The 57671-nt window shown below is 39.5% G+C and carries 53 protein-coding genes and 3 tRNA genes (1 of these 56 running past the window's edge); 44 read left to right on the top strand and 12 right to left on the bottom strand.

Going from position 1 to position 57671, the window contains the following annotated elements; translation table 11 throughout:
• The 3 genes from HMPREF3129_RS07550 to HMPREF3129_RS07540 all read left to right on the top strand — a co-directional run.
• Positions 1 to 95, top strand: partial view of an NAD+ synthase gene (locus HMPREF3129_RS07550; protein ID WP_004248444.1) — the final stretch only. The gene continues 1522 nt to the left of window position 1, outside the view; 95 of the gene's 1617 nt are visible here — the last part of the coding sequence; its start codon lies off the left edge, out of view; the stop codon is at positions 93 to 95.
• 15 nt (positions 96 to 110) lie between these two features.
• Positions 111 to 449, top strand: a complete 339-nt coding sequence (gene glnB, locus HMPREF3129_RS07545) for a nitrogen regulatory protein P-II (protein WP_004243865.1) — start codon at positions 111 to 113, stop codon at positions 447 to 449.
• A gap of 383 nt (positions 450 to 832) precedes the next feature.
• Positions 833 to 1474, top strand: a complete 642-nt coding sequence (locus tag HMPREF3129_RS07540) for a hypothetical protein (protein WP_004243864.1) — start codon at positions 833 to 835, stop codon at positions 1472 to 1474.
• 91 nt (positions 1475 to 1565) lie between these two features.
• Here HMPREF3129_RS07540 and hmpA read toward each other — a convergent pair whose 3' ends face one another.
• Positions 1566 to 2756, bottom strand: coding sequence for an NO-inducible flavohemoprotein (gene hmpA, locus HMPREF3129_RS07535; RefSeq protein ID WP_036918713.1), 1191 nt, complete (start codon positions 2754 to 2756; stop codon positions 1566 to 1568).
• 365 nt (positions 2757 to 3121) lie between these two features.
• Here hmpA and glyA point away from each other — a divergent pair, with 365 nt between their 5' ends.
• The 4 genes from glyA (at position 3122) to HMPREF3129_RS07515 (ending at position 7766) form a co-directional block, all read left to right on the top strand.
• Entirely contained in the window at positions 3122 to 4375 is a 1254-nt protein-coding gene (gene glyA, locus HMPREF3129_RS07530) for a serine hydroxymethyltransferase (RefSeq protein WP_004243862.1), read from the top strand.
• A gap of 71 nt (positions 4376 to 4446) precedes the next feature.
• Positions 4447 to 5622 carry a 3-phenylpropionate MFS transporter gene (locus HMPREF3129_RS07525; RefSeq protein ID WP_004243859.1) on the top strand — a complete coding sequence of 392 codons (1176 nt, stop codon included), beginning with the start codon at positions 4447 to 4449 and terminating at the stop codon, positions 5620 to 5622.
• Between the two features lie 175 nt (positions 5623 to 5797).
• Positions 5798 to 7066 carry a M24 family metallopeptidase gene (locus tag HMPREF3129_RS07520; protein ID WP_004248442.1) on the top strand — a complete coding sequence of 423 codons (1269 nt, stop codon included), beginning with the start codon at positions 5798 to 5800 and terminating at the stop codon, positions 7064 to 7066.
• Between the two features lie 25 nt (positions 7067 to 7091).
• Positions 7092 to 7766, top strand: coding sequence for a CerR family C-terminal domain-containing protein (locus tag HMPREF3129_RS07515; RefSeq protein WP_004248440.1), 675 nt, complete (start codon positions 7092 to 7094; stop codon positions 7764 to 7766).
• Positions 7767 to 7858: 92 nt separating this feature from the next.
• On the opposite strand, the gene suhB is transcribed toward HMPREF3129_RS07515, so the two are convergent.
• Complete coding sequence (suhB, locus tag HMPREF3129_RS07510; protein ID WP_036918711.1) at positions 7859 to 8662, bottom strand: inositol-1-monophosphatase; 804 nt, start codon at positions 8660 to 8662, stop codon at positions 7859 to 7861.
• A 124-nt stretch (positions 8663 to 8786) separates the two neighbouring features.
• Here suhB and trmJ point away from each other — a divergent pair, with 124 nt between their 5' ends.
• The 23 genes from trmJ (at position 8787) to HMPREF3129_RS07395 (ending at position 35079) form a co-directional block, all read left to right on the top strand.
• Complete coding sequence (trmJ, locus tag HMPREF3129_RS07505) at positions 8787 to 9515, top strand: tRNA (cytosine(32)/uridine(32)-2'-O)-methyltransferase TrmJ (RefSeq protein ID WP_004243854.1); 729 nt, start codon at positions 8787 to 8789, stop codon at positions 9513 to 9515.
• Positions 9516 to 9644: 129 nt separating this feature from the next.
• On the top strand, positions 9645 to 10139 hold the full coding sequence (iscR, locus tag HMPREF3129_RS07500) for a Fe-S cluster assembly transcriptional regulator IscR (protein WP_004248437.1): 495 nt from the start codon (positions 9645 to 9647) through the stop codon (positions 10137 to 10139).
• A 67-nt stretch (positions 10140 to 10206) separates the two neighbouring features.
• Complete coding sequence (locus HMPREF3129_RS07495) at positions 10207 to 11421, top strand: IscS subfamily cysteine desulfurase (protein ID WP_004243849.1); 1215 nt, start codon at positions 10207 to 10209, stop codon at positions 11419 to 11421.
• Positions 11422 to 11445: 24 nt separating this feature from the next.
• On the top strand, positions 11446 to 11832 hold the full coding sequence (gene iscU / locus HMPREF3129_RS07490) for a Fe-S cluster assembly scaffold IscU (protein WP_004243847.1): 387 nt from the start codon (positions 11446 to 11448) through the stop codon (positions 11830 to 11832).
• 90 nt (positions 11833 to 11922) lie between these two features.
• Positions 11923 to 12246: an iron-sulfur cluster assembly protein IscA gene (gene iscA / locus HMPREF3129_RS07485; RefSeq protein ID WP_004243846.1), complete on the top strand. Its 324-nt coding sequence runs from the start codon at positions 11923 to 11925 to the stop codon at positions 12244 to 12246.
• A 48-nt stretch (positions 12247 to 12294) separates the two neighbouring features.
• A complete protein-coding gene (gene hscB / locus HMPREF3129_RS07480; RefSeq protein ID WP_004243844.1) occupies positions 12295 to 12816 on the top strand; it encodes a co-chaperone HscB in 522 nt (173 codons plus the stop codon).
• Positions 12817 to 12827: 11 nt separating this feature from the next.
• Positions 12828 to 14678 (top strand): Fe-S protein assembly chaperone HscA, encoded by a 1851-nt coding sequence (gene hscA / locus HMPREF3129_RS07475; RefSeq protein ID WP_070486912.1) that lies wholly within the window; start codon positions 12828 to 12830, stop codon positions 14676 to 14678.
• 2 nt (positions 14679 to 14680) lie between these two features.
• Positions 14681 to 15016: an ISC system 2Fe-2S type ferredoxin gene (fdx, locus tag HMPREF3129_RS07470; protein WP_004243842.1), complete on the top strand. Its 336-nt coding sequence runs from the start codon at positions 14681 to 14683 to the stop codon at positions 15014 to 15016.
• Between the two features lie 15 nt (positions 15017 to 15031).
• The gene (gene iscX / locus HMPREF3129_RS07465) at positions 15032 to 15226 is read left to right on the top strand and encodes a Fe-S cluster assembly protein IscX (RefSeq protein WP_004243841.1); all 195 of its coding nucleotides are present in this window, start codon (positions 15032 to 15034) and stop codon (positions 15224 to 15226) included.
• 280 nt (positions 15227 to 15506) lie between these two features.
• The gene (gene pepB, locus HMPREF3129_RS07460; RefSeq protein WP_004243837.1) at positions 15507 to 16802 is read left to right on the top strand and encodes an aminopeptidase PepB; all 1296 of its coding nucleotides are present in this window, start codon (positions 15507 to 15509) and stop codon (positions 16800 to 16802) included.
• A gap of 27 nt (positions 16803 to 16829) precedes the next feature.
• A complete protein-coding gene (locus tag HMPREF3129_RS07455; RefSeq protein ID WP_004248435.1) occupies positions 16830 to 17255 on the top strand; it encodes an enhanced serine sensitivity protein SseB C-terminal domain-containing protein in 426 nt (141 codons plus the stop codon).
• A 261-nt stretch (positions 17256 to 17516) separates the two neighbouring features.
• Entirely contained in the window at positions 17517 to 22607 is a 5091-nt protein-coding gene (locus tag HMPREF3129_RS07450) for an alpha-2-macroglobulin family protein (RefSeq protein ID WP_070486910.1), read from the top strand.
• Positions 22608 to 22655: 48 nt separating this feature from the next.
• Positions 22656 to 24977 carry a peptidoglycan glycosyltransferase PbpC gene (pbpC, locus tag HMPREF3129_RS07445; protein WP_004250636.1) on the top strand — a complete coding sequence of 774 codons (2322 nt, stop codon included), beginning with the start codon at positions 22656 to 22658 and terminating at the stop codon, positions 24975 to 24977.
• Between the two features lie 235 nt (positions 24978 to 25212).
• A complete protein-coding gene (gene ndk / locus HMPREF3129_RS07440) occupies positions 25213 to 25638 on the top strand; it encodes a nucleoside-diphosphate kinase (RefSeq protein ID WP_004243827.1) in 426 nt (141 codons plus the stop codon).
• A gap of 141 nt (positions 25639 to 25779) precedes the next feature.
• Complete coding sequence (locus HMPREF3129_RS07435) at positions 25780 to 26961, top strand: dual-specificity RNA methyltransferase RlmN (RefSeq protein ID WP_004243825.1); 1182 nt, start codon at positions 25780 to 25782, stop codon at positions 26959 to 26961.
• An 85-nt stretch (positions 26962 to 27046) separates the two neighbouring features.
• Positions 27047 to 27481 carry a hypothetical protein gene (locus HMPREF3129_RS07430; protein WP_004243824.1) on the top strand — a complete coding sequence of 145 codons (435 nt, stop codon included), beginning with the start codon at positions 27047 to 27049 and terminating at the stop codon, positions 27479 to 27481.
• A 72-nt stretch (positions 27482 to 27553) separates the two neighbouring features.
• Positions 27554 to 28516 (top strand): cytoskeleton protein RodZ, encoded by a 963-nt coding sequence (rodZ, locus tag HMPREF3129_RS07425; protein WP_004243822.1) that lies wholly within the window; start codon positions 27554 to 27556, stop codon positions 28514 to 28516.
• 47 nt (positions 28517 to 28563) lie between these two features.
• On the top strand, positions 28564 to 29685 hold the full coding sequence (gene ispG / locus HMPREF3129_RS07420; protein WP_004243820.1) for a flavodoxin-dependent (E)-4-hydroxy-3-methylbut-2-enyl-diphosphate synthase: 1122 nt from the start codon (positions 28564 to 28566) through the stop codon (positions 29683 to 29685).
• 122 nt (positions 29686 to 29807) lie between these two features.
• Positions 29808 to 31091: a histidine--tRNA ligase gene (gene hisS, locus HMPREF3129_RS07415; RefSeq protein WP_004243819.1), complete on the top strand. Its 1284-nt coding sequence runs from the start codon at positions 29808 to 29810 to the stop codon at positions 31089 to 31091.
• Positions 31092 to 31101: 10 nt separating this feature from the next.
• Positions 31102 to 31722 carry a YfgM family protein gene (locus HMPREF3129_RS07410; protein WP_004243818.1) on the top strand — a complete coding sequence of 207 codons (621 nt, stop codon included), beginning with the start codon at positions 31102 to 31104 and terminating at the stop codon, positions 31720 to 31722.
• Positions 31723 to 31736: 14 nt separating this feature from the next.
• On the top strand, positions 31737 to 32909 hold the full coding sequence (bamB, locus tag HMPREF3129_RS07405; RefSeq protein ID WP_036918709.1) for an outer membrane protein assembly factor BamB: 1173 nt from the start codon (positions 31737 to 31739) through the stop codon (positions 32907 to 32909).
• Between the two features lie 119 nt (positions 32910 to 33028).
• Positions 33029 to 34519: a ribosome biogenesis GTPase Der gene (gene der, locus HMPREF3129_RS07400; RefSeq protein WP_004248431.1), complete on the top strand. Its 1491-nt coding sequence runs from the start codon at positions 33029 to 33031 to the stop codon at positions 34517 to 34519.
• Positions 34520 to 34710: 191 nt separating this feature from the next.
• Positions 34711 to 35079 (top strand): hypothetical protein, encoded by a 369-nt coding sequence (locus tag HMPREF3129_RS07395; protein WP_223302934.1) that lies wholly within the window; start codon positions 34711 to 34713, stop codon positions 35077 to 35079.
• A gap of 75 nt (positions 35080 to 35154) precedes the next feature.
• On the opposite strand, the gene hemF is transcribed toward HMPREF3129_RS07395, so the two are convergent.
• Positions 35155 to 36063 (bottom strand): oxygen-dependent coproporphyrinogen oxidase, encoded by a 909-nt coding sequence (gene hemF / locus HMPREF3129_RS07390; protein ID WP_017827100.1) that lies wholly within the window; start codon positions 36061 to 36063, stop codon positions 35155 to 35157.
• A gap of 133 nt (positions 36064 to 36196) precedes the next feature.
• Here hemF and HMPREF3129_RS07385 point away from each other — a divergent pair, with 133 nt between their 5' ends.
• The 8 genes from HMPREF3129_RS07385 to cysM all read left to right on the top strand — a co-directional run bounded on the left by HMPREF3129_RS07385 (position 36197) and on the right by cysM (position 43717).
• Positions 36197 to 36634, top strand: a complete 438-nt coding sequence (locus HMPREF3129_RS07385) for a GNAT family acetyltransferase (RefSeq protein ID WP_004243811.1) — start codon at positions 36197 to 36199, stop codon at positions 36632 to 36634.
• Between the two features lie 294 nt (positions 36635 to 36928).
• Positions 36929 to 37519: an RpoE-regulated lipoprotein gene (locus tag HMPREF3129_RS07380; RefSeq protein WP_036918706.1), complete on the top strand. Its 591-nt coding sequence runs from the start codon at positions 36929 to 36931 to the stop codon at positions 37517 to 37519.
• A 148-nt stretch (positions 37520 to 37667) separates the two neighbouring features.
• Entirely contained in the window at positions 37668 to 38564 is an 897-nt protein-coding gene (locus HMPREF3129_RS07375) for a Dyp-type peroxidase (protein WP_004243807.1), read from the top strand.
• A gap of 251 nt (positions 38565 to 38815) precedes the next feature.
• Positions 38816 to 39847, top strand: a complete 1032-nt coding sequence (cysP, locus tag HMPREF3129_RS07370) for a thiosulfate ABC transporter substrate-binding protein CysP (RefSeq protein WP_004248426.1) — start codon at positions 38816 to 38818, stop codon at positions 39845 to 39847.
• Complete coding sequence (gene cysT / locus HMPREF3129_RS07365; protein ID WP_036918703.1) at positions 39847 to 40680, top strand: sulfate/thiosulfate ABC transporter permease CysT; 834 nt, start codon at positions 39847 to 39849, stop codon at positions 40678 to 40680. The genes cysP and cysT overlap by 1 nt, the downstream gene beginning before the upstream one ends.
• A complete protein-coding gene (gene cysW, locus HMPREF3129_RS07360; protein WP_004243804.1) occupies positions 40680 to 41522 on the top strand; it encodes a sulfate/thiosulfate ABC transporter permease CysW in 843 nt (280 codons plus the stop codon). The genes cysT and cysW overlap by 1 nt, the downstream gene beginning before the upstream one ends.
• A 19-nt stretch (positions 41523 to 41541) precedes the next feature.
• Complete coding sequence (gene cysA, locus HMPREF3129_RS07355; protein WP_036918699.1) at positions 41542 to 42630, top strand: sulfate/thiosulfate ABC transporter ATP-binding protein CysA; 1089 nt, start codon at positions 41542 to 41544, stop codon at positions 42628 to 42630.
• Between the two features lie 205 nt (positions 42631 to 42835).
• Positions 42836 to 43717, top strand: a complete 882-nt coding sequence (gene cysM / locus HMPREF3129_RS07350; RefSeq protein WP_004243801.1) for a cysteine synthase CysM — start codon at positions 42836 to 42838, stop codon at positions 43715 to 43717.
• Between the two features lie 90 nt (positions 43718 to 43807).
• Here cysM and crr read toward each other — a convergent pair whose 3' ends face one another.
• The 5 genes from crr to cysZ form a co-directional block, all read right to left on the bottom strand.
• Entirely contained in the window at positions 43808 to 44317 is a 510-nt protein-coding gene (gene crr, locus HMPREF3129_RS07345) for a PTS glucose transporter subunit IIA (protein ID WP_004243800.1), read from the bottom strand.
• 49 nt (positions 44318 to 44366) lie between these two features.
• On the bottom strand, positions 44367 to 46094 hold the full coding sequence (ptsI, locus tag HMPREF3129_RS07340) for a phosphoenolpyruvate-protein phosphotransferase PtsI (protein WP_004243799.1): 1728 nt from the start codon (positions 46092 to 46094) through the stop codon (positions 44367 to 44369).
• A gap of 143 nt (positions 46095 to 46237) precedes the next feature.
• Positions 46238 to 46495, bottom strand: a complete 258-nt coding sequence (ptsH, locus tag HMPREF3129_RS07335; protein WP_004243798.1) for a phosphocarrier protein Hpr — start codon at positions 46493 to 46495, stop codon at positions 46238 to 46240.
• 330 nt (positions 46496 to 46825) lie between these two features.
• Positions 46826 to 47779: a cysteine synthase A gene (gene cysK / locus HMPREF3129_RS07330; protein ID WP_004248422.1), complete on the bottom strand. Its 954-nt coding sequence runs from the start codon at positions 47777 to 47779 to the stop codon at positions 46826 to 46828.
• A gap of 148 nt (positions 47780 to 47927) precedes the next feature.
• Complete coding sequence (cysZ, locus tag HMPREF3129_RS07325) at positions 47928 to 48698, bottom strand: sulfate transporter CysZ (protein WP_004248421.1); 771 nt, start codon at positions 48696 to 48698, stop codon at positions 47928 to 47930.
• 222 nt (positions 48699 to 48920) lie between these two features.
• On the opposite strand from cysZ, the gene zipA reads away from it, so the two are divergent.
• The 4 genes from zipA (at position 48921) to HMPREF3129_RS07300 (ending at position 53976) form a co-directional block, all read left to right on the top strand.
• On the top strand, positions 48921 to 49976 hold the full coding sequence (gene zipA, locus HMPREF3129_RS07320) for a cell division protein ZipA (RefSeq protein ID WP_036918696.1): 1056 nt from the start codon (positions 48921 to 48923) through the stop codon (positions 49974 to 49976).
• 174 nt (positions 49977 to 50150) lie between these two features.
• The gene (gene ligA / locus HMPREF3129_RS07310; protein ID WP_036918694.1) at positions 50151 to 52178 is read left to right on the top strand and encodes an NAD-dependent DNA ligase LigA; all 2028 of its coding nucleotides are present in this window, start codon (positions 50151 to 50153) and stop codon (positions 52176 to 52178) included.
• 228 nt (positions 52179 to 52406) lie between these two features.
• Positions 52407 to 53591: a NupC/NupG family nucleoside CNT transporter gene (locus HMPREF3129_RS07305; protein WP_004250649.1), complete on the top strand. Its 1185-nt coding sequence runs from the start codon at positions 52407 to 52409 to the stop codon at positions 53589 to 53591.
• Between the two features lie 163 nt (positions 53592 to 53754).
• Positions 53755 to 53976, top strand: a complete 222-nt coding sequence (locus HMPREF3129_RS07300; protein ID WP_004243788.1) for a DUF3820 family protein — start codon at positions 53755 to 53757, stop codon at positions 53974 to 53976.
• Here HMPREF3129_RS07300 and HMPREF3129_RS07295 read toward each other — a convergent pair.
• Positions 53973 to 54413 carry a MarR family winged helix-turn-helix transcriptional regulator gene (locus HMPREF3129_RS07295; protein WP_004248417.1) on the bottom strand — a complete coding sequence of 147 codons (441 nt, stop codon included), beginning with the start codon at positions 54411 to 54413 and terminating at the stop codon, positions 53973 to 53975. The two genes, HMPREF3129_RS07300 and HMPREF3129_RS07295, sit on opposite strands and share 4 nt — an antisense overlap.
• 156 nt (positions 54414 to 54569) lie before the next feature.
• On the opposite strand from HMPREF3129_RS07295, the gene HMPREF3129_RS07290 reads away from it, so the two are divergent.
• A complete protein-coding gene (locus HMPREF3129_RS07290) occupies positions 54570 to 55322 on the top strand; it encodes an SDR family NAD(P)-dependent oxidoreductase (RefSeq protein ID WP_004243785.1) in 753 nt (250 codons plus the stop codon).
• A gap of 94 nt (positions 55323 to 55416) precedes the next feature.
• Here the strand turns inward: HMPREF3129_RS07290 and HMPREF3129_RS07285 are convergent.
• The 3 genes from HMPREF3129_RS07285 to gltX form a co-directional block, all read right to left on the bottom strand.
• Positions 55417 to 55492, bottom strand: a tRNA-Ala gene (locus tag HMPREF3129_RS07285).
• A gap of 26 nt (positions 55493 to 55518) precedes the next feature.
• Positions 55519 to 55594, bottom strand: a tRNA-Ala gene (locus tag HMPREF3129_RS07280).
• Between the two features lie 158 nt (positions 55595 to 55752).
• Positions 55753 to 57171 carry a glutamate--tRNA ligase gene (gene gltX / locus HMPREF3129_RS07275; protein WP_004243784.1) on the bottom strand — a complete coding sequence of 473 codons (1419 nt, stop codon included), beginning with the start codon at positions 57169 to 57171 and terminating at the stop codon, positions 55753 to 55755.
• A gap of 348 nt (positions 57172 to 57519) precedes the next feature.
• Here gltX and HMPREF3129_RS07270 point away from each other — a divergent pair.
• A tRNA-Val gene (locus tag HMPREF3129_RS07270) sits at positions 57520 to 57595 on the top strand.
• Positions 57596 to 57671 lie beyond the last annotated feature (76 nt).

The following is a 57671-nucleotide window of genomic DNA, read 5'->3' as shown; positions in this document are numbered from 1 at the left end:
GTCAAGCACCGGTAGGACCGCGTATTACCAGTCGTAATTTTGGTAAAGATCGTCGCTATCCGATCACAAGCGGTTTTGGTCGCCATAACTGGTAATAGCAGGATAATCCGATGAAAAAAATTGAAGCGATAATTAAGCCGTTTAAATTAGATGATGTAAGAGAAGCACTAGCCGAAGTTGGTATCACGGGTATGACGGTAACAGAGGTAAAAGGCTTTGGTCGTCAGAAAGGGCATACCGAACTTTATCGCGGTGCAGAGTATATGGTCGATTTTTTACCTAAAGTAAAAATTGAGATCGTTGTTGCTGATGAAATAGCTGAAACTTGTGTCGATACTATAATGACTACCGCTCAAACGGGGAAGATTGGCGACGGTAAAATTTTTGTTTTTGATGTGAATCGAGTTATCCGTATTCGTACTGGAGAGCAAGACGAAGAAGCTATTTAAAAAATAAATAAGCGTTGTTTATGGAACCTGATGATTATTAGTTTAATTATCAGGTTTTTTTATCTTTATTAATTAATTCTTTTTTATATTATCTCAATAAGTTTATTTATTTACTGATTATCTTTTATAAATTTATAAGTAATAATAAATGATTTGTATTGCTGATAATTATACTCATTAAATAAGTAATATTAATAATTACCTTTCTTTGTTCATAAAATGTTTTTTTATGTTTCACCTATTGTGCTATTTATATCTTATACAAGTCTATTGATGATAATAAACAATTTATTTTACTAAAATTCTCACCTTTTAAGGCACAAAATGTTATTCAATAACTTTTGTAGACAGTTATTATCATCAACTTAAATATTTATTATTCTATGGGTAATATCGTGCTTAGCTATTTATTAAAGCGTTTTGCTTTATTTTTGTTTTCCGCCATGATTGTGGCAATAACAACAGGGTTTATTTTCCTCGATATTTTGGTGCTGAATAATGGTATTTCTGAAACCTCAGCAACCGAACTGGGGCAAGAACTTATTGTGGCTATAATATGTCTTCTTTTCTTTATACCTGCTTATAAACAGCCAGAAATGAGAGGGGGATACACACTGATTATGGGCTTTTTCTTGTGTATCTTAATTCGTGAGTTAGATGGTGTTTTTGACCAATTAGCACATGGTTCATGGGTTTGGTTTGCATTAACGGTAACATTTGTCTGTATAGCGATCGCTATCAGAGAAGGGAAAAAAACATTATATGGCTTAACCCATTTTATAACGCATTCTAGTCAAGGAATGCTTATGGCGGGTTTGCTCAGTGTTTTACTATTCTCTCGCTTATTTGGTATGGGGATTTTGTGGGAGAAATTGTTAGGTGAAGACTATAACCGCACAGTAAAAAATATGGTGGAAGAAGGTAGCGAGTTGTTCGGCTATACACTCTGTTTAATTAGTGTTATTTGGTATCGCTATTCGTCTAAATATCATGTTATACCGACATCAATAAAAGTTACTTATTAAATAGTTAGTTGTTTCCAATATAAAAAGCGCTGAATAGTAAAATAATCAGCGCTTTTTCCTTATTAATTTATTTTCTTACCTATTCTGGCTGTTATTGGCTAATAACAGCATGAGGGCCAAAGCACTCATAATGAAGTTTATCGCTTTCAATACCGAGAGCAATAAGTTGTTTAGCGACAGATTGCATAAAAGGTAATGGTCCACAGAAATAGAACTGCATATTAGGTATTGATAGCCATTCATGTATCTTGGTTAAATCCATCAATCCTTCAAATTGATAGTCTTTATTGATAATGTCTTCAGTACGAGGGAGACGATACCATACTGCTTGTTGATATTGTTTAATTTGCTTTCCTGCTTGTGCGATTTCTTCCCTAAAAGCATGCACGCCACCATGCTCTGCTGCATGTAACCAATTGACTTGTGCTTGGTGAGAAGAGAGAGTGTGCAACATCGCTAACATAGGAGTTAAGCCTACACCTGCTGAAATTAATGTGACAGGCGTTGTTGATGAGATATCTAAATAAAAATCGCCCCCTGGTGCGGCAACTTGTAAGATGTCTCCTTCTTGGATATGGTCATGAAGAAAATTAGATAAAATTCCCTTGTCTTCACGTTTCACCGCAATACGATAGGTTTTATTGTTTGCCGATTGCGTTAAGGAATATTGACGAATTTCTTGATTTGCAAGTTTCTCATCACGAATATAAATACTTAAATATTGGCCTGCACGGTAAGGTGTAACCGCTTGTCCATCTTCAGGCTCTAATTCAAAGCTGGTAATAACCTCACTTTGTTTTACTTTATGCTTAACTTTAAAGTGACGTAATCCTCGCCAGCTTCCAGATGCTTGTTCTTTTTGTTGATAAATTTGCTCTTCCCGATTAATAAAAACATCAGCCAAAACTTGGTAAGCGGCTCCCCAAGCATCAAGCACTTCTTTGCCTGGGTTAAACATTTCATCAATGGTGGCTAATAAGTTTTCTCCAACAATAGGATAATGTTCAGGAAGAATATTCAAACTGGCATGTTTTTGTGCAATTTTTTCTACCGCCGGCAAAATAGCAGGTAAATCCTCAAGGTGCGTTGCATAAGCACATATCGCATTAAATAACGCTTCACGTTGTGCGCCACTGCTTTGGTGGCTCATGGTAAAAATATCTTTTAACTCAGGATGGCGAGAGAACATTCTGTCGTAAAAATGCGCCGTTAACGCGGGGCCTGTTTTAGCAATAAGAGGAATAGTGGATTTAATTGTCGCGATAGTTTGTGCATCTAACATAATTGCTCCTGAAAAATATTCAGTTTAATATGATTTTTATAACATATATTTTTAATACAACTTATATCTTTTTGCTTTATTTGTAAATCTGAGTTTTTATTTTTTTTAGGAAAATGGGGAAATCTTAGAGAATGATGTTGAGGGTTTACATAAATTAGCGAGATGTGCCTCAAAAAGAACAAAAACAGCAGATAAAATGAGGTTATCAAAAAGTAATAGAACTGTGTTATAGTGGCTTAGCAAACGATTGCGTATTTTTTCTTTTGGGACTATCTCAATGAGGAAAAAGAGTTTACACTGTATGTCATTCTTACTCCCGTAAGGGAGTTCGCCTTTAGTGAAGTTAGCTGAGTCAGGAGATGTGAATGTTAAAACGTGAAATGAATATTGCTGATTACGATCCGGAATTATGGAATGCAATGGAAGGTGAAGTGACTCGTCAAGAAGAGCACATCGAATTAATTGCTTCTGAAAACTATACTAGTCCTCGTGTTATGCAGGCGCAGGGATCTCAGCTGACCAACAAATATGCAGAAGGTTATCCAGGTAAACGCTACTACGGCGGTTGTGAATACGTTGATGTTGTTGAACAATTAGCCATTGATCGTGCCAAAGCACTATTTGGTGCTGATTATGCAAACGTACAACCTCACTCTGGTTCACAAGCGAATGCGGCTGTGTATATGGCATTACTTAAACCGGGCGATACAGTATTAGGGATGAATTTGGCCCAAGGTGGTCACTTAACTCACGGCTCTCCGGTTAACTTCTCTGGTAAACTCTACAATATCGTTCCTTATGGTATTGATGAAGCCGGTAAAATTGATTACCAAGATATCGCTGAGCAAGCTAAAAAGCATAAACCAAAAATGATCATTGGTGGTTTTTCAGCTTATTCAGGTTTGGTTGATTGGGCTAAAATGCGTGAAATCGCAGATAGCGTAGGGGCTTACTTATTTGTCGATATGGCTCACGTTGCAGGTATGATTGCAGCGGGTGTCTATCCAAACCCAGTACCACATGCTCACGTTGTGACTACAACAACACACAAAACATTAGCGGGTCCTCGTGGTGGTCTTATCCTTGCTAAGGGTGGCGATGAAGAGTTTTATAAGAAATTAAACTCTGCCGTATTCCCTGGCTCTCAAGGTGGTCCTTTAATGCATGTGATCGCGGGTAAAGCCGTTGCATTAAAAGAAGCAATGGAACCTGAGTTTAAAGTTTACCAGCAACAAGTTGCAAAAAATGCGAAAGCAATGGTAGACGTTTTCTTAGCGCGCGGTTATAAAGTAGTATCTGGTGGCACAGAGAACCACCTGTTTTTATTAGATTTAGTTGATAAAGATATTACAGGTAAAGATGCTGATGCTGCACTGGGCCGTGCTAATATCACTGTGAACAAAAATAGTGTGCCAAATGATCCTCGCAGTCCATTTGTTACATCTGGTATTCGTATTGGTTCTCCAGCGATTACACGTCGTGGTTTTAAAGAAGCGGAAGCAAAAGATTTAGCCGGTTGGATGTGTGATGTCCTTGATAATATCAATGATGAAGCGAACATTGAAAAAGTGAAACAAAAAGTCTTGGATATCTGCGCTAAATTTCCAGTTTACGCATAAGTTTGTAACGATATAATAAAACCCGTTATACAAGCCCGCTTCGAGAACATGTTCTTGGCGGGTTTTTTTGCATGTTAAAAATGGGGGGTTGGATGGTTATTCCATCAACACTGTGGCTTGCCTTAGATTATTTTACGTATTTTTTCTCATATGGTATTTTCTTGCCTTTTTGGTCTATCTGGTTAAAGGGCGAGGGGGTTGATCCTGCGATGATAGGCTTACTACTTGGGGTGGGCTTAACCGCTCGTTTTGTAGGAAGCTTGATTTTAACGCCGGCTGTAAAAGATCCATCAAAGCTCATTACTGCACTGCGACTTTTTGCTTTTTTATCTCTCCTATTTACCGTTGCATTTATGTTGGGCACTCATTGGGCTTGGCTCTTTTTGGTAATGACCGGATTTAACGTTTTTTTTGCACCCATGGTGCCTTTGGGAGATTCACTTGCGGGAACATGGCAAAAACAATTTCCTTTAGATTATGGCAAAATTCGGGTTTGGGGATCTATTGCATTTATTATTAGTTCCTCATTATTGGGGATATTGATTGATGCTTTTGGACACCCGATTATTCTTTATGGATTGATTGCCAGCACTCTTGCATTATTCCTTACCTCAATGTTACGTCCGAAAATCATGCCCCAAGGTAAGGTCAAAAAAACGGAACACCATCATGTTTCATTTATGAAACTGATTTCAGATGGCCCAGTCTGGCGTTTTCTATTATGTGTTTCTTTACTACAAGGTGCTCATGCTGCTTATTACGGTTTTAGCGCACTTTATTGGGAAAAAGCAGGCTATGATACAGCAACGATTGGTTATCTTTGGTCCTTAGGCGTAGTTGCTGAAGTGGTTGTCTTTATGTTTAGCCGTCGTTTATTCCGCCGTTGGAGTGCTCGAAACTTATTATTACTTTCAGCATTTGCAGGGCTATTGCGCTGGGGGATGATGGGCAGTTTTACAGCATTACCGGCGCTTATTATTGTACAAATTTTGCATAGTGGCACATTTACCGTATGCCATTTAGCGGCAATGCGTTTTATTACTGCACGTCAAGAGCATGAAATTATTCGTTTACAAGCGGTTTATTCTGCTCTAGCAATGGGGGGAAGTATCGCTATTATGACGATTGTATCGGGATGGTTATATGAAAAACTTCCTAACCAAGAATACCTTATTTTCTGGTTGATGGCGGCATTAACTATTCCTGCAATGTTTATTAGACCGAAAGTACAACCGCAAAATACTTAATCCTTTTATTTCCTATTTTTCATAAACGTCTAAGCCTGTAATACCGTTTGATATTACAGGTTTTTTTCTTTTTATTTTTTAAAGCGCATTTTTTGATCAACCAAACGATTGATCATTTTAAATATTAAAGCTAAATTTAATTCATTCAAATGAATGAATAGAAGAAGGTATTACTATGAAAAGTAAATCAGTGATCCCAGCTAGTTTTTCTTTACAAGAAAGAGACCGACGCTGGCAGTTAGCTAGAGACATTATGAGAGATAACCAATTAGATACATTGATTATTTATGGTGATAGAGAATCGGCAGCACCTGCACCGTTTTGTATTGACCACTATTTTACAAATGACAGATTAGGATCGGTTGTTATTTTTCATGAAGATAAGAAACCATTGATAGTTACTTTTGCACCAATGATGATAGCTGATCATATGCAGGCAAAACTACGTGGTGATTTGCAGTGGATTGATGAAGATAATCTTGTTGTAGGAAAAACAGGGCGTAGTATTGCTCATTTTCTAAAAGAGATGGGAGTACAACAAAATGCACATATTGGTATTATTGGCTTAGAACCTTATCCCCCATTTTATTTTGATGGTGCAATGCCATTTAATACTCTAAATGGTATTAAGGAAGCATTTCCTTATGCAAAATTTAGCAGTGTGTATCGTGATTTCTTTAGACGGGCATCAGTTAAAAGTGAAGAAGAGCTCGCTCATGTAAGATATGCTGCCGCCATTGGTGAAGCAATGAGCGAGGCAATGCGAGTGACTGCAAGGCCTGGTGCAACAGAGGCGGAGCTTGCGGCCGCAATTACTGCCACTTGTTTATCAAGGGGGGGATTTACCGCTGAAATTTTAATGGGATCAGGATCTGAGTATATCGGTTGGGGACCTCCTGCTTGGCAATATCGCTCACAAGCACCTCGTGAAATTCAAATGGGTGATATTATATTATCAGAGATTTTTGCTTTATATGGAATGTATGAAACGCAACATCAAGCGGCGGTTGCTGTAGGTAAAATTCACGAAAACTTAGAAAAAGCAGCATTAGTTGCACGTGAATGCTATGAAATTGGTGTTGAACATTTAAAAGCAGGGATAACCTTTGGTGAAGTCGTTGATTTAATGGAAAAACCACTATTAGAATCAGGGGGATGGCATGTTCATCCACTTATTCACAGTATTAATCCTTATGGCCCAATCGGCTTTGGCACAGCGCCAGGTATTGAATCATTACCTCTTGCTCATCGTTATAAACAAATTGAGCGATTACCTAATCCAGGGAGAGAATTAGTATTACAAGAAGGTATGACATTTGCTTTTGAACCTAATTGTGGCTTCGGCCACCACTTATGTAATTTAGGTGGCACTGTTGTGGTTGGCAAAAGCAAAGGGATTGAGTTAAATTCTAACTCAACACAATTAATGCGGGCAGATATATAGTCCTAATAGTAACCAGTTGATTATAATGAAAAACACCAGTAAAACTGCAGTAAGTACAGAACAAACTCAAGAGAAATTAGTGCAAGAAGGTATTAGGCTTTTTGCACTATATGGGATCAGTGGATTGAGAACGCGACAACTTGCGCAAGATGCTGGTGTTAATCAATCAGCAATACCTTACCACTTTGGCGGAAAATTAGGGGTTTATACAGCAGTGATCCGATATATTGCTACAGAATTAGCCTCTGAAATTCAGTTTGACCAATTTGATAATAAGCTTCAGTTTTTATTGAAAGAAAACCGACCTTATAAAAATGAAAAAGTGGCTGAATTAGTTCTATTACTAGTCACAGGTTTAACTCGTGCATTATTATCACCAAAACGCCATTATTACAGTCAGTTGATCCTACGTGAACAGTTAGAACCGACGGAAAATTACGATCTTATTTATAGTAATCTGATAGAGCCTTTTCATCTTCGCCTTTCTCGCTTAGTTGGATTAATGGATACAAAGAGTGATGAAGTAACAATCACTATTCGTGCTCATGCTCTTATTGGTCAGATATTAGGGTTTGTCATTGCAAGAAAAGCTTTTCTATTACGTGTTAATAAGCAAGAGATAACATCACAACTATTAGATAAGATTGCACAAGAAATTAGCCAACTTTCAGTAAATGCCCTTTTAATTGAAAACGCATAGGCAATAAAAAAGACCCCCAGTAATTGGCTGTCCAACTACTGGGGATCATTTTATAAGATAGTTTTTTTATATTTTATTGTTATTCGTATCAATTAACGTTTTAAAGCATCAGTTAATTCGCTACGAATTTCTGCCAATAATGCTCGGACAACTCGAGGATTACCCGCAACAATATTACCAGTTTGTAGATAGCCGTGATTACCAGTAAAGTCAGATACAATTGCACCCGCTTCACGAGCAATAAGTTCACCTGCTAAGAAATCCCAAGGTTTTAAACCAATTTCAAAGAAGCCATCCACACGACCCGCGGCAACATAAGCTAAATCTAATGCTGCTGAACCTGTGCGACGAAAATCAGCGCATGGTACAAACAGTTTAGTCAGCATATTCATATAAGCTGCTGAATGTTGTTTTGCTTTGAATGGGAAACCAGTTGCTAAAATAGCACCATCTAAATCACGTGCATTAGAGCCACGGAGGCGGTAACCATTTAATTGTGCACCTTGACCACGAACAGCTGAGAAAAGTTCGTTACGCATAGGATCGTAAACCACAGCAACTTCTGTGCGACCTTTGATACGTACAGCGATAGAAACAGAAAAATGTGGTAGGCGTTTAATAAAGTTAGTGGTGCCATCAAGTGGATCTATAACCCATTGGATATCGTGATCTTCACCGAGTAACTCGCCACTTTCTTCCGTAATAATGGTGTGTTTTGGATAAGATTTACGAATGATTTCAATGATTGCCTGTTCCGCTTCGCGATCAACATTAGTGACAAAATCATTGCTACCTTTCTGGCTCGTTTCTACAGATTCAGGATTTTCGTAATTTTTGGCGATTAAATTACCAGCCTTACGTGCAGCACGTATGGCAATATTCAGCATCGGATGCATGGTTATCTTCCACAAGATGTTAAAGAACGGGGATAAAAAACGAGGCGAAGTATAACAGGCGTTCGCGTTTTTGGCTACATTTGTGATAAAATAGATGGATCATAAAACAATTAGTTAGAAATCAATGTTAGAAAATATTCGCATTATCCTTGTCGAAACTTCACATACAGGCAATATGGGCTCGACAGCTCGTGCTATGAAAACCATGGGATTAACGAATCTTTATTTTGTTAATCCTAAAGAAAAACCCGACTCTCACTCTATAGCCTTATCAGCAGGGGCAAGCGATGTTATTGGCAATGCTCATATTGTTGATACTATTGATGATGCCATTGAAGGCTGTGGGTTAGTGATTGGAACAAGTGCGCGTAATCGTACGCTCTCTTGGCCAATGCTAGCACCTCGTGAATGTGGTGAACGTTGCGTAAAAGAGGCAGCAAATAAGCCCGTTGCGGTGATCTTTGGCCGTGAACGCACAGGCTTAACTAATGAAGAATTACAAAAATGTGATTACCACCTCTATATTCCTACCAACCCTGAATATGGCTCTTTAAACTTAGCGATGGCGGTGCAACTTGTTTGTTATGAAATTCGCATGGCTGCACTTGCTCAACAGGAAAAACAAGAGGAAAATGCTTCATCAGAGATTGATTATCCACCCGCTGAAGATATTGAACGCTTTTATGTTCACTTAGAGCAGGTACTTAATGAGTCTGGTTTTATTCGTCCTAAACATCCAGGACAAGTGATGAGTCGTTTACGCCGCTTGTTTACGCGCGCACGTCCAGAAACACAAGAGCTTCATATCTTACGTGGTATTTTAACATCCGTTGAAAAATGGGCTAAGAAATAAAGGATTAAGTTGATTAACATGCGTCATTGTTGCTGAGCTTAATACCTGACTAAAACACTCAGATAAATAGTTGACTAAATTACTCAGGAATGACACAATTTGACTATTGTTCACCACGGAGTATTTGTTATGAGACTGACATCAAAAGGGCGTTATGCAGTTACTGCTATGCTTGATGTTGCATTGCATTCGCAGCAAGGCCCTGTCCCCCTCGCTGATATTTCTGAGCGTCAAGGGATTTCCCTTTCTTACCTTGAGCAGCTTTTTTCACGTTTACGTAAAAATGAATTAGTCGCAAGTGTGCGTGGCCCGGGTGGTGGTTATTTACTCGGTCGTGAAGCGGGGCAAATTTTTGTTGCTCAAGTCATTTCAGCAGTTGATGAATCTGTTGATGCTACCCGTTGTCAGGGTAATAAAGAAGGATGTCAAGGTGGCGATCGTTGCCTGACTCATACTTTGTGGCGTGATTTAAGTGATCGTATTACCAGTTTCCTTAGCAGCATTAGCCTTGAAGAGTTAGTTAATAACGAAGAGGTTATGGATGTCGCTGATCGTCAAGACAATGAAAAACGTCATGCTATCAATGGTCGTTTACAAGAAACCATTGTTAATATGCGAGTTTAACGGCGATCTCTAGGCAAACAAAACAAAATTATTAAAGAAGATCTGTCGTCTTTGGAGTTAGTGAGCAATGAAATTACCCATTTATCTAGATTATTCAGCAACCACACCCGTTGATCCTCGAGTTGCTGAAAAAATGATGCAATGCCTGACTATTGACGGCATTTTTGGTAACCCAGCCTCTCGTTCGCACCGTTTTGGATGGCAAGCTGAAGAAGCGATCGATATCGCTCGTAATCAGATTGCTGATCTTATTGGTGCTGATCCTCGTGAAATTGTTTTCACCTCAGGGGCAACTGAAGCAGATAACTTGGCACTAAAAGGTGTTGCAAACTTTTATCAGAAAAAAGGTAAGCACATCATCACATCAAAAACTGAGCATAAAGCGATTTTAGATACTTGTCGTCAGCTTGAGCGTGAAGGTTTTGAAGTGACCTACTTAGCACCAAAAAGCGATGGCTTAATTGATTTGAAAGAACTCGAAGCCGCTATGCGTGATGACACTATTTTAGTTTCTATCATGCACGTGAATAATGAAATTGGTGTGGTGCAAGATATTGCTGCTATTGGTGAATTATGCCGTAGCAAAGGCATTATTTACCACGTTGACGCAACGCAAAGCGTCGGTAAATTACCAATCGATCTCTCCAAATTAAAAGTCGATTTACTTTCTCTTTCTGCACATAAAGTTTACGGACCTATGGGTATTGGTGCGCTTTATGTTCGCCGTAAACCACGCATTCGCTTAGAGGCACAAATGCATGGTGGTGGGCATGAGCGTGGTATGCGTTCAGGTACATTAGCCGTTCACCAAATTGTGGGTATGGGTGAAGCTTATCGTATATTGAAAGAAGAAATGGCTGATGAAACTAAACGTTTAAATGAATTACGTTTACGTTTATGGAATGGCATCAAAGATATTGAAGAAGTGTATATCAATGGTTCTTTAGAACATACAGCGCCAAATATTCTTAATGTCAGCTTCAACTATGTTGAAGGTGAATCATTAATGATGGCACTGAAAGATCTTGCTGTATCTTCAGGTTCAGCCTGTACATCAGCAAGTTTAGAGCCTTCTTATGTACTACGTGCTTTAGGATTAACTGATGAATTAGCACATAGTTCTATTCGTTTCTCTTTAGGTCGTTTCACCACTGAAGAAGAAATCGATTATGCAATTGAACAAATTCACAGTGCAATTGGTCGCTTACGTGATCTTTCTCCACTTTGGGAAATGCATAAACAAGGCGTTGATATCAACAGTATCGAATGGTCTCACCATTAATCAGACGTTTTCAGGAGTTAAATCATGGCTTATAGCGATAAAGTAATTGATCATTATGAAAATCCTCGTAATGTGGGTTCATTTGATAACAACGACCCTACAGTGGGGAGCGGTATGGTAGGCGCACCAGCTTGTGGTGACGTCATGAAGCTACAAATCAAAGTTGATGATAACGGTGTAATTGAAGATGCACGTTTTAAAACTTATGGTTGTGGCTCAGCGATTGCATCAAGCTCTTTGGTTACCGAATGGATGAAAGGTAAAACCTTAGATGAAGCAGAAGCGATTAAAAATACCGCAATTGCTGAAGAGTTAGAATTACCACCAGTGAAAATTCACTGTTCAATTCTGGCTGAAGATGCAATAAAAGCCGCGATTGCAGACTATAAAAGCAAACGCCAAGGCAAATAATTGCCTGTTATAATAAAAAAATAAAATATTGGCGGATGCTGAAGGTTATGTTTCAGTGTCCGCTTTCGTTCTTTATGAGTGAGGTGTGCCATGTCAATTTCCCTTACAGAAGCCGCTGCTAACCGTGTTCGCTCTTTTCTTGCTAATCGTGGCAAAGGCGAAGGTTTGCGTTTAGGCGTAAGAACATCAGGCTGTTCTGGGATGGCTTATGTTCTTGAGTTTGCTGATGTCATCAATGACGAAGATACCGTTTTTGAAGATAAAGGTGTGAAAGTTATTATTGACGGTAAAAGCATGGTCTATTTAGATGGAACAGAGCTTGATTTCGTTAAAGAAGGATTAAACGAGGGCTTTAAGTTTAACAACCCAAACGTGGCTAACGAATGTGGTTGTGGAGAAAGCTTTACCGTGTAATCAATATTTATACACGGTATTAATATCAATTAATCCAAGAGCAGAAGTATGGACTATTTCACCCTATTAGGCATGCCTAATCGTTTTGATATTGATAAACAACAGCTTGCTTCTCGTTATCAAGAGATGCAACGTCAATATCACCCCGATCGTTTTGCGGGTAAATCTGACAAAGAGCAAGTACAAGCAATTTCGTTTGCTTCGACTATCAATCAGGCTTATCAAACCTTAAAAAATCCACTTTCAAGAGCTGAATATATGCTCTCTTTACAGGGCATCGATATTGCTAATGAGCAACAAACGATGCACGATACGGCTTTTCTTATGGAGCAGCTTACGCTTCGTGAAGAGCTGGATGATATAGAGCATAGTACTGATGCTGAAAATTTACTGGCTGATTTTTCTGCGCGCTTAGAGAAAATGTACACTGTACGCTATGATGAAATGGTGAAAACACTGGACAGTCAGACTTGGGACATTGCCGCAGACAATGTGAGAAAATTACGTTTTCTCGCGAAATTAAAAGAGCAAGTCGAGCATCTTGAAGAACGCTTGTTTGATGGTTTTTAAGGAAAATTGTTATGTCATTATTACAAATTAGCGAGCCAGGACAAACACCTGCGCCACATCAGCGTCGATTAGCTGCGGGTATTGACTTAGGAACAACACACTCACTTGTTGCCACTGTACGTAGTGGGCAAGCCGAAGCGCTTTCAGATAGTGAAGGTCGCTATTTATTGCCATCTGTTGTGCAGTATCAAGTTGATAATATTAATGTTGGCTGGCAGGCGAAACAAGAAGCCGAAAAAGATCCCGCCAATACTATCTGCTCAATAAAACGAATGCTGGGGCGCTCGCTAAATGATATAACCAGTCGTTATCCTAACCTCCCTTACCATTTTCATGACAATGATAGTGGACTGCCATTAATTAAAACACCTGCTGGCATTGTCGATCCTATTCAAGTTTCTGCGGATATTTTAAAAGCCTTAGCAGAGCGTGCAATACAATCATTAGGTGGTGAACTTGATGGTGTGGTTGTCACTGTACCTGCTTATTTTGATGATGCACAGCGTCAAGGCACTAAAGAAGCAGCACGTCGTGCAGGTTTACATGTATTACGTTTATTAAATGAACCTACTGCTGCCGCGATTGCTTATGGATTAGATTCCGGAAAAGAAGGCACTATTGTCGTTTACGACTTAGGGGGCGGAACTTTTGATATCTCTGTCTTACGTTTAACTAAAGGGGTGTTTGAAGTCTTAGCAACTGGTGGTGATACTGCGTTAGGCGGTGATGACTTTGATAGGATGTTAGCCGACTGGATCAGAGAGCGTGCGGGATTTGGCTATCAAAATGATGTTATTTTACAACGTCAATTACTTGATATTGCCTCAGAAACTAAAATCGCTTTAAGTGATAATGATGTGGCTGATATCAATATCAATGGTTGGAAAGGGGAAATTACCCGCGCTGAATTTGAATTATTAATTCAACCTTTAGTTAAACGTACGTTGTTATCTGTTCGTCGAGCATTAAAAGATGCTGATGTTGACGTGGATGAAGTGCTCGAAGTGGTTATGGTGGGCGGATCAACTCGCGTGCCGCTGGTGCGCCAAATGGTAGGCGATTATTTTAAACGTGAACCATTAACTTCGATTGACCCTGATAAAGTTGTTGCTATTGGTGCCTCTATTCAAGCAGATATTCTGGTGGGTAATAAACCTGATAGCGAAATGCTCTTGTTGGATGTTATTCCGCTTTCATTAGGTTTAGAAACCATGGGCGGACTGGTTGAAAAAGTGATCCCTCGAAATACCACTATCCCTGTTGCGAGAGCACAAGAATTTACCACTTTTAAAGATGGTCAAACTGCCATGAGTGTTCATGTGGTACAGGGTGAACGTGAAATGGTGAGTGATTGTCGCTCATTAGCCCGTTTTACTTTGCGGGGTATTCCGCCAATGGCGGCGGGGGGAGCACATATACGTGTTACCTTCCAAGTGGATGCTGATGGTTTATTAAGCGTTAGTGCGATGGAAAAATCCACTGGTGTTGAAGCCTCAGTACAGGTAAAACCTTCTTATGGTCTTAGTGATACAGAAATCGCTAATATGATCCAATCTTCAATGGAAAATGCCAAAGAAGATTTACAAGCTCGTCGTCTTGCCGAGCAAAAAGTCGAAGCCGCTCGCGTGTTAGAAAGTTTAACCGCAGCATTACAAGAAGATGCTCATCTCTTAACTGAAGATGAGAAAACGGCTATCGATAATGTTGTAGATACTTTAATAGAAAGCGTTGAGGGAACAGATCCTGTTGCCATTGAAAACGCCATTAAACAACTGGATAAGCAAACTCAGGAATTTGCTGCGCGTCGTATGGATACTTCCATTCGTCAAGCGTTGGCAGGTCATTCTGTGGATGAGATATAACTATGCCTAAAATTGTATTTTTACCCCATAGCACACTTTGCCCGGAAGGTGCTGTTGTTGATGCCACTGAAGGTGAGTCTATTCTTGATGTTGCATTACGTAATGGCATTGAGATTGAACATGCGTGTGAAATGTCGTGTGCGTGTACCACTTGTCACTGTATCGTTCGTGAAGGCTTTGACTCTCTTGATGAAAGTACAGAGCTGGAAGACGATATGTTAGATAAAGCGTGGGGATTAGAGCCAGAAAGTCGTTTAAGTTGCCAAGCGAAGGTAACTGATGAAGATTTAGTCGTTGAAATACCTAAATATTCTATCAACCATGCGAGAGAACACTGATTTTAGGAGTTTAAAATGAAATGGAGTGATACACGTGAAATAGGGGAAGCGCTTTATGATCTCTACCCCGATACAGATCCAAAAACCGTTCGTTTTACCGATATGCATCAGTGGATTTGCCAATTAGACGATTTTGATGATGATCCACAAAAATCGAATGAAAAAATTCTTGAAGCAATTTTATTAGTTTGGCTTGATGAATTTGAATAATCGAGTAAATGATTAATGCGAAAGACTGGTTAATTGCCAGTCTTTTTGTTTTTATTGCTCAGTATGATTTAACCTTAAAAGAGGAATAAATACCTCAAAAGACTGAGTAACCAGCGTGTGTTTATGGGATATTGCTCGTAAAGTAACATGCAATTAGCTAAAAGGCTTTAATGAGAATGGTCGTGACTGATTTTTTGCAGTAAATTGATCACGCTAAAAGGTAAATATCTGGTAGTCTGAATAGGTTAACTGCCATCAGTAATAATAAGTGAGATAATAAATGAATAAACAAATTATGCCTATCATGCTGTCTAATGAACCTGCAGCAGCATGTTGGGGAGAAAAAGCACTAATTAGCACTAACGAAACTGGCATGACCGTTCACTTAACGGAAGAAAACCGCTTAGGGGCCATTCAGCGTGGTGGACGCAAAATTGATGGTCAAGGTATTCGTAATGTTGCTCTAGTTGGTGACGGCTGGGATTTAGAACGTAGTTGGGCGTTTTGGTTAGGTTTTAGAGCACCTAAAGGCGCACGTTCAATCGAATGGCCACAATTAAGTGAAGCGGACAAAAAAGAATTAGAGTCGCGTATCCGCATTGTTGATTGGGTGCGTGACACAATAAATACCCCAGCAGAAGAGTTAGGGCCAGAACAACTGGCACAGCGTACTGTTGATCTGTTTTGTGGTTTAGATAAAGAAGATATCAGCTATAAAATCACCAAAGGGGCTGATCTGAGAGATCAGAACTATGCGGGAATTTATACTGTAGGTCGAGGCTCTTCACGTGATCCCGTCTATTTAGCATTAGATTTTAATCCAACTAAAGATGCCGAAGCCCCTATCTTTGCCTGCCTTGTTGGTAAAGGGATCACCTTTGATTCAGGCGGATATAGCATCAAACCTTCTTCTTCCATGAATTCTATGAAAGCGGATATGGGCGGTGCTGCAACCTTAGCTGGTGCTTTGGCTTTAGCTATTACACGAGGTTTAAATAAACGCGTAAAACTATTGCTATGTATTGCTGATAATATGGTTAGCGGTAATGCCTTTAAGTTAGGAGACATTATCCGTTATCGTAATGGTAAATCCGTTGAAATCATGAATACGGATGCAGAAGGTCGTTTAGTTTTAGCAGATGGTTTAATTGATGCTAGCAACTTTGCCCCTGAATTGATTATCGATGCGGCAACATTGACAGGTGCAGCTAAAGTGGCCGTAGGTAATGATTATCACTCTGTATTAAGTTTTGATGATAAATTAGCGAATGAATTATTAGCAAGTGCAGATCAAGAAAATGAACTGTTCTGGCGCTTACCATTAGCTGATTTCCATCGTAGCCAGTTACCATCAAGTTTTGCTGATCTCAATAATATTGCCGCACCTTCACATACCGCAGGCGCAAGTACAGCAGCCGCTTTCCTTTCTCACTTTGTGAAAGATTATAAAAAAGGCTGGGTACATATCGACTGTTCAGCAACTTACAGAAAATCATCTGTAGAGCAATGGGCTGCTGGGGCAACAGGATATGGTGTTCGTTCTATCGCTAATTTATTATTAACAAAAGCAAAATAATAAACATTATGTGATTTGGAGTTTGTAATGGATGTATCTGAACAATTTGAAGTACAAGAAATTGTTGCTGTTGAAGGTTCTTCTCTACAACTGAGTGTGCTTGAGCCACAGCCTGAAAAATTAACACAAGCATTGAGCGAATTTTTTGGTCAACATAAGCCTATTCGTCGTGCATTTATTGTTAATGCTTTGGAGCAAGGTGATGATGAGTCATTTTATTTGATTGGGCTAGAAATCACTGGAGAAGAAAATATTATTGCTCAGATACTCCCACAAGCTGCTGAAGCCGCTTTTGAGCACCTAGAAGAAGGACAATCTCTGGATTTCTGTTTTGTGAATAAAGATGAGCAAGGTGTAAGTCATTTTATGACTCACCATGTAACCCCTTTTTATCAACGCAAATTAGGGGGCTTTCTTCGTAAGGGTATTCCAATCGTTAATTTGAATACCTAACCTAATTTTTTGCAGTTTAGGCGATATCTCATCAGATATCGCTTTTTTTTACCCTATAATAAGAAAATGATTAAAATAGCAAATGGTTTGCATTTATATGTAACTCTTTGTTTTACTATTACTTTGCTTAAAAACGCACAAATAAATAATTAGTAAAGCCCAAATAAGGCTGTAGTATTAAATAATTAGGTTACTTAATGAGTTAGGTATTATTGTAGCCTGCATAAAACATCATATAATTCAGGGGTTGAATTAAAGGAAATGGATATGAATCGAGATCAATTTAGACAGTACACGGAAAAAAGAGGGTACCGTTGGTGTACACTTGCAGTGGTACTGGCTTCAGCATTAGCTTTAACAGGCTGTGATGATAACAAAACAGAAGATGAGCAATCTTCGACGAGTGATAACTCACAACCAACACAAGTTGCGGAACAAAAAAGCACATCGCAACAAACGACAACACAACTTGGTGATAAAACCGCAGTTACAACCAAAACGAATAATCAAACTGCATTAACTAGCCAAGAAGTGCGCAATGAACTTGCTCGTCGTTATGCAGGTAAAGAGGTGACTGTATTAGATGCCTCTGAATTACAACGCGATGGCGCAAGTACGATGGTAGTGACTTTTTCAGTACCACTCGATCCTGACCAGAAATTTGATGATGTTATCCGTCTTGTTGATACTAAAAAAGGTAAATTAGAAGGGGCTTGGGAGCTATCTGATAATCTGATGGAGTTACGATTCCGCCATTTGCCACCTTCAACAGAGTTAAACCTGACTATTGATGCTCAAATTAAAGGAATTAACGAACGTAAATTAGTAGAGCCATTTAGCCAAAAATTTACTACAGAAGAGATTTTTCCATCGGTCGGCTTTACCAGTAAAGGCTCATTATTACCGTTAGAAGCAACGGAAGGTTTGCCAATTAGCGCATTAAATGTCGAACAAGTCGATGTTAACTTTTTTCGAGTTAAAGATGATCGGTTAACACAATTTTTAACTCAATGGGAAAGCCGCTCTAATATTAACTATTGGGAATCAGACGATTTTCTGTCACAAGCGGATTTGGTGTATAGCGGGCGCTTTGAACTTGATACAGAAAAAAACACCCGTGAAAATGTCTTATTACCACTCAAATCCATTGAAGCCCTAAAAAAAGAGGGTGTCTATATCGCTGTAATGCAGCAGGCAGGTAAATACTCCTATACCATGCCGGCAACGGTATTTACTTTTAGTGATATCGGTTTATCAGTACATAGCTACCTTAATACGCTAGATATTTTTACTCAATCCCTGAAAAATGGCGCAGCATTAGACAATATTGAAATTCGTCTTTTGGATGAAAAAGGTAATTTAATATCTAAAACAAAAACTGATAATCAAGGGCATGCCACATTAGAAAAGAGTGATAAAGCACGTTTATTACTCGCTATTCGTAATGGGCAAACCAGTATGATTGATTTGCGTAAACCAGCTCTTGATTTATCCGAGTTTGATATCGGCGGGCCACAAGGTTATAGCAAACAATTTTTTGTCTTTGGTCCACGCGATCTGTACCGCCCCGGCGAAACCTTAATCGTTAATGGTTTATTGCGAGATGGTGATGGAAACCCGATTAAAGAGCAACCTGTTAAAGTTGACTTATTAAAAACGGATGGTCAGGTTTCCCGTAGTTTTGTTTGGCAACCTGAAAATGGTTTTTATCAGTTGAAACTGATGATCCCTGAAAATGAGAGTACAGGTATTCGGAAATTACGTTTTGATTTAGGCGATGGCACTCCACGCTTCTACCAATTCCAAGTTGAAGATTTTATGCCTGAGCGTATGGCATTAGAGATCACCGGTAAAAAAGGCATTTTACTCAGTGGTAATAATGCTTATTTTGATATTAAAGGTCGTTATCTTTATGGTGCACCGGCAGCAGATAATCGCTTACAAGGGCAGGTTTTTTTAAAAGCTTCGCGAGAAGCCGTCAGTCAACTGCCGGGTTATGAATTTGGTGCCGTAAAAGATGAAAATTTAAGTCGTTTATTAGATGAATTTGAACTTACTCTTGATACGGATGGTGAAGGGGCATTAACGGTTGATAAAGACCGTTATGCTGAAGTGAAATCACCGATTAATATTATCTTACAAGCAAGCTTACTTGAAGCCGGAGGGCGTCCTGTTACTCGCCGTTATCAACAAGCGGTATGGCCAGCGACACATCTTGCGGGAATTCGCCCTGTTTTTGCTAAAAAAGAGGTGTATGACTACCGTAATGATAAATATAAATCAGGCTATAGTGTTGATGAAAACTCAATGGCGGAGTTTGAAATCGTTTATACCGATCAAGAGGGTAAAAAATTACCTGCAGATGACCTAAAAGTAAGATTTATTTACGAACGTTATGATTATTATTGGCGTTGGTCTAATTCAAATGGTTGGGAGTCTGGCTACAATCAAAAAGATCTGCAAATGGATGAGCAGACTATCAAAATAGCTAAAGATGGTACCGCAAAAGTGGCTTTCCCTGTTGAATGGGGCTCTTATCGTATAGAAGTGGTCGATCCTAAAACAGAACTTGTCAGTAGCTTACGTTTTTGGGCGGGCTATTCTTGGATGGATAATACAGGCGGAACCGGGGCAGTAAGACCTGATCAAGTTAAATTAAAATTAGATAAAGAGAGTTACTTACCGGGTGAAAAAGTCAAACTCAATATTGCAGCCCCTCATCCTGGCAAAGGTTATGTGTTATTAGAATCGAGTGATGGGCCACTATGGTGGCAAGAGATTGATGTACCTGAAAAAGGGCTTGATGTTGAAGTACCTATTAATAAAGAGTGGGCAAGACACGATTTATATTTGACTTCGGTGGTGGTAAGACCGGGGGATACATCCAAACAAGCGACGGTAAAACGTGCAGTAGGTATTTTGCATTTACCACTACAAGATAACAATCGCCGTATAGATATTGCACTGGATGCACCTGAAAAAATTCGTCCAAATCAAGATCTAAAAATTCGGATTAAAGCTAAGCCCGTTGCAGGCCAGCCATTGCCGGAAAACATCAATGTATTAGTGTCTGCAGTTGATACAGGTGTCTTAAATATTACCGACTATAAAACGCCTGATCCGTACGAAGCTTTCTTTGGTCGTAAGCGTTATAGCGTTGATCAATACGATGTTTATGGTCAGTTAATTGAAGGTGAAGGGCGTTTAGCCAACCTACGTTTTGGTGGTGATGGAAGCGAAGAAAGCGCATTATCTCGTGGTGGTAAAAAACCATTAACAGATGTGCAAATCATTGCTCAACAAGCAACACCTGTAAAATTAAATGCACAAGGTGAAGGTGAGGTTTCTTTACCTATACCTGAGTTTAATGGTGAAGTCCGCCTTATGGCTCAAGCATGGACTGCCGATAAATTTGGTAGCCAAGAAGGTAAAGTTGTTGTTGCCGCGCCATTAGTTACTCAACTCTCATTACCACGCTTTATGGCTGGGGGAGATGATGCGTTACTGTCATTAGATTTAACTAACTTAACGGATGCACCACAATCTATTACGTTAAATTATACGGCATCAGGATTAGTTGATTTAGCGGGTGTCGATAGTAAAACCGTTTCATTATCGAAAGGTGAACGAACTCAAGTTCAAATCCCTATTACGGCAAAACATGGATTTGGCCAAGGAGAATTTTCCCTGTCTATTTATGGTATTAAAGTACCTAATGAAGAGATAAAACCTTATCAAAATACTTGGAAAATAGGTGTACGCCCTGCGTATCCTGCTGAGACAATACATTACGCCAATACATTAGCAGATGGTGAGTCTTGGCGCCTACCAAACGAAGCATTAAATCAATTTAATCGCTCAACGCTTGAGGGGGAATTATTACTTACCAGTCGCCCTCCGTTACAGGTAGCGCGTTATGTTAGAGAGTTATTTGCATATCCTTATGGATGTCTTGAGCAAACTGTTAGTGGATTATATCCATCCTTGTATTCAACAGAGAAAGAGTTGAAGCAATTGGGGATCAAAACACAAACAGATATGCAAAGAAAAGAAGCCATAGAAAAAGGGATTGCTCATATCTTAACAATGCAAAAATCCGAAGGAGGATTTGCCTTGTGGGCTCAAGGTGGGCGTGAAGAGTTTTGGTTAACGGCGTATGCAACAGATTTCTTATTTAGAGCGTCTCAACAAGGTTATGAAGTTCCTACTGATGCATTAAAACGGGCAAATGATCGTCTACTACGTTATTTACAAGATAAAAACATTGTTAATGAAGAGTATGTGGTTAACCAAGATGCGGCTCGATTCTCAGCAAGAGCATATGCAGCTTTAGTTCTGGCTAATCAGCAAAAAGCCCCTTTGGGAGAATTGCGCCGTTTATATCTAGAACGTAATCAAGCGGGTAGTGGTTTAGCGCTTGTGCAGTTAGGTGTTGCTTTGAAATTGATGGGAGATAACTCTCGCGCTGAAAGCCTAATTGCTGAAGGGGTCACCATGCCACGTAAATATAATTACGGTTTAGGTGATTACGGCAGTACTATTCGTGACCAAGCGTTGATTATTGCGCTACTCAGTGAAAACAATTTGGAAACTCAAACTCGTGATGCCAGTGTTATTACATTATCTGATAACTTAACAGGGCGTGAATGGTTCTCTACACAGGAGAGTAACTCACTATACCTTGCTGGTCGTTTCTTTATTGATATGGCAGAGAAGCCTTGGGAAGTAACCATTAATCGTCAAGTGCCAGCAATGAGTAGTGATCGCGCAGTTAATGAAGCATTGACAGCAACACAATTGCAAGAAGGTTTAGAGCTAAACAACCAAGGTGGTACAACCATTTACTCTCGAATGAATGTTGTCGGATATCCAAAAGTTGCCCCAGCGCCTTATAGCAATGTATTGAAGATCAATCGTAGTTATTACGATCTAAAAGGCAATCGAGTCGATCCTAATCGCTTACAAAGTGGTGAAATGCTGGTGGTAAAATTAGAGGTTTCAGCTAATAGAGATGTACCTGATGCCTTAGTGGTTGATCTATTACCTGCGGGGCTTGAAATTGAAAATCAAAACTTAGCATCAAGTAGCGCAAGCTTAAGCGATAGTGCTGCTGATTTGCAGGAGTTTATTGATGATATGGGACAAGCCAATATTAAACATCTTGAATATCGTGATGATCGTTTTGTTGCCGCAATAGCGGTTGATAAATATCGTCCTACGACATTACTTTACTTAGCAAGAGCGGTAACTCCGGGGAGTTATCAAGTACCGCCACCGCAAGTTGAGTCAATGTATGTGCCTTATTGGCGTGCCGTAGGGGCAACAAAAAATAAAATTGATGTTGTGCCTTAAGCTAGACAGCCCTTTCTTCGGAAAGGGCTTTTTCCTTTGAGTGATTGAATGAAACTAGGATATAAGCGGTTAATCGCCGCGAGCGTTATTTTTCTATTAGTAACACCATTATTGCTATGGATAGCAGATAAGATCTGGCCACTGCCAGATCCCGAGCCTCAAATCGCCACCATAGTAACGGCTGAAGATGGAACACCACTTTGGCGTTTTGCTGATAAAGAAGGAATATGGCGTTATCACGTTACCCTTTCTGATGTTTCCCCTGAATATTTGCAGGCGTTGATAGCTTATGAAGATCGCTGGTTTTATCAGCACCCCGGTGTTAACCCTATAGCTATTTTACGTGCCGCATGGCAAGACTTAAGCTCGGGAAAAATTGTTTCTGGAGGCAGTACGCTTTCAATGCAAGTTGCACGTTTGATTGACCCCCACTCACGGACTTTAGGGGGAAAATTAAAACAATTATGGCGGACATTACAGCTCGAATGGTATTACTCAAAAGATGAGATTTTAGAAATTTATCTTAACCGTGCACCTTTTGGTGGCACTTTAGAAGGGATTGGCGCTGCAAGTTGGGCCTATTTAGGTAAATCTCCCGCTGATTTATCAGCAGGTGAAGCAACATTAATGGCGGTATTACCTCAAGCCCCCAGTCGTTTAAGGCCAGACCGGTATCCAGAGCGTGCTCAAGCTGCACGGGATAAAGTATTAGATAGATTAGCGGAATATCAAATTTGGCCCAAAGAGAAAGTGGCTGAAATAAAGCAAGAGCAAGTGCTACTTGCACCAAGACAAACGCCACAACTCGCGCCATTATTGGCTCGGCGTATGTATAACGAGCAAAAAGCGCCGGTGATCACAACCACGATTGATATTAATCTTCAACGACAACTAGAAGAGCTAGCCAAACAGTGGAAATATCAGCTAGCCGATAAAACTTCTCTGGCAATACTTGTGGTCGATCACACGGATATGAGTGTTAAAGGCTATGTTGGATCGGCAGACTTTAATGATAATCAACGCTTTGGGCATGTTGATATGATAAGTGCATGGCGTTCACCGGGATCAACTTTAAAGCCTTTTATTTATGGTCTTGCTTTGGATGAAGGATTGATCCATGCAGAATCACTATTACAAGATGTTCCACGCCGTTTTGAAGATTACCGTCCTGGTAATTTTGATACTGGATTTAACGGTGCCGTGAGTGCCAGTGAAGCCCTTAGTCGTTCATTAAATTTACCTGCCGTTCAATTAATAGAAGCTTATGGCGCAAAAAAATTTGCAGCTAAGTTGCGACATAATCACCTTGAAATGCGTTTTCCTTATGGCTCTGAACCTAATTTAGCGCTTATTTTAGGAGGAACAGCAACACGAATGGATCAATTAGTGGCGACTTTTAGTGCGCTTGCAAGGCATGGAAAAACAGCGCCGTTACGTTTTACGCCAGAGCAAACCATCAATGAACGTATGTTAATGTCACCCGGTGCTGCGTGGATCATTCGGCGAATTTTAGCGGGAGAGGCACGGCCTCGTCCTGATAGTGCTATTTCAGCGGTTGTTCCTTTGGCTTGGAAAACAGGAACAAGTTATGGTTATCGTGATGCATGGTCGATAGGCGTTAATGCGCGTTATACCATTGGTGTTTGGGTGGGGAGACCTGATGGCACACCTGTTGCGGGGCAGTTTGGATTTGCAACTGCTGTACCGATAATGAATCAAGTTAATAATTTATTGACGAGTTATTTTTATCAAAATAAACAGCGGCCTCCTGTTGATCCTAGGCCAAATAGTGTCTCAGCCGCAGCTATTTGTTGGCCAACGGGAAAAGCTTTGCCTAAAGAAGATAGTAACTGTCGAGTCAGCCGACGAAGCTGGATCCTTGATAATACTATTCCCCCAACACTATTGAATGAAAGCCAAGAGGGCATTTTAGGCATCAATGAAAAAGTATGGATAGATAAAGAAGGAAAACGTACAGGGCCTAATTGTCCTGGTGCTCAATTAAAGGATATTGCTTTATGGCCGATAGCATTAGATGCATGGTTGCCTGAAAAAGAGCGTAGAGCAAAACGATTACCACCAATTTCATTAACATGTCCACCGATTAAAGAAGATATGATCCCCTTGTATATCTCTGGGATAAGAAAAGGGGATTTATTGCGTCCATTGCCTGGTGAAACTCAGCTTGAAATAACGGTTTCTACACAAGGGGGAAGTGGTATGCAGTGGTGGTTTTTAAATGGTGAACAAATCGGTAAAACTGAAAATGGGGCAACGTTCTCTTATTTATTAGAAAAACGTGGCAAATACCAACTTTCGGTGCTTGATCTTAGCGGTCAAACGGATATGGTGAATTTCAGTTTTCGTTAAATAAGTGCAGAGTTTAATCAAATGAAGGCAAAAAATGTGATTAAATCGATAAATTATAACTTTTTTGCCACAGTTTTTTAAAAAAAAGCGGGATTTCATCTGTGCAATTTATTGTTATCCCCCTATAATCAATCCCTTATTTTTGCAGGGGATACGGTTTTGAGCTGTTTTTCCATGATCTGCGATAAAAACAGGCAACATAAGTTGTTATTAATACAATATTTTGAGGTAATACATGGCTATTCAGCGCACTTTTTCTATTATCAAACCAAACGCAGTGAAAAAAAATGTTATTGGTGCAATCTATAACCGCTTTGAAAGTGCGGGTTTCAGCATCGTAGCAGCAAAAATGTTGCATTTAACTCGTGAACAAGCAGAAGGTTTTTATGAAGAGCATAAAGGCCGTCCTTTCTTTGATGGTTTAGTTGAGTTTATGACTTCTGGCCCTATCATGGTACAAGTATTAGAAGGCGAAAATGCTATCCAACGTCATCGTGACTTAATGGGTGCAACTAATCCTGATAACGCTTTAGCGGGTACTTTACGTGCTGATTACGCGGATAGCTTTACAGAAAATGCAGTGCATGGTTCAGATTCAGAAGCTTCAGCTGCGCGTGAAATTGCTTATTTCTTTACTGAAAACGAAATTTGCCCACGCTAATTTATTAGCATCTGTATACGAAAAAATGTACAATGCGACGCCCTGTTAATCTTTAATGGGGCGTCTTTTTATTAATTAATAAGTATCCCGTTAATAGATTTTATTAACGTAGGCCGCATAGTGTAACAACGAGGCAATGTCATGACCCAATCTACCACTCCAGCGCCAAGCGCTTCTGTCGCTGTTTCTAAAGAAAATACTGTGAATCAAAAAACAAAAATCAATCTGTTAGATTTAAATCGTAAACAGATGCGTGAGCTTTTTGTCTCTATGGGCGAAAAGCCTTTCCGCGCTGATCAAATCATGAAATGGATATACCATTATTGCTATGATGATTTTGATCAGATGACAGATATCAACAAAGTGCTGCGTGCGAAGTTAAAAGAGATTGCCGAAATCAAGGCACCTGAAGTGTCTGAAGAACAACGCTCTGCGGATGGCACTATTAAGTGGGCGATTAAAGTAGGCTCTCAACAAGTTGAAACAGTCTATATTCCTGAAGATGATCGTGCGACGTTATGTGTTTCATCACAAGTGGGTTGCGCGTTAGAGTGTAAATTCTGTTCAACGGCACAACAAGGTTTTAACCGTAACCTTAAAGTTTCTGAAATTATCGGCCAAGTGTGGCGTGCTGCTAAAATTATTGGTGCTTTAAAAGAGACAGGCCGTCGTCCAATCACTAATGTTGTTATGATGGGAATGGGTGAACCATTACTTAACCTTAACAATGTTATTCCTGCTCTTGAAATTATGATGGATGACTTTGGCTTTGGTTTATCTAAACGTCGAGTCACCGTGTCTACATCCGGTGTCGTACCTGCATTAGATAAATTAGCTGATGCGGTTGATGTTGCTTTAGCGATTTCATTACATGCACCAACAGATGATATTCGTGATGAAATTGTTCCTATTAACAAGAAATATAATATTGAAATGTTTCTTGATGGCGTGCGTCGTTATATTGCTAAATCTAATGCAAACCAAGGTCGAGTTACTGTTGAGTATGTCATGCTTGATCATATTAATGACAGCACTGAACAAGCACATCAATTAGCAGAGTGCTTAAAAGATACACCTTGTAAAATCAACTTAATTCCATGGAACCCGTTCCCAGGCGCACCTTATGGACGCAGTTCTAATAGTCGCATTGATCGTTTCTCTAAAGTGTTAATGGAATATGGTTTCACCACTATTGTACGTAAAACTCGTGGTGATGATATTGACGCTGCCTGTGGTCAACTTGCTGGTGATGTGATTGACCGAACTAAGCGTACTCTGAAAAAACGTCTGCAAGGTGAACCAATTTCAGTAAAAGCAGTCTGATAGAGGTGGATAACTCTCGCTTTGTGCTGTGGTTTTAAAACAAAGTAGAGAGTTGCAAGAATGAATTAATTTAAGGAAGATAACGATGATAAGGATGTCATCAAAGGTTGTTGCTATCTGCTTGGTGTTATTGACAATAGGCTGCCAATCAACAGCAAATAAAAAACATGTTGCAGTGCCTCTTCGTCTTCAATTAGGGGAAGCTTATCTGGCTGAGCAACAATATCAGATAGCCCAATATCATTTTCAAAAAGTGCTGTCAGTGATGCCTGAGCATCCTGAAGCAAATTTAGGAATGGCATTAACATCCCAGTTATTGGGAAATCCTATTCAGGCGCTAGATTATTACAAATTAGCGATGAAGTCGAAGCCAGTAAATGTTAATGTATTAAGGTTTTATGGTAATTTCCTTTGTGAACAAAATTTATTAAACAACAATAATGTGTTAATTGAGGATATACCGTCAGATTATTTGGTTTGTCAGCATGCTGAATACCAAAAATCACCAAATTCGCGATGAGGACGTTAAAAACTGTATTTTCTCGTGTTCATCAATGTTAAACATCCAATAGCCACAGTGCCTAGATTGCTAATGAATACTGAAAACAAAACCGAAGAAGTGAAATTAACAGCGGGTCAACTTTTACGTCAGGCACGTGAAAAAGCGGGGCTAACTCAGCAGACTGTTGCTGATCGACTTTGTTTGAAGTTAACAACAGTATGTGAAATTGAAGCTGATACTATCTCTTCTGGTATTGCACCGACATTTTTACGTGGTTATATGCGCTCTTATGCAAAACTTGTCGGTGTTCCTGAAAGCGCAATTCTAGGTCTAATTGATCAACAAGCCCCAATAAAACAAGTCAAAGTCACAACAACACAAAATTACTCATTGGGTAAGCGTCATAAAAAGCGTGAAGGCTGGTTGATGAAATTGACTTGGGTTATTGTAATAGCAATGATAGCTTTAGTCGGTTTATGGTGGTGGCAGGGTCATCAAGCCGATCAACAAGAATTAGTCTCTATGGCTTCGCAAGACATAGGACAAAATAGTCCGCAAGAAAACACCAATACGATAGAATCTCCTTTATCAACCTTAGATAATAATAGCCCATCATCTGAGGGTGAAAATGTACAAGTGCCTGCTTCTCCATTAGTAGATAATCAGGCTAATAAGGTTGCCGAGCCATCAGTAACAGATGCCACACCTGAGGCAGAAGTTAAAACAGTTCCATTACCGGTGTCACCATTAACCACATCAACGACTTCTCGTGCTGATTCTGCTGAAGGCAATTCAACACCCGCACCAATTGTGGAAAATCAACTGGTCTTGATGTTTGATGGTGAATGCTGGTTAGAAATTCGTAATGCTCAAAATAAAGTTTTATTTAATGGTATTAAGAAAGCCGGTGACCGTTTGGAATTTAATGGTGAGCAACCTTATAAACTAAAAATAGGCGCACCTTCTGTTACTCGTTTACAGTTTAATGGTGAAGCTGTTGACTTAAGCCGTTTTACTGGAAAAATAGCAAAAATAACAGTACCGAGCGCTTAATCTGACTATACATTTGAGCAAGCATGGAAGCATGGGAGAATTAATCAATGCATAAAGAATCACCTATTATTCGTCGTAAATCGACGCGAATTTATGTTGGTAATGTACCTATTGGCGATGGGGCACCTATCGCGGTACAGTCGATGACGAACACACGAACAACAGACGTTGAAGCGACTGTAAACCAGATTAAGTCTCTGGAACGTGTTGGGGTGGATATTGTACGTGTTTCTGTACCAACTATGGATGCGGCTGAAGCATTCAAACTAATTAAGCAACAAGTGAAAGTACCTTTGGTCGCTGATATTCATTTTGATTATCGTATTGCACTTAAAGTTGCTGAATATGGTGTCGATTGTTTACGTATTAATCCTGGTAATATTGGTAATGAAGAGCGTATTCGTCAAGTTGTCGATTGTGCCCGGGATCGTAATATTCCCATTCGTATTGGTGTGAATGGGGGGTCACTAGAGAAAGATATTCAAGAAAAGTATGGTGAGCCAACCCCTGAAGCGCTAGTTGAATCGGCTATGCGCCACGTTGATATCTTAGATAAATTGAACTTTGATCAGTTTAAAGTCAGTGTAAAAGCTTCTGACGTTTTCCTTGCTGTTGATTCTTATCGTTTATTAGCGAAGAAAATTGATCAGCCTTTACATTTAGGGATCACCGAAGCTGGTGGTGCAAGAGCCGGATCAGTGAAATCAGCTATTGGCCTTGGGATCCTTCTATCAGAAGGTATTGGTGATACTTTACGTATCTCTTTAGCCGCAGATCCGGTTGAAGAAGTAAAAGTTGGCTTTGATATCTTAAAATCATTACGTATTCGCTCTCGTGGTATCAATTTTATTGCTTGTCCAACATGCTCTCGTCAAGAGTTTGATGTTATTGGTACAGTTAATGAATTAGAACAACGTCTTGAAGATATCATTACACCAATGGATGTTTCTATTATTGGCTGTGTGGTTAATGGTCCTGGTGAAGCCGAAGTTTCTACACTAGGCGTAACAGGGGCTAAAACACGCAGTGGTTTTTATGAAGACGGTGTAAGACAAAAAGAGCGTCTTGATAATAGTAATATGATTGATTTATTAGAGGCGAAAATCCGTACAAAAGCGGCAATGCTTGACGGCAACCTCCGAATTAATATAAATCAATTGGATAAATAACACGCAATTAACAGGCTCATTAACTAATGAGCCTGTATTACTATTGATTTCACATTGAATACTGATTGTTTTCGCTTCTATAATCAGTTTATTGATCAATTAATAACTATTAGAGAAAAAAAGTGGCACAAAAAATCCAAGCCATTCGTGGTATGAATGACTACCTACCTGCTGATACGCGGGTATGGCAGAAAATCGAAAATACGCTAAAACAAATTTTAGCCGGTTATGGTTTTAGTGAAATTAGAACACCTATCGTAGAGCATACCCCTCTATTTCAGCGAGCAATTGGTGAAGTGACCGATGTTGTTGAAAAAGAAATGTATACTTTTACCGATCGAGGTGAAGACGCACAAAGCTTAACCTTACGTCCTGAAAATACCGCAGGTTGTGTCCGCGCAGGAATTGAACATGGTTTACTTTATAACCAAGAGCAACGCTTATGGTATTTAGGGCCAATGTTCCGTTATGAACGCCCTCAAAAAGGTCGTTATCGCCAATTTCACCAATTAGGTGCAGAAGTATTTGGCCTACAAGGGCCTGATATTGATGCTGAACTGATTATGTTAACGGCACGCTGGTGGAAGGCTTTAGGTATTGCAGAGCACGTGACTTTAGAACTGAACTCTATTGGTTCACTCGAAGCGCGGGCAAAATACCGTGAAGCATTAGTCGCATTTTTAGAGCAACACGTTGATCAATTAGATGAAGATTGCAAACGTCGTATGTATTCTAACCCATTACGTGTTTTAGACTCTAAAAATCCTGAAATTCAGACTTTATTGAATGATGCGCCTGAACTTTTCGATTATCTTGATGACGAATCAAGAGAACACTTTGATGGTTTATGTGCATTACTTGATGCTGTAGGTATTACTTATCGTGTTAATCAGCGTTTAGTCCGAGGCTTAGATTATTATAACCGTACTGTTTTCGAATGGGTAACCAGTGCATTAGGTTCACAAGGAACGGTATGTGCGGGTGGTCGCTATGATGGGTTAGTGAAACAATTAGGTGGACACCCAACGCCTGCGGTCGGTTTTGCCATGGGGATGGAGCGCATGATCTTATTAGTTCAAGCGGTTAATCCTGAGTTTGTTGCTGATACTCATGTCGCTGATGTTTACCTTGCGTCTTTTGGTGATAATAGCCAAAGTGCAGCATTAATGCTGGCAGAAGAAATCCGTGATCAATTACCTACATTGCGCTTAATGACCAATCACGGTAAAGGCAATTTTAAAAAGCAATTAGGACGTGCTGATAAACATGGTGCTAAAATCGCGTTAATTTTAGGTGAAGATGAAATTAACGCTGGCACAGTAGCCGTGAAAGATTTACGTTCAGGTGAACAGACCATTGTATCGCGTAGCGAACTGGCCCAACAATTGACGCTGTTATTAGGTTAAGGAGAGACTTGTGGAAGTTTATAGCACCGAAAACGAACAAGTTGATGCAATTAAACAGTTTTTAAAAAATTATGGTTTAACGATCATTCTCGCTATTGTCATTGGCGTGGGTGGAATTTGGGGTTGGAAATATTGGCAATCACATCAAGCCAACCGTCTACAAGAGAGTGCGGGTGAATTTGCAACAATAAATGAAGCATTAACTAAACCAACGCCTGAAAATATCGCATTAGCCGAAAAATTTGTTTCTGAAACTAACGATATTTATGGTGCTTTAGCCTCTTTAGAGTTAGCTCAATTAGCGATTGATGCCAACGATTTAGCCAAAGGTGAAACACACCTTACTAAAGCAATATCTATGGTAAAGAATGAAGCATTTGCAGATATGCTTAACCTTCGCTTAGCACGTGTGCAACTGGCATTAGATAAAACTGATGCTGCGTTAATTTCATTAGAGCAAGTGAAAAGTAAAGCATGGGATGGAATGAAAAATTATATCCGTGGTGATGTATTAGCGAAAAAAGGCGATAACGCAGGTGCAGCCGCCGCTTATCGTAATGCATTGAATGATGAAAATGCAGGCGCTATTCGTTCATTGGTTGAACTTAAACTCAATAATTTATCCAATTAAAGGGATCTTCAGACATGCAACTGCGTAAAACTCTCCTGATCGGTCTACTAGCATCAGCATTATTAGCTGGGTGTTCTAGTGAGCAGGATAATGTGACAATGTCTCCATTGCCTGAGGTGCAGAGCCAATTTACCCCTTATGTGGTATGGGACAAATCGGTTGGCAATGGTATTGGAAAATACTATTCCCACTTGTCACCAGCATGGGATGGTTCAGTTGTGTATGTCGCTGATCGCCATGGGGTAGTTAAAGCATTAGAATTAGAAACGGGTAAAGAGATTTGGTCTCAAGATCTCTCAACTAAAAAAGGTTTCTTCTCCTCTAATGAATCAGCATTACTTTCCGGTGGTTTAACCGTCTCTGGTACTCGTGTTTTTGTCGGCACAGAAAAAGCAAAAGTGTATGCTTTAAATACAGATGATGGCTCTATTGATTGGGAGACAGATGTTGCCGGAGAAGCGATTTCCAAACCTGTTGTTAGTGATGGTTTAGTGCTTATTCATACCAGTAACGGTATGTTGCAAGGGCTTGATTTGCTGACAGGTGAAGTATCATGGACTGTCAACTTAGATACACCATCATTATCCGTACGTGGTGAATCAGCACCAGCTGTTGCTTATGGTGCAGCGATTGTGGGCGCTGATAATGGCCGTGTTAGTGCGGTGGTGTTATCTCAAGGGCAATTAGTTTGGCAGCAAAATATTTCACAAGTGAAAGGTTCTACTGAGATCAGCCGCTTAAATGATGTCGATATTACGCCAATTATTGATGAAAATACTGTTTATGCCATGGCTTACAACGGTAATTTAGTCAGTCTAGATATGCGTTCAGGACAGATCATCTGGAAACGTGATTTAGGTTCAGTTAATGACATGGTACTTTTGGGTGACAATCTATACCTTGTTGACCAAAATGGCCGAGTTTTAGCTGTGCGCAAATCTGATGGTGTGACATTATGGACACAAGAAGATCTACTGCACCGTAATTTAACCGCCCCGGCTATCGTTGATGGTTATTTAGTGGTGGGAGATGCAGAAGGCTATCTCCATTGGATTGATACCAGTACAGGCAAATTTATTGCTCAAAATAAAGTAAATAGCTCAGGTTTATTAAGCCGTCCACAGGCTGTTCAAGATAAACTGATGATCCAAGCACGTGACGGTAAACTTTATCTATATCGTCGGTAATTAAGCACTGACAAATATAATTATTTTACGGCTCCTTTAAAGGAGCCGTTTCGTCTTTTTAGTATTTACATGTAAAATACCATCAGATTTATGATTGTATTTTTATGAGGCATCAAAAAATGATACCCGTTATTGCCTTAGTAGGGCGCCCTAATGTGGGAAAATCCACATTATTTAACCGACTAACACGCACAAGAGACGCATTAGTTGCGGATTTTCCTGGACTTACCCGTGACCGTAAATATGGTCGTGCAGAATTAGACGGTGAAGAGTTTATTATCATTGATACTGGTGGTATTGATGGTGCAGAAGAGGGTGTAGAAACCCATATGGCATCACAATCACTGCAAGCCATTCAAGAAGCCGATATTGTGCTATTTTTAGTCGATGCGCGAGCAGGATTAATGCCAGCCGACCAAGGTATTGCTAAACACTTGCGTGGCGTTGAGAAAAAAACCTATTTAGTGGCGAATAAAACAGATGGTATCGATATTGATACCGCCTTGGCTGATTTCTACTCTTTAGGATTAGGGGAAATATTCCCTATTGCTGCCTCACATGGTCGTGGTGTTTCTCAACTGATTGAGCAAGCGTTGTTACCTATTGTGGGTAAAGTCGTCGAAGAAGAGAAAGAATTAACAGAAGAAGAAGAGAATGCCGCTTATTGGGCTGCTTTAGAAGCAGAGCAGAAAGAGCAAGAAGAAGAGGAAGAAGAGGATGATTTCGATCCGACAACACTTCCTGTTAAATTAGCTATTGTAGGCCGCCCTAATGTAGGTAAATCAACTCTGACTAACCGTATGTTAGGTGAAGAGCGTGTTGTAGTTTACGATATGCCAGGCACTACCCGTGATAGTATTTACATACCGATGGAGCGTGATGGTAAGGAGTATATCCTTATTGATACCGCTGGCGTTCGTAAACGCGGAAAAGTAAAAGAAACGGTAGAAAAATTCTCAGTGATCAAAACATTACAAGCGATTGAAGATTGTAATGTTGCACTACTTGTTATTGATGCTCGTGAGGGGATTTCAGATCAAGATCTCTCTTTATTAGGTTATATTCTTAATTCTGGACGCTCTTTAGTTATTGCTGTCAATAAATGGGATGGTATGACCCAAGAAGATCGCGAACAAGTTAAAGATATGCTTGATCTCAAATTAGGTTTTGTTGATTTTGCCCGCGTTCATTTTATCTCGGCATTACATGGTAGTGGCGTTGGTAATCTGTTTGAGTCGATTCAAGAAGCCTATACTTGCGCGACACGTCGTGTTGGTACATCAATGTTGACGCGCATAATGAAGATGGCAGAGGATGATCACCAACCCCCTCTTATTCGTGGACGCCGTGTAAAAATGAAATATGCCCATGCTGGGGGATATAACCCACCTGTCGTGGTTATTCATGGTAACCAAGTGTCTGATTTACCTGATAGCTATAAACGCTATTTAATGAATTATTTCCGTCGCACACTACAAGTGATGGGAACTCCTATCCGTATTCAATTTAAAGAAGGGGAAAACCCTTATGCGGATAAGAAAAATAAATTAACAGCTTCGCAAATACGTAAACGTAAGCGTTTAATGGCTCATTTAAAGAAATCAAAATAAATTAAATAGTCAGTTAAAGGTAGAATAAAAACTGAGTTCGTTTCACCGGACTCAGTTTTTTTATTGATTATTGATGAACTTTTCATACTTTCATAAAAGAAACCGAAACAATTTAAGCAAAAATTAAGTATTTTTTTCAAAAAACAGTTAAATTGTAACTGATTACTATTCGTATTAATGAGTTTTTTACTTTGAAAAAAATAACTATGGGCTTTGCTATTTTTTTACTTTCTGGCTGTGCCACACCAGAAAAATGGCAAGTAAATATGAAAAATCCCACACCTTTAGATATCGCTAAAAATCTATGCATGCAAGAAGCAAAACAACGCTACCCTGAGCATTATTTGAGTTCAACGCCAAATTATAGCTATCCTTCTTCTTCAACGATAACAATAGATGGTAAAGAAGTTACTATTCCTAATTCAAATTATCATTCCTATTCTCGTTATGATGCCAATGAATCAGAGCGTAAACAGTATTTTGATATTTGTATGAGAGGAGAGGGGTGGGAAAATAAAAATAAAGTGACTGGATTACTCGCCTTTTTATTTAATGACTAATTAATAAAGCAGTAATTTTTACCAAACTAAAGCCAATTATAATAAATGGCTTTAGTTTTAATACATCAGTAACTGCTATACCCACTCTTTGTGAATTAAAAAATCAGTATACAGCTTAGCTTCGGGAGTATTAGGTTCAGGGCGATAATCATATGCAAAGCGAACTAATGGTGGCATTGACATTAAAATGGATTCAGTACGTCCGCCACTTTGTAAACCAAATAGCGTGCCTCTATCCCAAACCAAATTAAACTCGACATAACGGCCACGGCGATAAAGTTGGAATTGACGTTCACGCTCTCCCCAGGGTATAGATTTGCGTTTTTCGACAATCGGCAAGTAGGCATCCAGATAACCCTGCCCGACACGTTGTACAAATTCAAAACAGTGATCGAAATCAGGAGTATTTAAGTCATCAAAAAATAGACCACCAACACCACGCGGTTCGTTACGATGTTTTAAATAAAAATAGTCATCACACCATTTTTTATATCGAGCATAATAATCTTGGCTAAAGGGATCACACACAGATTTAGCCACTTTATGCCAATGGATAACATCTTCTTCAAATCCATAATAAGGCGTTAAGTCAAAGCCTCCACCAAACCACCATACAGGAGCTTCTCCCTCTTTTTCAGCAATAAAAAAACGAACATTTGCATGTGAAGTAGGAATATAGGGATTAAGAGGGTGAATAACTAATGAAACGCCCATTGCTTGAAAACGACGACCGCTTAATTCAGGGCGATGAGCCGTGGCTGATGCAGGCAAGGCATCTCCATAAACATGGGAAAAATTAACACCCGCTTGTTCAAAAATAGCACCTTGGGTGAGCACTCGAGTACGACCACCACCGCCAGCTTCTCTTTGCCAATTATCTTGCTGAAAGGTTGCTTTTTGGTCTATATTTTCAATAGCATGGCAAATACTATCTTGCAACGACAAAAAAAATGATTGCACACGATGAATATCAGGTAAACTCATAATAACCTACAGTTTTTATCATATTTATTAAAAATGGAACGCGATATGACCTATGCTCTCATTTTGAAGTTGATTGATAAAGTAAACAAGGGATAATAAATTTAGTAACTTGTGAAAGATAACAGGCAAAACAATGGAAATACGTGTATTCCGTCAAGATGATTTTGAGGCAATCATTACACTTTGGGAACGTTGCGACTTGATCTCACCAGAAAATGATCCTGAAATTGATATTGAACGAAAGATTAACCACTCCCCCGATCTCTTTTTAATCGCAGAGGTTGCTGGCGAAATAGTCGGTAGTGTAATGGGAGGCTATGATGGTCATCGTGGCTCGCTTTACTATTTGGGCGTTCATCCTGAGTTTCGCGGTAGAGGAATTGCCAATGCACTAATCTCTCGGCTAGAGAAAAAACTCATTGCAAAAGGGTGTCCACAAATTACTTTAATGATCCCCGAAGAGAACGATGCCACTATTTGTATGTTTGAAAAGCTTCTCTATGAAGATCAAAATCAAGAGAATACGGCTTACACTAAACGCCTAATTATCGATCAGGACTTCGATCTTTAATTCTTCGCTAAATCCTCTTTTATTGACTGTTAAGATAATTTTAATCGGTTAATAGAGAGGATTTTCTTTTTTTGTACTTTCTTTCCTATCATGATGTTGCCTCGATAAAAAAGAACTTAACCTTGCTTATTTACTGGATAAAATCTGATATTGTCGATTTAAGGGAACAAACTTGGCTGAGTTATGGTCGTAACTAGTCTGAAGTATTCAGTTATTTTAGTTTTATGCGAGTAAAAACTTGTTGCCTTAGCATCAATTGAATTTATAACGAAAAAGTGAAATGGAGTATTTATAATGCCTAAATTTTGGTTACCCTTGTGCTTAAGCACAAGTGTCTTGCTATTAAGTGGCTGTTCATCCATGGGGGGAATGTCTTTTTCTGCACTTAATCCAATGAATTGGTTCTCAAATGAGACGTTAACGGTTTCTGCAAATGGATTAGATAATATCACCGCTTCAACGGCAGTGACAGAGCAAGCGATCGAAAAAGAGCTGGGTAGCCGTTTCCATTACCGACAAGGAATGGAAATGCAACAAGGCAATATTATAGTTATTGTGCAAGCACTTGAAGATGAAAAAGTACAAGTGGCTTTTTATGGCAAAGAAAAGGGCACAGTAGATAAAATCACGGTATCTGATCCTAATGCGAAAACAGCGTGGGGAACGACAATAGGTACACCATTTAAAGATATTTATAAAAAAGCATTTGGTATGTGCAGTAACGGGCCGAAAGTCGATAAACAAAAAACCATTCAATGCCAATCAGAACAAGCAAAATCAGTGAGCTATGTTTTTGCTGGGCAATGGGATGGCCCTGATGGTCTAATGCCACCCGATGAAACATTAGCAAATTGGCAGGTAACACAAATTGTTTGGCAAAAATAGGTTATTTTTAAGTGTTATTAATAAAATAATTTTATATTTACCTTTTCTGCTAACAAAAATTTGTTAAATAGCAAAGCCTAAAAATAAATGTTGGATATAATAAACCACATTAATTTATATGTTTTTTATTATTTATTAGGGAAGCAATATGTCTCATGCACAAAGCGGTATTTTAGTCGCACATAGTAAATTCGGTCTATTTATTGAAGCAATGGTGGTGGGGGAAATTGATCAACTACGTCAAGGCTGCCAACAATTTATGCAATCTCTTAGCGAATTACAAAAACAGTATCCTGATGCTTCATTAGGTGCCGTGGTAGCTTTTGGTTCAGATCTTTGGAAAAAATTATCAGATAATAATAGTGCGCCAGAGTTAAAGCCATTTCGTCCATTAGGCAAAGGGTTAGCTCCTGCGACTCAGCGCGATATGCTTATCCATATCCAATCCATGCGTCATGATGTGAATTTCTCATTAGCGCAAGCTGCAATAGCTGCTTTTGGTAACGTGCTCCAAATAGAAGAAGAGATCCACGGTTTCCGCTGGATTGAAGAGCGTGATCTTAGTGGTTTTATTGACGGCTCAGAAAATCCAGTTGGTGACGAGCGCTATGGTGTTGCTTTAATTAATGAAGGTATTGATGCTGGTGGTAGCTATGTTTTAGTTCAACGCTATGAGCATAACCTAAAAAAATGGGCGCGTTTTAGTGAATCAGATCAAGAAAAAATGATTGGTCGTACTAAAAAAGAGAGCATTGAGTTGGATGAATCAGAACGCAATATTACCTCTCATGTATCCCGTGTTGCTATTGAAGAAAATGGTGAAGAGTTAGCGATTTTGCGTCATAGCTTACCTTATGGAACTGCTAGTGGTAAACATGGCCTCTATTTCTTAGCTTACTGTGGTCGTTTATATAATATTGAACAGCAATTACTCAGTATGTTTGGTGAAGTTGATGGTAAATACGATGATTTACTGCGTATGAGTAAACCTGTGACAGGTAGCTACTATTTCGCTCCTTCTTATGAAGTATTAGCCGCTCTGTAAGTCTTAGCGTTACACTACTATTTTGCCACGCCAGTATCATTTACTATGCTGGCGTTTTTATTTTGACGAGGTCGTTTCTCGATATCTCAATGTTGAATTATTTTCAGTTAAATCATTATGATGCTTATTTATTTGGGCAATCTCACTCTTTATCCATTTATAATAGCTATTAGTTATATCAAATAACAAAAGCTAACTACACTGTTATAAATAAAGCCGATAGAGTAACCATTAGAATAAGACTTACGCTGATGGGTACTATAATGAAGAACAAAACAATCCGAACTTTTGCATTACAGGCAACCGTTGCATTGTCTTTGGTTGCGAGTAGTTATGCAAATGCAGCTCAATTACTTAATAGCTCTTACGATATTGCTCGCGAGTTATTTACACAGCTTAATAGTGATTTTAAAACCCAATGGGATGCTCAACATCCTGATGACAAAGTCACTATCAAACAGTCGCATGCTGGCTCTTCTAAACAAGCATTAGCCATATTACAAGGTTTACCTGCGGATGTTGTCACTTATAACCAGGTGACGGATGTACAAATTTTGCATGATAAAGGCAAGCTTATTCCTGCTGATTGGCAACAACGTCTACCTAATAATAGCTCACCTTATTATTCCACCATGGCCTATTTGGTTCGTAAAGGAAATCCTAAAAATATCACTTCTTGGCAAGATTTGACCCGTGAAGATGTCAAAGTGGTTTTCCCTAACCCAAAAACATCAGGTAACGGTCGTTATACCTATTTAGCCGCATGGGGAGCGTTTGAAAAAGCTTATGGAAATGAAGCGCAAACCCGAGATGCTATGACAAAGTTACTCAAAAATGTTGCGGTATTTGATACCGGGGGACGGGGGGCAACGACCTCATTTATTGAACGTGGACTTGGTGATGTTTTAATTAGTTTTGAGTCTGAAGTAAATAATATTCGCCAGCAATATGGTGAAGATGATTATCAAGTTATTGTCCCTCCTGTAGATATTTTAGCGGAGTTTCCTGTGGCATGGATTGATAAAAATGTGCAACGCAATAAAACAGAAAACCTCGCCAAAGCTTACCTAAATTATTTATATAGCCCGAGAGCGCAGGAGATCATCACACAATTTAACTATCGCGTAAATGATAAAGCGGTGATGGCCAAAAAAGCAGATCAATTTCCAGCGACTTCATTATTTACCATTGAAGATGTGTTTGGTGATTGGAACCAAGTGATGAAAACGCATTTTGCTACAGATGGCACGCTAGATAAATTATTATTAGAAGGACGCCAATAATGTTTGCCACAGCCAGCAAGCGAGTATTACCCGGATTTGGGCTTAGTTTAGGTAGTACGCTTTTTTATACTTGTTTGATCTTATTACTACCTATGAGTGCGCTGGTTGTGCAGTTATCTGAAATGAGTTGGGCACAATATTGGACGGTGATAACCCACCCTCAAATTGTGGCAGCGTATAAAGTCACTTTGTTGTCAGCCGGTGTTGCAAGTATTTTTAATGCTATTTTTGGCATGTTATTAGCGTGGATCATTACGCGCTATCGTTTCCCCGGCAGAAAATTTCTTGATGGATTAATGGATTTACCTTTTGCCTTACCTACAGCGGTAGCGGGATTAACCTTAGCAACGTTGTTTTCTACACAAGGATGGTATGGCTTAGTGTTAGATAAGTTTGATATCAAGGTGATCAATACATGGATTGGTATTGCTGTGGCGATGTCTTTTACTAGTTTGCCGTTTGTGGTCAGAACGGTGCAACCTGTTTTAGAAGAGTTAGGCCCTGAATATGAAGAGGCGGCTGAAACATTAGGGGCAAACCGTTGGCAAACGTTCCGTAAAGTTGTGTTACCTGAATTGTCTCCGGCGTTATTAGCCGGTACGGCGCTCTCTTTTACGCGTAGTTTAGGGGAATTTGGTGCTGTTATTTTTATTGCTGGCAATATTGCATGGCAGACCGAAGTGGTTTCTTTGATGATATTTATTCGATTACAGGAGTTTGATTATCCTGCAGCCAGCGCGGTCGCTTCTGTTATTTTATTGGTTTCATTAGTCTTACTGTTTTCAATTAATGGATTACAAAGCCGCTTTGGCAAGCGATTAAGGGGGCATTAATGTCGGATATAGCGCAACAACGCTCTCTTTATCGTCGCCAAATTGATTGGGTAAAATGGGGATTGATCCTTACAGGCGTTGTGTTATCCATTTTATTTTTAGTGGTGCCTATTGCGTGGATCTTTATGACTGCGTTTTCAAAAGGCATAGAAATATTTACCGACAACTTGCTAGATAGCGATATGTTACATGCTGTTTGGCTTACGCTACTTATCGCTTTAATTACTGTACCGATAAATATGTTGTTTGGTATTAGTATGGCGTGGCTTGTTACGCGCTTTCGTTTTCCGGGGCGTCAGTGGTTAATGACGCTGATTGATATCCCATTTGCGGTATCTCCTGTCGTTGCGGGACTGCTCTATCTACTTTTTTATGGTAGCAATGGTTGGGCAGGGCAGTGGTTGGAACAATTCGATATTCAGTTAATGTTCTCTTGGCCCGGTATGGTATTAGTGACGGTATTTGTCACTTGTCCTTTTGTCGTGAGAGAGCTTGTCCCGGTGATGATGAGCCAAGGAAGCCAAGAGGATGAAGCTGCTGTGTTATTAGGTGCCAGTAGTTGGAAAATGTTTTGGCGAGTGACATTACCTAATATTCGTTGGGCATTGCTCTACGGTGTGGTTTTAACAAATGCACGTGCTATAGGGGAATTTGGTGCCGTCTCTGTTGTCTCGGGGGCTATTCGTGGAGAAACCTATTCACTGCCTTTACAGGTCGAACTTTTGCACCAAGACTACAACACTGTGGGGGCTTTTACGGCAGCAGCATTACTTGCCATGATGGCAATTATTACATTAATGGTTAAAAGTGCGTTGCAATGGCATTTAGAACGTCAGCAATAACGCAAAACAGGGGCAAAATATGAGTATTGAAATTAATCATGTCACAAAATATTTTGATCGCACTGAAGTGTTGCATGACGTGAATTTAACGGTCAATTCCGGTGAGATGATGGCGCTATTGGGGCCATCAGGCTCAGGTAAAACTACTCTATTACGTATCATTGCAGGACTTGAGCATCAAACGGAAGGTAAAATCTGTTTTGCAGGGCAAGATGTCAGTCGCTTACATGCCCGCGAGCGCAAAGTTGGGTTTGTTTTCCAACACTATGCGCTGTTTCGCCATATGACGGTATTTGAAAATATTGCCTTTGGCTTAAGCGTATTACCACGTCGCGAACGTCCTAACAAAGCCGTGATTGATAAAAAAGTCACGCAATTATTAGAGATGATCCAACTGCCTCATTTAGCACAGCGTTATCCCGCACAACTTTCAGGAGGGCAAAAACAGCGCGTAGCTTTAGCGAGAGCATTGGCTGTAGAGCCACAAATTTTATTACTCGATGAGCCTTTCGGTGCGTTAGATGCCAAAGTGAGAACTGAATTACGCAGTTGGTTACGGGAATTACATAGTGAGCTTAAATTTACCAGTGTTTTTGTCACCCATGATCAACAAGAAGCAATGGAAGTCGCTGATCGCATCGTTATTATGGGAAATGGCAAAATCGAACAAGTGGGTACACCGCAACAAGTTTGGCACACGCCTGAAAGTCGCTTTGTTTTAGAATTTCTCGGAGATGTTAATCATCTCCAAGGTGAAATTAATGGTGCGCAATTACAAATTGCTGGCTATCACTTACCTTTATCGGTTACGCCGCTCTATCAAGGCAAAGTTGATGTTTTTTTGCGCCCTTGGGAAATTTCACTTAACCCGCATAGTGATAGCTTATGTAAACTTCCCGTCAAAGTAATAGAAGTGACTCCTAAAGGACACTATTGGCAATTGGTTTTACAGCCTATTGAGTGGGGAAATACGCCAATTAGCGCGGTATGGAATGATATGACATCAATACCCCATAAAGGTGATATTTACTATATGGGTGGTGCAAAAGCGCGGTTATATGCACAAGATCGTCCCTTAACAACAGTTTCACTGGCATACACAGCTTAAAAAATAGCATTATTCTTTTATTACAGTTAATGATTGCCCATGCAGATTTTTTTGCATGGGTATTTTGGCTATTGAGTAAAACTGACTATACAGGCTATAACACGAAAAAGAATAAAATCTATCAAAAAATGTTAATTTTATTGCGTTAATAAGTTAAATATGATTTCTTCATTAATACAAACAAATAAATGATCAGGGATTTATTGTGGCAGGCTTAGAACAATTTATTGGTAATACACCATTGGTCAAATTACAACGACTTTCACAAGGATTAGATGCAGAAATATGGGTTAAGCTTGAAGGCAATAATCCGGCGGGTTCTGTGAAAGATAGAGCCGCGTTATCGATGATTGAGCAAGCTGAATTACGCGGTGAAATTAAACCTGGCGATACATTAATTGAGGCAACCAGTGGTAATACAGGGATTGCTTTAGCGATGATAGCGGCAGTAAAAGGTTATCGACTAAAATTATTAATGCCGGAAAATATGAGTAAAGAGCGTCAAGCATCCATGCAAGCGTATGGCGCCGAGCTTATTTTGGTTAGCCGCGAAATTGGTATGGAAGGGGCGAGAGATTTAGCGCAAGAAATGGAGCGTAAAGGTGAAGGGAAGGTATTAGATCAGTTTAATAACCCCGATAACCCTCGAGCGCATTTTACTTCAACTGGCCCTGAAATTTGGCAACAGACTCAAGGGCGTATTACCCATTTTGTTTCTAGCATGGGAACAACAGGTACGATAACTGGGGTGGGGAGTTACCTAAAAACACAATCGGACACAGTAAAAATTGTCGGTTTACAACCGGAAGAAAAAAGTCAAATTCCGGGTATTCGTCGTTGGTCTCCAGCCTATTTACCCGGTATTTTTCGAAAAGAGTTGGTTGATAGTGTTATAGATATGTCCCAAACAGAAGCAGAACAAACCATGCGCCTATTAGCGAGTAAAGAAGGTATATTCTGTGGCGTTAGTTCTGGGGGAGCCGTAGCTGGTGCAATACGCGTTGCTAAAGAGAACCCAGGGGCTGTGATTGTGGCGATTATTTGTGATAGAGGCGATCGCTATTTATCAACTGGGGTGTTTGGTTGAGTTTTCTGCCCTCGTTAAAGCTTATTCGCTTGCATATAAAAACCGCCACAGAGGAAATGTGGCGGTTTAAAAGTGAGAACAGATTAAAAATTATTTTTTGATCTGCATTACAACGGTTTCACCAACAGTTACTGGGCCTGTCATTTTAGTTAAACCTTGGATTTCATCCATATTAGAAATCACAACCGGTGTTAATACCGATTTTGCTTTTTCTTCTAATACCGCTAAATCAAATTCTAAAACAGTATCACCGACTTTAACTTGTTGACCTTCTTCAGCGATACGTTTAAATCCTTCACCTTTTAGTTCAACTGTGTCGATACCGAAGTGGACAAATAATTCGATACCGTTGTCAGACTCAATAGAGAAAGCATGGTTAGTCTCGAAAATTTTACCGATAGTACCATCAACTGGTGCAACAATTTTATGACCAGCAGGTTTGATAGCAATACCGTCACCTACAATTTTTTCAGCGAAAACAACATCAGGAACATCTTCGATATTGACGATTTCACCAGAAAGTGGTGCAACAATATCAATCGTGCCACTGCCTTTCTTTTCCTCTGAAACCAGTGATTTTAATTTATCAAACAGACCCATGAATCTTCTCCTAATTATTTTAGTTGGGACCGGGCTCTGGCTAACGTTATTAGCACAGTGTTTTTTCTTTAGTAAAAGTTTCTACTAAGTCCATTAATTCCTTTGCAGTCGGCTGAGCAAGTGCTTGCTCTGCCAGTGCTTTTGCATCATCAAAATTGGCGTTACGAATAATTTTTTTGATGCGAGGAATTGATATAGCACTCATACTAAACTCATCTAATCCCATGCCCAGAAGCAACATTGTTGCCCGTTCATCCCCGGCAAGCTCACCACACATTCCAGTCCATTTACCTTCAGCGTGTGATGCATCAATCACCTGTTTAATCAGATTAAGTACAGCAGGTGACATTGGATTATATAGATGAGATATCAGCTCATTTCCACGGTCTACAGCCAGAGTATATTGTGTTAGATCGTTAGTCCCAATACTGAAAAAGTCAACTTCTTTTGCCATATGGCGAGCCATAACAGCCGCTGCTGGCGTTTCAACCATAACACCAACTTCGATAGATTCATCAAAAGGCTTATTTTCTTCACGAAGCTGGCTTTTCAGTATTTCAAGTTCCGCTTTCAATGCTCGGATCTCTTCAACAGAGATAATCATTGGAAACATAATACGTAGTTTACCAAAAGCAGACGCTCTTAAGATAGCACGTAATTGTGGATGAAGGATCTCTTTGCGGTCAAGACAAATACGAATTGCACGCCAACCTAAGAATGGATTCTCTTCTTTCGGTAAATTCATGTAAGGTAAGTCTTTATCGCCACCAATATCCATAGTACGGATAATGACCGCAGGACTGCCTACAGCTTCAGCCACAGCTTTATAAGCTTGGAATTGCTCTTCTTCTGTTGGTAAGGAATCTCTATCCATAAATAGGAATTCAGTACGATAGAGTCCAACACCTTCCGCACCATTACGCTCAGCACCTGCGACATCACGTACAGTACCTATATTAGCGCAAACTTCAACTTGATGCCCATCAAGGGTAATTGCTGGTAAATCTTTTAGTTTTGCCAGCTCTTCTTTTTCATGTAGGTACTCTTCTTTGATAGCCTTTAATGCTTCGAGCTCTTCATCAGAAGGATTAATAATGATTTTATTGTTAATCGCATCAAGAACCAGATAATCTTCTTTTTTAATGGTTTCTGTTGCATTAGATGTACCAACAATCGCTGGGATCTCTAAAGAGCGCGCCATGATAGAGGTGTGTGATGTTCTACCCCCTAAGTCAGTGATAAAGCCTAACACATTGTCTAAGCTAAGCTGCGCTGTTTCTGATGGCGTTAAATCTGTAGCAACTAAAATCACTTTTTCAGAAATAGCACTTAAATCGATAATTGGCATCTCTAAGATATTACGCATTAAGCGCTTACCAATATCACGAACGTCAGCCGCACGCTCTTTTAAGTACTCATCATCTAAGGCTTCTAATGCGGTTGCCTGATCTTCAATAACAGATTGAACCGCTGCTTCTGCGGTTTTCTTGTCACTTTTGATGAGGGATATGATCTCTTGTTCGAGTTCCTCATCTTCTAATAACATAATATGGCCTTCAAAAATCTCAGCTTTATCGGCACCAAGATTTTTTTCAGCACGGGCTTTAATGATTTCTAGTTGTTGCGCTGATTTATTACGACCATCTTTAAAACGTTCGATTTGGGTGTCAACTTCGTCACTTTGGATTTTACGTTGGCTAATAATAATAGGTTCTTCTTTAAGTAGAAGAGCTTGACCAAATGCGATACCCGGTGAAGCTAAAATTCCTGAAATCATAATTTATCCTACGACTTGCTGGTGATAATTTTAAAAAAATAGGATCAAGAGACACTGCTGTTTTAAAATCATCGAGTTATAAATTCCCCTGAGCGATTTTCAGGGGAAAATAGGACGTTAATGAATAGCGAAAGGTAACTGGATTACTCTAACTCAGCCATTAACTTAACTAAATGTTCTACTGCTTGTTTTTCATCTTCGCCTTCAGCAGAAATAGTGACTACAGTACCTTGGGTTAATCCTAAAGTTTGTAATTTGAATAAGCTCTTCGCGCTGGCTGATTTACCACCAGAAATAAGACTAATATCAGAAGAGAAAGTTTTAGCCTCTTTTACTAACTGTGCTGCAGGACGAGTATGTAAGCCGTTTGGTGCTGTAATAGTAACTTCTTGCTGGTACATAGGATTTTTTCCTTTTATAACTCAATTATTCACATTAAGTCAGGACTTAGTAAGTGTAGATGAAATTGTCCTGCTTTGCGTAGCAATATCAGATAATATAAGCCATGTTACGTTATCCGATAAAAATAGTCCCCAGAAATTGAAAGCAGTGCTATTTTTATCACTTGCCTATTTTCTGATTAATTTCGACCTTCGAAATAATTACTTGATTAAATACTAAACTCGACAGAATAAATCACCTATCTGGATAACAAAGTTTGATCTCTACCACAAAAAAAGCACCCTGAAGGTGCTTTTTTAATAAATATTTTACATTTTAGGTGACGCGATTTAGCTGTCAGAGATATCAGCAAAAAGTGGGGTGCTGAGATAACGTTCACCTGAAGAAGGTAAAATCACTACGATTTCCTTATTAGCAAATTCTGGCTCTTTAGCTAATTTCACTGCAGCCGCAATTGCCGCACCGGATGAAATACCCGCTAAAATACCTTCTTTGGTCATAACGTCACGAGCTGTTTCAAATGCTTCTTCGTTAGTAATTTGGATCACGCGATCTAATAGTGATAACTCTAAGTTTTCAGGGATAAAACCTGCACCAATACCTTGGATTTTATGTGGACCAGGCTTAATTTCTTCACCTGCTAATGCTTGGCTAATAACAGGAGAATCTTTAGGTTCTACCGCAACCATGGTGACAGCTTTACCTTGGGTATTTTTCAAATAGCGACCAATACCCGTGATGGTACCACCCGTTCCGACACCTGCGATAACTACATCAACTTTGCCATCAGTGTCATTCCAAATTTCAGGGCCTGTGGTTTTCTCATGAATTTCTGGGTTTGCTGGATTACTAAATTGTTGTAGTAGAAGGTAACGGCTAGGATCGCTATCACGAATTTCGTTCGCTTTATCAATCGCTCCCTTCATCCCTTTAGCGCCTTCAGTTAACACAAGGTTAGCACCTAATGCTTTTAATAATTTACGGCGCTCAATACTCATGGTATCAGGCATAGTCAGTGTCAGCTTATAGCCACGAGCAGCAGCTACATAAGCCAAGGCAATCCCAGTATTACCACTGGTTGGCTCAACTAGCTCTACGCCGGGTTTCAGGATACCTTTTTTTTCTGCATCCCAAATCATATTTGCACCGATACGGCATTTTACACTAAAGCTTGGATTACGAGATTCTACTTTAGCTAAGATATTGCCATTACCGAAATGTTTTAAACGAACTAGGGGGGTATGGCCAATAGTTTGCGAGTTATCTTCGAAAATTTTGCTCATTTTTATCCTCGGTACATGATTTTTTATAAGGTCAGATGAAATTACCATACGCCATCAAGCAAAAGATGGAAATAAGCTTTATGAATATCCTTATAACTTTTTTTACTTTTTATTCCAAAAGATTCTAATCACAATGAAACCAGTGGTATTACCACTGGCCTGCTTGTACATGTTGATGACGATATCGATCACACCACATGGCAGTGGCACCACAAATTGCAACCGGCATAATGACTAGGTTTAAGATTGGGATCATAGTGAAGATATTAATTACCATACCAAATTGTAAATTGTTCCATTTGTCTTTTTTCAGCGTTGATTTCATATTGGCGAAAGAGACTTTATGGTTATCGAATGGAAAGTCGTTATATTGGATTGCCATCATCCAAGCGCCAAATATAAACCAAAGAATTGGGGCGACAGTTTGTCCAACAACGGGAACAAAATAGAGCAATAACAATACAATGGCTCTTGGCAAATAATAAACGACCTTGATGATTTCTCGTTTTAAAATACGTGGAATATCTTTTGTAATACCTAATAAGCCGGTATCCGGAGGATTAATACCCGTTATTTGACCTTCTAATTTTTCAGCTAATAATCCATTAAAAGGCGAAGCGATAATATTGGCTATGGTGCTAAAGAAATAGGTAAAGACCAGCAAAATAAAAATAACTGACAGTGGCCAGATAACATAGCTTAACCACTGTAGCCAATCAGGGACTTTTTCCATCATCCAATTGACCATTTCACCAATCTGGCCATATAACCACCAAAAGGCACTACCGAGAATAATAATATTGGCAAGTAAGGGTAAAATAACAAAACGTTTTAGACCCGGGCGAGTAATTAATCGCCACCCAAGTGCAAAATAGTGAAATCCATTTAAATTTTTGGTCGATTCTGTCAAATTTGTCATACTTCCTATTCTCTCCTATAAGGGCAAGCTAGTATCATATAGAGAGATAATCAGCCTTACTAGTGATAAATTGTCTAAAAAATGCGCATAAGGTATTGAAGAGTGTATCTTTGTGACAAGAAAATTAAGTATTGGCTTGCACTTATAAGCATTGGCAAATACTCTTAGTAAAAGTAATATTCGCCATTGTGGCTATTAAACCTCAAGACAACAGAGATAGAAATGATGCAGCAAAATTTGCGTCTGATATTAATCGTTGTTGGTGCGATTTTAATCATAGCTTTGTTATTACACGGCTTATGGATTGGTCGAAAAGAGCGTTCTAAGCTTTTCCGTAATCGCCCAGTAAAACGTCAGAAACAGAATTATCAGTCAGATGAGAACGATGATGAACCCCAGTATACTGAGGCAAATCATCAGATGTCGTCTTTAACTTCAACGCAGGAGGCTCAAAGTGTGCCACCGATTAAATCGGAGCCAACACTTGCGCCACAATCCTCAGTTGCAGATAAAGATCCACTTATGTCTGGAACACCAGCACAGGGACATTCTAACGATACTTCATTACAACGAGAGCCTAGTCTTGGTGTTTTTGATGTTATTGAACAAAATAATGACTCTGCGCCTCAGCAAAAACAACTGATACCCGAGGTAGAGGTAAACCATGCTGATGTAAAAGAAGGTGATATTAGTGAGACAAAACTTGCCGATGTAGAGCCGATACCAGAATCGTCGAACTCTGTTGCTAGTGATGAAAGACATACCACTGATACAGATAGGCCATTGGATGCTGAAACCTCATCTGATGTGAAACAAGCTGAGCAAGCTTTATCCGGAACAGAAGAGCCAAAAGCAGAAGAAGAGCTGGTATTAGTATTAAATGTCAGCGCTCATCATGGTCAAATGCTTGACGGTGAGGTGTTAATGCAGAGCATTATTCAAGCGGGTTTCCAGTTTGGTGCGATGAATATTTTCCATCGACATCTTAACCCGACGGGTAATGGCCCTGTATTGTTTAGTCTTGCCAATATGGTAAAACCGGGTACTTTCAATATTGATACGATGGCTGAATTAACCACGCCTGGCGTATCCATGTTTATGATGGTGCCATCTTATGGTGATGCTAATCAAAACTTTAAATTGATGTTGCAAGCAGCTCAGCGTATTGCCTCTGATGTGGGCGGTGTTGTGCTTGATGAAGAGCGCAAACTGTTAACACCACAAAAAATTGAACTTTATAAATCTAGAATTCGTAGAACACTAGATTTACATCAATAGTCTTTTTATCAAAAGCTCGCTTGCGGTGCTAGGTTGGATAGATTTAAAGAAATCAGGAAAATTAATGACTTGATTTTCGGCTGATAATACAAAGTGGGGAAATTTGGTTTTTCTCACATTGCCAACAACCTCAGCCCCCGCTTGCGGGGGCTTTTCTTTCTTTGGTGATACCTCATGAATCAAAATATTCAACAACAAATTGATGAACTTCGCGTTACACTACGTCACCATGAATATCTCTATCATGTCATGGACGCACCTGAAATTCCTGATGCTGAATACGATCGCTTAATGAATAAGCTAAAAGCATTAGAAGCCAAACATCCTGAACTCATTACCCCAGATTCTCCTACTCAACGGGTAGGGGCATTACCTTTAACGGCTTTTGAGCAAGTTAGGCATGAAATTCCAATGCTCTCTTTAGATAATGCTTTTGATGAAACAACCTATTTAGCATTTGATAAACGTTTACGTGAACGTCTGAAAAATAATGAAGAGATCACTTTTTGTTGTGAATTAAAATTAGATGGACTTGCGGTAAGTCTACTGTATGAAAATGGTCGCTTAGTACAAGCTGCAACCCGTGGTGATGGTACCACTGGAGAAAATATTACTGAGAATGTCAGAACCATTAAAGCCATTCCTTTGCGTTTATATGGCGATAATATCCCCGCACGAATTGAAATTCGTGGAGAAGTCTTTATGACTGAAAAAGGGTTTGAGCATTTAAATGAAGAAGCTCGACGCACGGGAGGAAAAGTATTTGCTAATCCTCGTAATGCAGCAGCGGGTTCATTACGTCAGTTAGATCCTCGTATTACAGCCAAGCGCCCTTTGACTTTCTTCTGTTATGGTGTTGGCGTGCTTGAAGGCGGTGAATTACCGACAAGCCATTATGCACGTTTACAGCAATTTAAAAAATGGGGATTACCTGTTAGTGATGCTATTAAATTATGTACCGGAACTAAAGCTGTACTTGATTTTTACCATCATGTAGCAGAAATTCGCCCTAATCTAGGCTTTGATATTGATGGTGTGGTTATCAAAGTAGATGATATAGCTCTACAAGAAGAGTTGGGATTTGTGTCTCGTGCTCCCCGTTGGGCGATTGCTTACAAATTCCAAGCCCAAGAGCAGATGACGGTGATTAAAGATGTTGAATTTCAAGTGGGGCGTACAGGGGCGATTACACCTGTCGCTCGTTTAGATCCCGTACAAGTGGCAGGGGTAATAGTCAGTAATGCCACACTTCATAATGCTGATGAAATTGAACGTTTAGGATTACGCATTGGTGATACGGTGGTTATTCGCCGTGCAGGCGATGTTATTCCTCAGGTTGTGAGTGTGATTGAAGAAAAACGCCCTGAGAATGCACAAGAAATTGTTTTTCCAACCCAATGCCCTATTTGTCAATCTGATATTGAGCGTATAGAAGGTGAGGCTGTTGCCCGCTGCACGGGGGGATTAATTTGTGCAGCGCAACGTAAAGAGGCGCTTAAACATTTCGTTTCTCGTCGTGCGATGGATGTTGACGGCATGGGAGATAAAATTATCGACCAATTGGTTGAAAAAGAGTATGTCAAAACACCGGCTGATTTATTCCGTTTAGATGAAAAGATCTTATCTGGTTTAGAACGTATGGGGGAGAAATCAGCCAAAAAACTGCTTAATGCATTAGAAAAAGCAAAATCAACCACTTTTGCCCGTTTTATCTATGCCCTTGGTATTCGTGAAGTAGGAGAAGCAACGGCCAATGGATTAACCGCTCATTTTGTTTCATTAGAGGCATTACGTGAAGCAAATATTGAAGCCTTAAAGGCAGTTCCTGATGTGGGTGATATTGTTGCAAAGCATGTGGTTAATTTTTTCCAAGAAGAACATAATAAAAATGTGATTGATCAACTTGTTAATGACATTGGCATTACTTGGCCGGCACCGGTTGTGGCTACTCATGAAGCAGGTGATAATCCTTTTGCTGGTAAAACAGTCGTGCTGACAGGCTCTCTTTCTCAATTAACGCGAGATGAAGCAAAAGATAGATTAGTTGCACTTGGTGCAAAAGTGAGTGGTAGCGTTTCGAAAAAGACAGATATGGTCATTGCTGGTGAAGCGGCGGGTTCTAAATTAGCCAAAGCAAATGAATTAGGTATTACTGTTATTGATGAAGACGAAATGATCCGCTTGCTTGATCAATCTAAATAATCGTTTACAATAAACTTAGATGCTATTGAGAGTAGTTCTCAGTAGCATCTTTAACTTAAGCTAAATTCACATTTCGTGTTACTTAAGTTACTCCTAAAGTGTGATCAACCTATCTTATTTAATAAATAGTGTGTATATGGTTTCACTGTATTGTGACAATAATCACATCGTAATGTTACGCGTTACATAAAATGCTCTCCAAGATTTATTTTTATTTTTGGAGCATGCATGTCTTCTATCATTCACTTTGTTTTGGCTCTCGCAGTTATTGGTGCATTAGCATTTATTGCAAGTAATAACCGCAAAGGGATCCGTCTGCGTTATATTGTGCAGTTATTAATTATTGAAATCGCATTGGCATGGTTCTTCCTCAATTCTGATATTGGTGAAGGCTTTGTCCGTGGTTTCGCTGGGCTATTTGATCACTTATTAGGTTATGCCGCACAAGGTACTGAGTTCGTCTTCGGTGGTATGATGAAAGGTGGTCTAGCATTCTTCTTCTTGAATGTATTATGTCCTATCATCTTTATTTCTGCATTAATTGGTATTTTGCAACATATCAAAGTATTGCCTTTCGTGATCCGCATTATCGGTACAGTGCTGTCCAAAGTGAACGGTATGGGGAAACTAGAATCGTTTAATGCGGTTAGCTCCTTAGTACTTGGCCAATCTGAGAACTTTATCGCTTATAAAGATGTATTGGGCAAAATGTCTCAGCGCCGTATGTACACTATGGCGGCGACAGCGATGTCTACGGTATCAATGTCAATTGTTGGTGCTTATATGACTATGCTTGATCCTAAATACGTTGTTGCTGCACTGGTTCTGAATATGTTCAGTACTTTCGTTATCCTATCAGTGATTAACCCATATTCTGTTGAAAATGAAGAAGATATCCAGATGGGTAATCTGCATGAAGGTCAAAGCTTCTTCGAAATGTTAGGTGAATATATCTTAGCTGGTTTCAAAGTTGCTTTAATCGTTGCGGCAATGTTGATTGGTTTTATCGCATTAATTGCTGCGGTAAACGCTATCTTTAGTATGATTTTCGGTATTAGTTTCCAAGATTGCTTAGGTTATGTGTTCTATCCATTAGCATGGGTGATTGGTGTGCCTGAGCAAGATGCATTACGTGTAGGTAGTGTGATGGCAACTAAATTAGTTTCTAATGAATTCGTCGCGATGGGAAGCTTGCAAGATCTGGCTGCTGAATTAACACCTCGCTCTGTTGGGATCTTATCTGTCTTCTTAGTCTCATTTGCTAACTTCTCTTCTATCGGTATTGTTGCAGGGGCTATTAAAGGTCTGAACGAAATGCAAGGTAATGTGGTTTCTCGTTTTGGTCTTAAATTACTATTTGGTTCTACGCTAGTTAGCTTCTTATCTGCTGCTATCACAGGCCTGTTTGTTTAATCATTGAGATAAGACAGATAGCATGTGAAATAAATAACAATGTAAGATGGATAACTTAGTTATCATGTAACATAAATCAAGCAGTACCCGCCGGTACTGCTTTTTTTATCGTTAAATTACCTTATAATCCTTATCATTCCTTCTCGATAAAGCGATAGAGATCATGCTAGAAAAACAGCATCTTATAGATATAGCCAACACACAAATGCCATTTGGTAAATATAAAGGGCGAATGTTGGTGGATTTACCTGAAGAGTATTTATTGTGGTTTGCCAAGAAAGGCACCTTCCCTGAAGGAAAGCTAGGGCAACTAATGGAAATGACCCTAGCAATTAAAATTGATGGCTTAGAAGGGTTACTAAAACCATTAAAGCAGTCGCGTTAATCAGGCTCTGTAGGTAACTTATCCGCTATTAGTGCGTTAATAACTTTATGACTCAATTCAATAAACATAGCTTGTTCTGCAGGTGTTAATTGCGCTTGTAGCTTCTGTGCGTTCTGTTTTCGGCCTAAAGCGGCCCTTGCTAAAAAAGCTTTACCTTCATCTGTTAAATGCGTAATTAATTCACGTTTATCTTTCTTAGAACGATCCTGAGCAATAAAACCTAATGATTTTAATCCTCGCATAAACTTAGATAAATTTTGGCGTGAGATAGCTAAAATTTCACAAAGTTGAGATGGCGTTAAATCACCGCGTAAACGCAATAATTCTAAAATATCATATTGTCCCCAAGTTACTTGCTCTGGTGTATAACGGGTGCGTTGTGCAACCAGAGTACACTGTAAAAGCGATAGGGCATTTTCTAGCTCAAGTTGCTCCATTAGTACCTACATTTTTCTATCAAATTAATTGAAGTTAATAATAACAGCTCATTTTAGCTGAAGAAAATTTATATTGATTAACTTTAGTTAATCAAATATCCTATTTAACATGATTAACTAAAGTTAATTACTTAAACTAAGTGAACTGAGGTGAATATGAGCTATTTTGAAGGCAAAACGGTGTTAGTGACTGGGGCTGCAACAGGAGTAGGGGAAGGCGTTGCCCAACGATTATATCAAGCGGGTGCAACAGTCTTTATAAGTGGACGACAATTAGAACAGGTTAAAAAAACCGCTTACACAATCGATCCTACAGGTGAAAAAGTCATAGCATTACAAGCAGATATGACATCACCTGAGCAAGTTAAAAGCATGTTTGAAACAATATTAGCACAAACAGGCGCATTACATGGATTAGTGAATAATGCAGGTATTACAGGTCCGCATAATACATCGATTGTTGATTATAATATTGATGATTGGAAAGCGGTTATGGATACCGATATTAACGGCGTATTTTACGGATTGAAATATGGTATTCCAGCCTTACTAAGAAGTGGTGGAGGGAGTATCGTTAATTTATCTTCGACAAATGGTATTGTCGGTATTGCCGGAATTTCTGCTTATACTGCAGCCAAACATGCTGTGTTAGGGATCACCCGTTCAGCTGCCTTGGAATTTGCACAGCAAGGTATACGTGTGAATGCAATAGGGCCTGGGTATGTAGACACACCGCGAATGCAACAGTTACCGGATGAAGTTCGTCAATGGATGGCATCAACACATCCGATGAAGAGAATGGCAACGCGAAAAGAAGTGGCTAATATGGTGGCTTTTTTACTTTCAGATGAGAGTAGTTTTTCAACAGGCGCTTTTTATGCGGTAGATGGGGGATATACTGCGCAGTAGTTTTATCTTTGCGGGTAGTGTGAATCACTAATTAAGTGAATACATTGGTGAAAATAAAAAATCCTGAAGATTTCTCTTCAGGATCTTAAGATTCTGGTGGAGCTAAGCGGGATCGAACCGCTGACCTCTTGCATGCCATGCAAGCGCTCTCCCAACTGAGCTATAACCCCACATAATGGATTGTTCAAAAGTATATTGGTGGAGCTAAGCGGGATCGAACCGCTGACCTCTTGCATGCCATGCAAGCGCTCTCCCAGCTGAGCTATAGCCCCAACATACTGGAACGGGCTTGATAATAGGCAACAAGCACAATGCTGTCAATCACTTAATCTCACATTATTTATTGATTGATGAAAAAGAATACAAAAAAAGAGTCGCCGCTTAAAAATAAGTGACGACTCTTCGTTGTGAAATAAGATAATCAGCTCAATTAAGCTTGATTTTCTCTGTCAGTAATAAAATCTAATGCTTTATTAATACGAGCGATGCTACGAGCTTTACCAATAGCATGAACAGTAACATCTAGTGCAGGAGATTGACCCGCACCTGTGACAGCAACACGTAGAGGCATACCGACTTTACCCATACCAACTTCTAATTCTTCAGCGGTTTCTTGGATTGCTTTATGTACATTTTCCGCTGTCCAATCAGTAATTGCTGATAATTTATCACGAACTACTTCTAATGGTTGACGAGCGACAGGACGTAAGTGTTTTTTCGCCGCGGTTTCTTCGAAACTATCAAAGTCAACATAAAAGTAGTGACAACTTTCCGCCATCTCTTTTAATGTTTTGCAACGCTCGCCGAGTAATTTAATCAATTCAACCAGTGATGGGCCATTACTAGTATCAATATTTTGTTGTTTGATATGCCAATCTAGGTGTACGGCTACTTGTTCAGCAGGTAAGGTATTAATATAGTGATGGTTTAACCAAAGTAATTTGTCAGTATTAAACGCACTTGCTGATTTACTAATAGCTTCTAAAGTGAAATCTTTAATCATTTCATCGATGCTAAAGATCTCTTGGTCGCCATGAGACCAACCTAAACGTACTAAGTAGTTTAATAACGCTTCTGGTAAATAACCGTCATCACGATATTGCATTACACTTACTGCGTTATAGCGTTTAGATAATTTTTTACCATCATCACCTAAGATCATGGATACGTGTGCATATTCAGGTACTGGAGCACCAAGTGCTTTTAATATATTGATCTGACGTGGGGTATTGTTGATATGATCTTCACCACGAATAACGTGTGTAATTTCCATATCCCAGTCATCAATCACTACACAGAAATTATAGGTAGGTGAACCATCAGTACGACGGATAATTAAGTCATCAAGCTCTTGGTTACTAAACTCAATCGGGCCACGAATTTTGTCATCAAAAATCACAGATCCTTCTTGAGGATTTAAAAAACGAACTACATGAGGTTCATCTGGGGTATGGTTGTGATCACCGTGACGGCAACAACCATCGTAGCGAGGTTTCTCACCTTTCGCCATTTGATCTTCACGTAGTTTCTCTAAACGTTCTTTAGAACAATAACAACGATAAGCAGTACCAGCTGCTAACATTTGATCGATAACTTGATTATAACGATCAAAGCGTTTGGTTTGATAGTAAGGACCTTCATCCCAGTTTAGATTTAACCAATTCATACCGTCCATAATTGCATCAATGGCAGGTTGAGTAGAACGTTCTAAATCGGTGTCTTCAATACGCAGTACAAACTCACCCTTGTTGTGACGGCTAAATAACCAGGAATACAGTGCAGTACGAGCACCACCAACATGTAGATAGCCTGTAGGACTTGGTGCAAAACGGGTTTTTATTTTACTCATTGAGATTGCCTTAGTACGTTTTACTTATATTCTTTCTTATATAAGGAGCCAAAAATAGAAGATAAGTAACCGTGATTATCAAAAAAACGAAATTGTTGCTTTATTTTATCACTGGATGCTAATTCCTCAATGGCATTAAGCTTTTAACCTGCAGAAAAATTTCAAATAGGTTATTTTTTGTTTGACGAAGTAACAACAACGGATTATTTTGGTTAATTGCTGTGTCAGTTATGGTGCTAAAAAAAGCATCTTGACTAAAAATAAAACGAACGATCATTTTTACGATAAAAAACCGATAAAAATCGTTGACTCATAGCGCAGTATCCCTATAATGCACCCCATCACGACGGGCGGTTAGCTCAGTTGGTAGAGCATCTCCCTTACAAGGAGGAGGTCGTTGGTTCGAGCCCAATACCGCCCACCAATTACATTAAAGCGTGGTAATGAGAATTTAGTCATTATGAAGTGGGCGGTTAGCTCAGTTGGTAGAGCATCTCCCT

The organism is Proteus sp. HMSC14B05 (genome assembly GCF_001808035.1).
GTDB lineage: Bacteria > Pseudomonadota > Gammaproteobacteria > Enterobacterales > Enterobacteriaceae > Proteus > Proteus mirabilis.
This window is presented reverse-complemented; position numbering and strand designations above follow the sequence as displayed.

Excerpts from the sequence above, each read along its gene's own strand:
- glyA (WP_004243862.1), top strand. The coding sequence starts at position 3,122 with ATGTTAAAACGTGAAATGAATATTGCTGATTACGATCCGGAATTATGG.
- HMPREF3129_RS07300 (WP_004243788.1), top strand. The coding sequence starts at position 53,755 with ATGCTAGAAAAACAGCATCTTATAGATATAGCCAACACACAAATGCCA.
- ptsH (WP_004243798.1), bottom strand. The coding sequence starts at position 46,495 with ATGTACCAGCAAGAAGTTACTATTACAGCACCAAACGGCTTACATACT.
- pbpC (WP_004250636.1), top strand. The coding sequence starts at position 22,656 with ATGAAACTAGGATATAAGCGGTTAATCGCCGCGAGCGTTATTTTTCTA.
- HMPREF3129_RS07430 (WP_004243824.1), top strand. The coding sequence starts at position 27,047 with ATGATAAGGATGTCATCAAAGGTTGTTGCTATCTGCTTGGTGTTATTG.
- HMPREF3129_RS07295 (WP_004248417.1), bottom strand. The coding sequence starts at position 54,413 with ATGGAGCAACTTGAGCTAGAAAATGCCCTATCGCTTTTACAGTGTACT.
- gltX (WP_004243784.1), bottom strand. The coding sequence starts at position 57,171 with ATGAGTAAAATAAAAACCCGTTTTGCACCAAGTCCTACAGGCTATCTA.
- HMPREF3129_RS07290 (WP_004243785.1), top strand. The coding sequence starts at position 54,570 with ATGAGCTATTTTGAAGGCAAAACGGTGTTAGTGACTGGGGCTGCAACA.
- suhB (WP_036918711.1), bottom strand. The coding sequence starts at position 8,662 with ATGCATCCGATGCTGAATATTGCCATACGTGCTGCACGTAAGGCTGGT.
- HMPREF3129_RS07380 (WP_036918706.1), top strand. The coding sequence starts at position 36,929 with ATGCCTAAATTTTGGTTACCCTTGTGCTTAAGCACAAGTGTCTTGCTA.
- cysZ (WP_004248421.1), bottom strand. The coding sequence starts at position 48,698 with ATGACAAATTTGACAGAATCGACCAAAAATTTAAATGGATTTCACTAT.
- cysW (WP_004243804.1), top strand. The coding sequence starts at position 40,680 with ATGTCGGATATAGCGCAACAACGCTCTCTTTATCGTCGCCAAATTGAT.
- iscA (WP_004243846.1), top strand. The coding sequence starts at position 11,923 with ATGTCAATTTCCCTTACAGAAGCCGCTGCTAACCGTGTTCGCTCTTTT.
- ndk (WP_004243827.1), top strand. The coding sequence starts at position 25,213 with ATGGCTATTCAGCGCACTTTTTCTATTATCAAACCAAACGCAGTGAAA.
- HMPREF3129_RS07435 (WP_004243825.1), top strand. The coding sequence starts at position 25,780 with ATGACCCAATCTACCACTCCAGCGCCAAGCGCTTCTGTCGCTGTTTCT.
- pepB (WP_004243837.1), top strand. The coding sequence starts at position 15,507 with ATGAATAAACAAATTATGCCTATCATGCTGTCTAATGAACCTGCAGCA.
- HMPREF3129_RS07385 (WP_004243811.1), top strand. The coding sequence starts at position 36,197 with ATGGAAATACGTGTATTCCGTCAAGATGATTTTGAGGCAATCATTACA.
- der (WP_004248431.1), top strand. The coding sequence starts at position 33,029 with ATGATACCCGTTATTGCCTTAGTAGGGCGCCCTAATGTGGGAAAATCC.
- ligA (WP_036918694.1), top strand. The coding sequence starts at position 50,151 with ATGAATCAAAATATTCAACAACAAATTGATGAACTTCGCGTTACACTA.
- cysT (WP_036918703.1), top strand. The coding sequence starts at position 39,847 with ATGTTTGCCACAGCCAGCAAGCGAGTATTACCCGGATTTGGGCTTAGT.
- trmJ (WP_004243854.1), top strand. The coding sequence starts at position 8,787 with ATGTTAGAAAATATTCGCATTATCCTTGTCGAAACTTCACATACAGGC.
- cysP (WP_004248426.1), top strand. The coding sequence starts at position 38,816 with ATGGGTACTATAATGAAGAACAAAACAATCCGAACTTTTGCATTACAG.
- hmpA (WP_036918713.1), bottom strand. The coding sequence starts at position 2,756 with ATGTTAGATGCACAAACTATCGCGACAATTAAATCCACTATTCCTCTT.
- HMPREF3129_RS07495 (WP_004243849.1), top strand. The coding sequence starts at position 10,207 with ATGAAATTACCCATTTATCTAGATTATTCAGCAACCACACCCGTTGAT.
- hscB (WP_004243844.1), top strand. The coding sequence starts at position 12,295 with ATGGACTATTTCACCCTATTAGGCATGCCTAATCGTTTTGATATTGAT.
- zipA (WP_036918696.1), top strand. The coding sequence starts at position 48,921 with ATGATGCAGCAAAATTTGCGTCTGATATTAATCGTTGTTGGTGCGATT.
- hscA (WP_070486912.1), top strand. The coding sequence starts at position 12,828 with ATGTCATTATTACAAATTAGCGAGCCAGGACAAACACCTGCGCCACAT.
- iscX (WP_004243841.1), top strand. The coding sequence starts at position 15,032 with ATGAAATGGAGTGATACACGTGAAATAGGGGAAGCGCTTTATGATCTC.
- ptsI (WP_004243799.1), bottom strand. The coding sequence starts at position 46,094 with ATGATTTCAGGAATTTTAGCTTCACCGGGTATCGCATTTGGTCAAGCT.
- HMPREF3129_RS07305 (WP_004250649.1), top strand. The coding sequence starts at position 52,407 with ATGTCTTCTATCATTCACTTTGTTTTGGCTCTCGCAGTTATTGGTGCA.
- HMPREF3129_RS07540 (WP_004243864.1), top strand. The coding sequence starts at position 833 with ATGGGTAATATCGTGCTTAGCTATTTATTAAAGCGTTTTGCTTTATTT.
- cysK (WP_004248422.1), bottom strand. The coding sequence starts at position 47,779 with ATGAGCAAAATTTTCGAAGATAACTCGCAAACTATTGGCCATACCCCC.
- iscR (WP_004248437.1), top strand. The coding sequence starts at position 9,645 with ATGAGACTGACATCAAAAGGGCGTTATGCAGTTACTGCTATGCTTGAT.
- rodZ (WP_004243822.1), top strand. The coding sequence starts at position 27,554 with ATGAATACTGAAAACAAAACCGAAGAAGTGAAATTAACAGCGGGTCAA.
- bamB (WP_036918709.1), top strand. The coding sequence starts at position 31,737 with ATGCAACTGCGTAAAACTCTCCTGATCGGTCTACTAGCATCAGCATTA.
- cysA (WP_036918699.1), top strand. The coding sequence starts at position 41,542 with ATGAGTATTGAAATTAATCATGTCACAAAATATTTTGATCGCACTGAA.
- HMPREF3129_RS07525 (WP_004243859.1), top strand. The coding sequence starts at position 4,447 with ATGTTAAAAATGGGGGGTTGGATGGTTATTCCATCAACACTGTGGCTT.
- HMPREF3129_RS07520 (WP_004248442.1), top strand. The coding sequence starts at position 5,798 with ATGAAAAGTAAATCAGTGATCCCAGCTAGTTTTTCTTTACAAGAAAGA.
- fdx (WP_004243842.1), top strand. The coding sequence starts at position 14,681 with ATGCCTAAAATTGTATTTTTACCCCATAGCACACTTTGCCCGGAAGGT.
- iscU (WP_004243847.1), top strand. The coding sequence starts at position 11,446 with ATGGCTTATAGCGATAAAGTAATTGATCATTATGAAAATCCTCGTAAT.
- HMPREF3129_RS07455 (WP_004248435.1), top strand. The coding sequence starts at position 16,830 with ATGGATGTATCTGAACAATTTGAAGTACAAGAAATTGTTGCTGTTGAA.
- glnB (WP_004243865.1), top strand. The coding sequence starts at position 111 with ATGAAAAAAATTGAAGCGATAATTAAGCCGTTTAAATTAGATGATGTA.
- HMPREF3129_RS07515 (WP_004248440.1), top strand. The coding sequence starts at position 7,092 with ATGAAAAACACCAGTAAAACTGCAGTAAGTACAGAACAAACTCAAGAG.
- crr (WP_004243800.1), bottom strand. The coding sequence starts at position 44,317 with ATGGGTCTGTTTGATAAATTAAAATCACTGGTTTCAGAGGAAAAGAAA.
- HMPREF3129_RS07375 (WP_004243807.1), top strand. The coding sequence starts at position 37,668 with ATGTCTCATGCACAAAGCGGTATTTTAGTCGCACATAGTAAATTCGGT.
- HMPREF3129_RS07450 (WP_070486910.1), top strand. The coding sequence starts at position 17,517 with ATGGATATGAATCGAGATCAATTTAGACAGTACACGGAAAAAAGAGGG.
- hemF (WP_017827100.1), bottom strand. The coding sequence starts at position 36,063 with ATGAGTTTACCTGATATTCATCGTGTGCAATCATTTTTTTTGTCGTTG.
- ispG (WP_004243820.1), top strand. The coding sequence starts at position 28,564 with ATGCATAAAGAATCACCTATTATTCGTCGTAAATCGACGCGAATTTAT.